54 protein-coding genes and 1 tRNA gene (1 of these 55 running past the window's edge) are annotated in these 57,671 nt (G+C 48.0%); 44 read left to right on the plus strand and 11 right to left on the minus strand.

Going from position 1 to position 57,671, the window contains the following annotated elements; translation table 11 throughout:
* Nucleotides 1-168: 168 nt before the first annotated feature.
* The 12 genes from dnaN (at nt 169) to MJ770_RS02330 (ending at nt 11,962) form a co-directional block, all read left to right on the plus strand.
* Nucleotides 169-1,275, plus strand: coding sequence for a DNA polymerase III subunit beta (gene dnaN / locus MJ770_RS02280; protein ID WP_239249989.1), 1,107 nt, complete (start codon nt 169-171; stop codon nt 1,273-1,275).
* A gap of 210 nt (nt 1,276-1,485) precedes the next feature.
* Nucleotides 1,486-3,867, plus strand: a complete 2,382-nt coding sequence (gyrB, locus tag MJ770_RS02285; protein WP_239249990.1) for a DNA topoisomerase (ATP-hydrolyzing) subunit B — start codon at nt 1,486-1,488, stop codon at nt 3,865-3,867.
* Nucleotides 3,868-4,498: 631 nt separating this feature from the next.
* Nucleotides 4,499-5,149 carry a hypothetical protein gene (locus tag MJ770_RS02290; protein ID WP_239249991.1) on the plus strand — a complete coding sequence of 217 codons (651 nt, stop codon included), beginning with the start codon at nt 4,499-4,501 and terminating at the stop codon, nt 5,147-5,149.
* Nucleotides 5,150-5,265: 116 nt separating this feature from the next.
* A tRNA-Met gene (locus MJ770_RS02295) sits at nt 5,266-5,342 on the plus strand.
* A gap of 348 nt (nt 5,343-5,690) precedes the next feature.
* Nucleotides 5,691-5,924, plus strand: coding sequence for a helix-turn-helix domain-containing protein (locus MJ770_RS02300; protein WP_239249992.1), 234 nt, complete (start codon nt 5,691-5,693; stop codon nt 5,922-5,924).
* 13 nt (nt 5,925-5,937) lie between these two features.
* On the plus strand, nt 5,938-7,626 hold the full coding sequence (locus tag MJ770_RS02305) for a site-specific DNA-methyltransferase (protein WP_239249993.1): 1,689 nt from the start codon (nt 5,938-5,940) through the stop codon (nt 7,624-7,626).
* Nucleotides 7,627-7,749, plus strand: a complete 123-nt coding sequence (locus tag MJ770_RS15365; RefSeq protein ID WP_256448785.1) for a hypothetical protein — start codon at nt 7,627-7,629, stop codon at nt 7,747-7,749.
* Nucleotides 7,750-7,770: 21 nt separating this feature from the next.
* Nucleotides 7,771-7,977 carry an addiction module protein gene (locus MJ770_RS02310; RefSeq protein WP_239249994.1) on the plus strand — a complete coding sequence of 69 codons (207 nt, stop codon included), beginning with the start codon at nt 7,771-7,773 and terminating at the stop codon, nt 7,975-7,977.
* Nucleotides 7,977-8,285 (plus strand): type II toxin-antitoxin system RelE/ParE family toxin, encoded by a 309-nt coding sequence (locus MJ770_RS02315; protein ID WP_239249995.1) that lies wholly within the window; start codon nt 7,977-7,979, stop codon nt 8,283-8,285. Before MJ770_RS02310 ends, MJ770_RS02315 begins: the two co-directional genes overlap by 1 nt.
* Complete coding sequence (locus MJ770_RS02320; protein ID WP_239249996.1) at nt 8,282-10,987, plus strand: DEAD/DEAH box helicase; 2,706 nt, start codon at nt 8,282-8,284, stop codon at nt 10,985-10,987. The genes MJ770_RS02315 and MJ770_RS02320 overlap by 4 nt, the downstream gene beginning before the upstream one ends.
* Nucleotides 10,988-11,232: 245 nt before the next feature.
* A complete protein-coding gene (locus tag MJ770_RS02325; protein ID WP_239249997.1) occupies nt 11,233-11,391 on the plus strand; it encodes a virulence RhuM family protein in 159 nt (52 codons plus the stop codon).
* A gap of 25 nt (nt 11,392-11,416) precedes the next feature.
* Nucleotides 11,417-11,962, plus strand: a complete 546-nt coding sequence (locus MJ770_RS02330; protein ID WP_239249998.1) for a hypothetical protein — start codon at nt 11,417-11,419, stop codon at nt 11,960-11,962.
* 164 nt (nt 11,963-12,126) lie between these two features.
* On the opposite strand, the gene MJ770_RS02335 is transcribed toward MJ770_RS02330, so the two are convergent.
* On the minus strand, nt 12,127-13,356 hold the full coding sequence (locus MJ770_RS02335) for an NnrS family protein (RefSeq protein ID WP_239249999.1): 1,230 nt from the start codon (nt 13,354-13,356) through the stop codon (nt 12,127-12,129).
* Nucleotides 13,357-13,700: 344 nt separating this feature from the next.
* On the opposite strand from MJ770_RS02335, the gene argS reads away from it, so the two are divergent.
* The 4 genes from argS to MJ770_RS02355 all read left to right on the plus strand — a co-directional run bounded on the left by argS (nt 13,701) and on the right by MJ770_RS02355 (nt 17,860).
* Entirely contained in the window at nt 13,701-15,377 is a 1,677-nt protein-coding gene (gene argS / locus MJ770_RS02340) for an arginine--tRNA ligase (RefSeq protein WP_239250000.1), read from the plus strand.
* A 124-nt stretch (nt 15,378-15,501) separates the two neighbouring features.
* A complete protein-coding gene (locus tag MJ770_RS02345; RefSeq protein ID WP_239250001.1) occupies nt 15,502-16,140 on the plus strand; it encodes an SPOR domain-containing protein in 639 nt (212 codons plus the stop codon).
* Between the two features lie 326 nt (nt 16,141-16,466).
* The gene (locus MJ770_RS02350; RefSeq protein WP_239250002.1) at nt 16,467-17,093 is read left to right on the plus strand and encodes a thiol:disulfide interchange protein DsbA/DsbL; all 627 of its coding nucleotides are present in this window, start codon (nt 16,467-16,469) and stop codon (nt 17,091-17,093) included.
* Nucleotides 17,093-17,860, plus strand: coding sequence for an SDR family oxidoreductase (locus MJ770_RS02355; protein WP_239250003.1), 768 nt, complete (start codon nt 17,093-17,095; stop codon nt 17,858-17,860). Before MJ770_RS02350 ends, MJ770_RS02355 begins: the two co-directional genes overlap by 1 nt.
* Nucleotides 17,861-17,916: 56 nt before the next feature.
* Here MJ770_RS02355 and MJ770_RS02360 read toward each other — a convergent pair whose 3' ends face one another.
* The 4 genes from MJ770_RS02360 to gatC all read right to left on the minus strand — a co-directional run bounded on the left by MJ770_RS02360 (nt 17,917) and on the right by gatC (nt 22,355).
* Nucleotides 17,917-18,849: a DNA ligase gene (locus tag MJ770_RS02360; RefSeq protein WP_239250004.1), complete on the minus strand. Its 933-nt coding sequence runs from the start codon at nt 18,847-18,849 to the stop codon at nt 17,917-17,919.
* Between the two features lie 279 nt (nt 18,850-19,128).
* On the minus strand, nt 19,129-20,577 hold the full coding sequence (gene gatB / locus MJ770_RS02365) for an Asp-tRNA(Asn)/Glu-tRNA(Gln) amidotransferase subunit GatB (RefSeq protein ID WP_239250005.1): 1,449 nt from the start codon (nt 20,575-20,577) through the stop codon (nt 19,129-19,131).
* Nucleotides 20,578-20,588: 11 nt separating this feature from the next.
* Nucleotides 20,589-22,049 carry an Asp-tRNA(Asn)/Glu-tRNA(Gln) amidotransferase subunit GatA gene (gatA, locus tag MJ770_RS02370; RefSeq protein ID WP_239250006.1) on the minus strand — a complete coding sequence of 487 codons (1,461 nt, stop codon included), beginning with the start codon at nt 22,047-22,049 and terminating at the stop codon, nt 20,589-20,591.
* A gap of 18 nt (nt 22,050-22,067) precedes the next feature.
* Nucleotides 22,068-22,355 carry an Asp-tRNA(Asn)/Glu-tRNA(Gln) amidotransferase subunit GatC gene (gene gatC / locus MJ770_RS02375; protein WP_239250007.1) on the minus strand — a complete coding sequence of 96 codons (288 nt, stop codon included), beginning with the start codon at nt 22,353-22,355 and terminating at the stop codon, nt 22,068-22,070.
* Nucleotides 22,356-22,496: 141 nt separating this feature from the next.
* Between gatC and MJ770_RS02380 the strand changes: the two genes are divergently transcribed.
* The 7 genes from MJ770_RS02380 to MJ770_RS02410 all read left to right on the plus strand — a co-directional run bounded on the left by MJ770_RS02380 (nt 22,497) and on the right by MJ770_RS02410 (nt 30,424).
* Nucleotides 22,497-23,540: a rod shape-determining protein gene (locus MJ770_RS02380; protein ID WP_239250008.1), complete on the plus strand. Its 1,044-nt coding sequence runs from the start codon at nt 22,497-22,499 to the stop codon at nt 23,538-23,540.
* 141 nt (nt 23,541-23,681) lie between these two features.
* Entirely contained in the window at nt 23,682-24,590 is a 909-nt protein-coding gene (mreC, locus tag MJ770_RS02385) for a rod shape-determining protein MreC (RefSeq protein WP_239250009.1), read from the plus strand.
* Nucleotides 24,587-25,105 (plus strand): rod shape-determining protein MreD, encoded by a 519-nt coding sequence (gene mreD / locus MJ770_RS02390; protein ID WP_239250010.1) that lies wholly within the window; start codon nt 24,587-24,589, stop codon nt 25,103-25,105. The genes mreC and mreD overlap by 4 nt, the downstream gene beginning before the upstream one ends.
* Nucleotides 25,102-27,006, plus strand: a complete 1,905-nt coding sequence (mrdA, locus tag MJ770_RS02395; protein WP_239250011.1) for a penicillin-binding protein 2 — start codon at nt 25,102-25,104, stop codon at nt 27,004-27,006. Before mreD ends, mrdA begins: the two co-directional genes overlap by 4 nt.
* Nucleotides 26,999-28,096 carry a rod shape-determining protein RodA gene (rodA, locus tag MJ770_RS02400; RefSeq protein ID WP_239250012.1) on the plus strand — a complete coding sequence of 366 codons (1,098 nt, stop codon included), beginning with the start codon at nt 26,999-27,001 and terminating at the stop codon, nt 28,094-28,096. The genes mrdA and rodA overlap by 8 nt, the downstream gene beginning before the upstream one ends.
* A 367-nt stretch (nt 28,097-28,463) precedes the next feature.
* Nucleotides 28,464-29,405 carry a septal ring lytic transglycosylase RlpA family protein gene (locus MJ770_RS02405; protein ID WP_239250013.1) on the plus strand — a complete coding sequence of 314 codons (942 nt, stop codon included), beginning with the start codon at nt 28,464-28,466 and terminating at the stop codon, nt 29,403-29,405.
* Between the two features lie 542 nt (nt 29,406-29,947).
* On the plus strand, nt 29,948-30,424 hold the full coding sequence (locus MJ770_RS02410) for an Lcl domain-containing protein (protein ID WP_239250014.1): 477 nt from the start codon (nt 29,948-29,950) through the stop codon (nt 30,422-30,424).
* Nucleotides 30,425-30,647: 223 nt separating this feature from the next.
* Here MJ770_RS02410 and polA read toward each other — a convergent pair whose 3' ends face one another.
* Nucleotides 30,648-33,386 (minus strand): DNA polymerase I, encoded by a 2,739-nt coding sequence (polA, locus tag MJ770_RS02415; protein WP_239250015.1) that lies wholly within the window; start codon nt 33,384-33,386, stop codon nt 30,648-30,650.
* Nucleotides 33,387-33,409: 23 nt separating this feature from the next.
* On the opposite strand from polA, the gene MJ770_RS02420 reads away from it, so the two are divergent.
* From MJ770_RS02420 to MJ770_RS02440, 5 genes are all read left to right on the plus strand, one after another.
* Nucleotides 33,410-34,126, plus strand: a complete 717-nt coding sequence (locus tag MJ770_RS02420) for an LOG family protein (RefSeq protein ID WP_239250016.1) — start codon at nt 33,410-33,412, stop codon at nt 34,124-34,126.
* 80 nt (nt 34,127-34,206) lie between these two features.
* Complete coding sequence (locus MJ770_RS02425; RefSeq protein WP_239250017.1) at nt 34,207-34,623, plus strand: DUF2782 domain-containing protein; 417 nt, start codon at nt 34,207-34,209, stop codon at nt 34,621-34,623.
* A 15-nt stretch (nt 34,624-34,638) separates the two neighbouring features.
* Nucleotides 34,639-35,583, plus strand: coding sequence for a homoserine kinase (locus tag MJ770_RS02430; protein WP_239250018.1), 945 nt, complete (start codon nt 34,639-34,641; stop codon nt 35,581-35,583).
* 11 nt (nt 35,584-35,594) lie between these two features.
* On the plus strand, nt 35,595-36,356 hold the full coding sequence (locus MJ770_RS02435) for a BPSS1780 family membrane protein (RefSeq protein ID WP_239250019.1): 762 nt from the start codon (nt 35,595-35,597) through the stop codon (nt 36,354-36,356).
* 760 nt (nt 36,357-37,116) lie between these two features.
* Nucleotides 37,117-38,451 (plus strand): alkene reductase, encoded by a 1,335-nt coding sequence (locus MJ770_RS02440; RefSeq protein WP_320412211.1) that lies wholly within the window; start codon nt 37,117-37,119, stop codon nt 38,449-38,451.
* A 729-nt stretch (nt 38,452-39,180) separates the two neighbouring features.
* On the opposite strand, the gene metK is transcribed toward MJ770_RS02440, so the two are convergent.
* Nucleotides 39,181-40,344, minus strand: coding sequence for a methionine adenosyltransferase (gene metK, locus MJ770_RS02445; RefSeq protein WP_239250020.1), 1,164 nt, complete (start codon nt 40,342-40,344; stop codon nt 39,181-39,183).
* A 74-nt stretch (nt 40,345-40,418) separates the two neighbouring features.
* Here metK and MJ770_RS02450 point away from each other — a divergent pair, with 74 nt between their 5' ends.
* From MJ770_RS02450 to ubiD, 3 genes are read left to right on the plus strand one after another with little or no spacing between them, the layout of a single operon-like run.
* The gene (locus MJ770_RS02450) at nt 40,419-41,303 is read left to right on the plus strand and encodes a lysophospholipid acyltransferase family protein (protein ID WP_239250021.1); all 885 of its coding nucleotides are present in this window, start codon (nt 40,419-40,421) and stop codon (nt 41,301-41,303) included.
* Complete coding sequence (locus MJ770_RS02455; protein WP_239250022.1) at nt 41,300-42,172, plus strand: lysophospholipid acyltransferase family protein; 873 nt, start codon at nt 41,300-41,302, stop codon at nt 42,170-42,172. The genes MJ770_RS02450 and MJ770_RS02455 overlap by 4 nt, the downstream gene beginning before the upstream one ends.
* Entirely contained in the window at nt 42,169-43,632 is a 1,464-nt protein-coding gene (gene ubiD, locus MJ770_RS02460) for a 4-hydroxy-3-polyprenylbenzoate decarboxylase (RefSeq protein WP_239250023.1), read from the plus strand. Before MJ770_RS02455 ends, ubiD begins: the two co-directional genes overlap by 4 nt.
* 10 nt (nt 43,633-43,642) lie before the next feature.
* Here the strand turns inward: ubiD and MJ770_RS02465 are convergent, their stop codons facing one another.
* The gene (locus MJ770_RS02465; protein ID WP_239250024.1) at nt 43,643-44,644 is read right to left on the minus strand and encodes a zinc-dependent alcohol dehydrogenase family protein; all 1,002 of its coding nucleotides are present in this window, start codon (nt 44,642-44,644) and stop codon (nt 43,643-43,645) included.
* Between the two features lie 164 nt (nt 44,645-44,808).
* Here MJ770_RS02465 and aroC point away from each other — a divergent pair, with 164 nt between their 5' ends.
* The gene (gene aroC, locus MJ770_RS02470; protein WP_239250025.1) at nt 44,809-45,909 is read left to right on the plus strand and encodes a chorismate synthase; all 1,101 of its coding nucleotides are present in this window, start codon (nt 44,809-44,811) and stop codon (nt 45,907-45,909) included.
* A 170-nt stretch (nt 45,910-46,079) separates the two neighbouring features.
* Here the strand turns inward: aroC and MJ770_RS02475 are convergent, their stop codons facing one another.
* The 3 genes from MJ770_RS02475 to MJ770_RS02485 form a co-directional block, all read right to left on the minus strand.
* A complete protein-coding gene (locus MJ770_RS02475; protein ID WP_239250026.1) occupies nt 46,080-46,286 on the minus strand; it encodes a hypothetical protein in 207 nt (68 codons plus the stop codon).
* Nucleotides 46,265-46,507: a hypothetical protein gene (locus MJ770_RS02480; protein ID WP_239250027.1), complete on the minus strand. Its 243-nt coding sequence runs from the start codon at nt 46,505-46,507 to the stop codon at nt 46,265-46,267. Before MJ770_RS02480 ends, MJ770_RS02475 begins: the two co-directional genes overlap by 22 nt.
* Before the next feature lie 247 nt (nt 46,508-46,754).
* Nucleotides 46,755-46,913 (minus strand): hypothetical protein, encoded by a 159-nt coding sequence (locus MJ770_RS02485; protein WP_239250028.1) that lies wholly within the window; start codon nt 46,911-46,913, stop codon nt 46,755-46,757.
* 392 nt (nt 46,914-47,305) lie between these two features.
* Here MJ770_RS02485 and mnmG point away from each other — a divergent pair, with 392 nt between their 5' ends.
* From mnmG to atpD, 12 genes are all read left to right on the plus strand, one after another.
* Complete coding sequence (gene mnmG / locus MJ770_RS02490) at nt 47,306-49,243, plus strand: tRNA uridine-5-carboxymethylaminomethyl(34) synthesis enzyme MnmG (protein WP_239250029.1); 1,938 nt, start codon at nt 47,306-47,308, stop codon at nt 49,241-49,243.
* Nucleotides 49,240-49,860 (plus strand): 16S rRNA (guanine(527)-N(7))-methyltransferase RsmG, encoded by a 621-nt coding sequence (gene rsmG / locus MJ770_RS02495; protein WP_239250030.1) that lies wholly within the window; start codon nt 49,240-49,242, stop codon nt 49,858-49,860. Before mnmG ends, rsmG begins: the two co-directional genes overlap by 4 nt.
* A gap of 2 nt (nt 49,861-49,862) precedes the next feature.
* Nucleotides 49,863-50,642, plus strand: a complete 780-nt coding sequence (locus MJ770_RS02500; RefSeq protein ID WP_239250031.1) for a ParA family protein — start codon at nt 49,863-49,865, stop codon at nt 50,640-50,642.
* Between the two features lie 17 nt (nt 50,643-50,659).
* The gene (locus MJ770_RS02505; RefSeq protein ID WP_239250032.1) at nt 50,660-51,502 is read left to right on the plus strand and encodes a ParB/RepB/Spo0J family partition protein; all 843 of its coding nucleotides are present in this window, start codon (nt 50,660-50,662) and stop codon (nt 51,500-51,502) included.
* Between the two features lie 46 nt (nt 51,503-51,548).
* Complete coding sequence (locus MJ770_RS02510; RefSeq protein WP_239250056.1) at nt 51,549-51,929, plus strand: ATP synthase subunit I; 381 nt, start codon at nt 51,549-51,551, stop codon at nt 51,927-51,929.
* A 6-nt stretch (nt 51,930-51,935) separates the two neighbouring features.
* Nucleotides 51,936-52,796, plus strand: coding sequence for a F0F1 ATP synthase subunit A (gene atpB, locus MJ770_RS02515; protein ID WP_239250033.1), 861 nt, complete (start codon nt 51,936-51,938; stop codon nt 52,794-52,796).
* Nucleotides 52,797-52,854: 58 nt separating this feature from the next.
* Nucleotides 52,855-53,097 carry a F0F1 ATP synthase subunit C gene (gene atpE, locus MJ770_RS02520; RefSeq protein WP_239236244.1) on the plus strand — a complete coding sequence of 81 codons (243 nt, stop codon included), beginning with the start codon at nt 52,855-52,857 and terminating at the stop codon, nt 53,095-53,097.
* 34 nt (nt 53,098-53,131) lie between these two features.
* The gene (locus MJ770_RS02525) at nt 53,132-53,602 is read left to right on the plus strand and encodes a F0F1 ATP synthase subunit B (protein ID WP_239250034.1); all 471 of its coding nucleotides are present in this window, start codon (nt 53,132-53,134) and stop codon (nt 53,600-53,602) included.
* Nucleotides 53,603-53,607: 5 nt separating this feature from the next.
* Nucleotides 53,608-54,141 (plus strand): F0F1 ATP synthase subunit delta, encoded by a 534-nt coding sequence (locus MJ770_RS02530; protein WP_239250035.1) that lies wholly within the window; start codon nt 53,608-53,610, stop codon nt 54,139-54,141.
* Between the two features lie 31 nt (nt 54,142-54,172).
* A complete protein-coding gene (gene atpA, locus MJ770_RS02535; protein WP_239250036.1) occupies nt 54,173-55,714 on the plus strand; it encodes a F0F1 ATP synthase subunit alpha in 1,542 nt (513 codons plus the stop codon).
* Nucleotides 55,715-55,729: 15 nt separating this feature from the next.
* Nucleotides 55,730-56,602: a F0F1 ATP synthase subunit gamma gene (gene atpG / locus MJ770_RS02540; protein WP_239250037.1), complete on the plus strand. Its 873-nt coding sequence runs from the start codon at nt 55,730-55,732 to the stop codon at nt 56,600-56,602.
* A gap of 162 nt (nt 56,603-56,764) precedes the next feature.
* Nucleotides 56,765-57,671, plus strand: partial view of a F0F1 ATP synthase subunit beta gene (gene atpD / locus MJ770_RS02545; RefSeq protein WP_239250038.1) — the 5' portion only. Its footprint extends 515 nt past the window's final position; the window shows 907 of its 1,422 coding nt (coding positions 1-907); it begins with the start codon at nt 56,765-56,767; its stop codon lies beyond the right edge, outside the window.

The raw sequence follows: 57,671 nt of genomic DNA on the forward strand, positions 1-57,671 counted from the left end.
ACTGCACTAAATATTAATTTTTATAAAACTATACACAAAAATTATGTTGTCAAAAACAGCATTTATCCACATCTTTTTAGACACTCTAATATGTTATAAACAAATATAAATATTAAGTTATTCACTATATGTAATATCTATTATTATTGTTATTAAGGATATATAAGAATGTTTATAGAAAAGATTGAAAAAGATAATTTATTAAATCCGCTTCAAAAAATAATTGGCATCGTTGACCGTAAACAAGCTTCCCCAATTCTGGCTAATGTACTAATTGAAAAAACAGAGTCCAATATACGGTTTATTGCTACTGACCTTGAAATTCAAATTTCAACTCAGTTTACCGATGAATATCAAACAAGCCCTGATACAGCAATTACTGTAGCTGCTAAAAAATTACACGATATCCTCAAGGTTGTACCTGAAGGAAGTAAAGTTACATTAGATATTAATGAGAGCCGCCTTTTAGTAAAAGTAAATAAAAGTAAATTTACTTTACAAACGTTACCTGCTCAAGATTTTCCTAAAGTTTTGGAAAATTTAGAACAAGCTATAAGTATTCAAATTGAACAGGGTAAACTAAAAAAATTATTTGCTATGGTCCAATATGCCATGGCACAGCAAGATATTCGTTACTATTTGAAGGGGGTTTTACTGGTTGTAGATGGAGGTTTTTTAAAATTAATAGCAACAGATGGACATCGTCTTGCTTATGTTGTGACTAAGCTTGACCAGGAATATCCTAAATCGGAAATTATCCTGCCCAGAAAAACTGTTAATGAACTAATTAAACTTTTAGCAGAGACAGATGAAAAAATTATATTTGAATTAGCTGAAAATCAAGTTCGTATGACGTTCTCCGATATTATTTTAGTTTCTAAGGTGATTGATGGGAAATTTCCAGATTATGAACGTGTTATTCCTAATTACACTAATGAAATTACGTTAAATAGAATTGAAGTATTACAGTCATTACAACGCGCAGCAATTTTATCGAATGAACAATTCAGGGGAGTACGTATTGTTCTTTCAGAAAATAATTTGCGCATTATAAGTAATAACAGCGAGCAAGAAGAAGCACAGGAAGATATGGAGATTGACTATCAGGGACCTGCACTTGATGTCGGTTTTAACGTCAATTATTTAATAGATGGATTAAATAATGCTGCTACGCAAACAGTAATATTCTCCTTTGGTGATGCAAACAGTAGTATTTTGATCACAATTCCTGGAAATGAAGATTTTAAGTATGTTGTGATGCCAATGCGTATTTAATAAATTTTAGTTAAATAGCTCAAGAAAAATGTTAAAGATAACGTGTAGATACTTTAGATCGATAATAATTAAAAAATTATTATAAATGATCTACATATTTAATTTCCTTAGTGCTACCTACTTAACACATTTCAAAATACCATTTAAGGTAAGTAATATTTCACATGCATTCTTAATGTTTCACGTGAAACAAATGAAAGAAAATAAATAATGAATGAATATAACTCCACTAGTATTAAAGTTCTCAAAGGACTGGAAGCAGTTAGAAAACGTCCAGGTATGTATATTGGTGACACTAACGATGGCAGTGGATTGCACCACATGGTCTTTGAGGCAGTTGATAATGCGGTGGATGAAGCATTAGCAGGTTTTTGCAACGAAATATCAGTAATTATTCACCCAGATAATTCGATTAGTGTGGCTGATAATGGACGAGGTATCCCGACAGATATCCATGAAGAAGAAAATCGTTCTGCAGCAGAAGTAATAATGACAGTTTTACATGCCGGTGGTAAGTTTGATGGGAACTCTTATAAGGTTTCAGGTGGCTTACATGGGGTCGGAGTTTCAGTAGTGAACGCATTGTCCGAATGGTTACAATTAACAATACACAGAGACAATAAAACTCATTTCATTGAATTTCGTATGGGAGAACCAGTTGCGCCACTTAAAGTAATAGGCGAGACAAACAAACGCGGCTCAGAGTTGCATTTTCTACCAAGTAAAGAGGTTTTCGGGCTTGTCGAATTTCATTTTGATATTTTGGCTAAACGCCTACGTGAGCTTTCTTTTTTAAATGATGGCGTAAAAGTTTCATTGATAGACAAACGGAATGGAAAAGAAGAACTTTTTGCATTCACGGGTGGAGTAAAAGGTTTTGTTGAATACATGAATAGAAACAAAAGTGTAATTCATAAAAATGTCTTTTATACGCTGGTTGAAAGAGAAGGCATAACAGCCGAAATTGCAATGCAATGGAATGATTCCTACCAAGAAGCGGTACAGTGCTTTACTAATAATATTCCACAGCGAGATGGCGGTACTCATTTGACTGCTATGCGTACGGCAATGACCAGGACATTGAATCAATACATCGAGACTGAAGAAATTGCTAAAAAAGCCAAAGTTGAAACAACTGGCGACGATATGCGTGAAGGATTAACAGCGATTCTTTCTGTAAAACTCCCCGACCCAAAATTTTCTTCGCAAACCAAAGATAAGTTAGTTTCTTCAGAAATCCGCCCTGTTGTTGAAGAATTGGTTAGCCAGCAATTAATGGCATTTCTGCTAGAGAATCCTAATGATGCCAAAGTAATTGTTGGAAAAATTGTTGAAGCGGCGCATGCCAGGGAAGCTGCTCGTAAAGCTCGCGAATTTACACGTCGTAAAGGGGTGCTGGATGGTATGGGATTACCTGGTAAGTTAGCTGACTGTCAAGAAAAAGACCCAGCGCAATCGGAATTGTATTTGGTTGAGGGTGATTCTGCCGGAGGCTCGGCCAAACAAGGACGCGATCGTAAGTTTCAAGCTATTTTACCGCTTAAAGGTAAAATTTTAAATGTTGAAAGAGCGCGTTTTGAAAAAATTATTTCATCACAAGAAATTGCTACATTGATCACAGTTTTAGGTACTGGTATTGGCCGAGATGAATACAACCCGGACAAATTGCGTTATCACCGCATCATCATAATGACAGACGCTGACGTAGATGGATCACATATACGTACCTTGTTATTAACGTTCTTATACCGTCAAATGCCAGAATTAGTTGAGCGCGGTCATGTTTATATTGCACAACCGCCGCTATATAAAGTTAAACAAGGCAAAGAGGAACGTTATTTAAAAGATGATACTGAAATGAAATCATTTATGCTTAGCTCAGCCCTTGTTAATGCTGAACTTCATACTGATAAAGATTCACCAGCATTGGGAGTTGAAACACTCGAGAATCTGGCAAAAGGATATTTCCTTGCGGAAGCCATAATAGATCGCTTATCCCAGGTTATCGCGAAGGAAGTCCTGCATGCCATGCTTAAGCGACCAGACATTCAATTGGATAGTGCAGAGCATGCAGAACAAAGTGCGATAAGTTTGCAGCGAGTTTGTGGTACAGAAATTGTTGTGAAAGCAGATATTAATCCAGACAATGATGAAAATCGTTTACGTTTGGAAAAACATTTTCATGGTAATTATTCTGTAAGCTATATCGAGCCGAGCTTTTTACATAGCGGGGATTACACTCAAATTAAACAAACAGCACTCGCCTTGGATGGATTGTTTGGCAAAGGCGCCTACATCAAGCGAGGGGAACAGCGTAAACCCATAGCTGATTTCAAACAGGCCATTGAATGGTTACTGGAAGAGGCTAAACGTGGAGTCAGCATTCAGCGCTATAAAGGGTTGGGAGAAATGAATCCAGAACAGCTGTGGGAAACTACCATGGATGTAAAAAATCGTATTTTATTGCGCGTTCAAATTGAAGACATGATTGCAGCAGACGAAACTTTTACAACTTTAATGGGAGATATAGTGGAGCCTCGGCGTGCTTTCATTGAACAGAATGCTTTAGGAGTTAAGAATCTTGATGTATAGCATTTCAGTCGGTTGCCAAAAAAATTGAAGGGAATCTTAATAAATTTATAAATTCAACCAAGCTTATATATTCTTTGATCGTAATACTCGCCCCTGAAATATTTTTCAGGGGCACCTCTAAAAATTCAATTTTCGAGCAGCAGTTTCGCAGCTTGCCCGCTTACCCCGTTGCTATGCAAGGCAAGGCGCGATAAAAAAATTGAACGCAGCATATATTTGATATGTAAGTGAAAATATTTTTAGAGTGACGTAGTGTTGTGATGAAGATTAAGTTTTTAGAGGCGCCCTTCAACAGTAGTTCGCATGTTTTTAGTGTACAAAACTCGCAACTCTTTCCTTCTTTAAACTTTGCTACAGCAAGGCTGGTTAGAAGCTACGTATGGCAACTTATTGTCAGTTTGGTTGAGTCATTATCGCGCCGAATTCACAAGCCTTAAGGATGTTTGCAGAGGGTCAAACAACCCCTTGTCACTATTCTGAAGGGAAATGCCTGACTGCTATGACGTATTTAAGTTACCTGAAAATAATAACTTACAGGGGAGAAATCCCTTGATAGCTATCCAAATGGCTTTGGCTGGAGAAATCGAGGGCGAGTAGTTACTGAAGAATAAAGACAATTATGAGGTTAAGAATGAAGTGGCTGCTCTGGATATTGTTACTGGTTAATCTGATATTTTTTTCATTTATTCAATGGGGCGAAATGTTGACCGGTGAAAATAAAAGTCTGAAACATCAATTGCCACTGAACGTAGATAAGATCCAGTTGTTGCCTGCACAGCCCGCCAAAACAGCAACATTGCAGGATCAGATAGCATTCACCGATGTTTGCCTGGAGTGGGGAGAGTTTTCCGGTACTGACAGCGAGCGTGCAGCAGCAGCTTTGGCTACATTGAACCTGACCGACAAGCTGACGCAGAAACAATCTGAGTATATGGTTGGATACTGGGTGTATATACCGCCCGCTGAAACCCGTGCGAAAATGAATAACAACATCGCAGAACTCAAAAAGCTTAAAGTGGATAACTACTTTGCCGTACAGGACGCCGGAAAATGGGAAAAAGCTATTTCGTTAGGTATATTCAAGTCAGAAAAATCAGCGCGTAGAGCGTTAGGTAGCATTAAGGCTAAAGGCGTTAAAACTGCTGAGATGGGAGAGCTTATGAGCAAGTTTAAGCTAACTGTATTTGTGTTGAAATCTCCAAACGAAGAAGTAATTGAAAAAATGGTAACGTTGCAAAATAAGTTTGCCGGTAGTGCGGTGCATATGGTGGCTTGTGATTAGACATAAGCATAGTGTGCGAGTACCAGCACGATTGACAAGAGGCGGTTAAATATGGAAAATGCCGCGCTCTTCGTTGCAATTGAAGGCTGCTTTGCTAAAGCGACGATAAGACTCCAGGTGATATAGCTCAGATGGTTAGAGCGCAGCACTCATAACGCTGAGGTCGGTGGTTCAACTCCACCTATCACCACCAACTTAAAGGGCTCAGATAATTTCTGAGCCCTTTTTTTTGCATGAATTTCCACAGTACGCGAAGTTATAGCAGGTGTTGATGTGGGTAACACCTTCATCAAAGCCACCGAAAGCAGAGTTTTCCGCGGGTTTGGCTCTGCCATATTGATATCAGCTAGCCCACAGATCGCCTCGCTACGGCCTCGAATTGAACCTGCTCGGCCAGGTTCAACCAACAAGTTACGCGCTGAGCTACGCGTAAGACAATTTATCACAAGCATATAGTGCGCATATCAGGTATTTTCCATGGCCACAAAATCGCTGTCCTGTTAGACTTCAAACGATTTAAGACGACTATGAAGGTCAACATTTGAGTGCCAATGCCATTAACACCGAACCGTGGGTCACAGCCGAACAAGTCGCCCAGCACTTGGGCGTCGTGAAAGACACCGTCTACCGCTGGCGTGAGCGCAAGGGCCTGCCTGCGCATAAAGTTGGCCGCCTGTGGAAATTCCAATTGTCCGAGGTTGATGAGTGGGTGCGCGCGGGCGGCGCGGATGAAGAAAAGCACAGCAATGGTCAAACGCCATCGTCAAATAACTAAGGATATGGCCTGAATGCCAACATTGAACTGGATCGGCAAAGAAGCTGTCGTCAAACACCACAAGGAAGTGCCGTTTCGTCTGCTGGAACCCGTGCCGGAACTCTCCTGCGGCTCTGCTGATAGCGGCAATCTTATCGTGCAGGGCGACAACCTGCACGCACTCAAAGCTCTGCTGCCGCGCTATGCCGGTCAAGTGAAGTGCATCTACATTGATCCGCCTTACAACACCGGCAACGAGGGCTGGGTCTACAACGACAACGTCAACAGCCCGGAAATCCGCCGCTGGCTGGGCGAGGTGGTCGGCAAGGAAGGCGAGACGTTGGATCGGCATGATCGCTGGTTATGCATGATGTATCCACGCCTTGTGATGTTGAAGCAATTCCTGCGGGATGACGGGGCAATTTTTATCTCCATAGATGACAACGAGGTGGCGACGCTGAGGCTGTTGATGGATGAGATTTTTGGAAATCAGTGCTTTGTCACTCAAATAGCATGGCAATCACGCTATTCACGCTCCAGTGATGCAAGCATTTCCCTATCCCACAATCACATTGTCATTTACGCGCTGAATGTGGATTTATGGCGATCAAAGCGAAATCGCCTACCTCGAAGCCTTACTCAAGAGAAACAATATAAGAATCCAGACAACGACTTTCGCGGGCCATGGCGAGCAATTCCTTGGGATGCTCCAAATATTCGTGAAAACCTTTCATATCCGATAACAACGCCCAAAGGAACCGTTCGATACCCCCCAAAGGGCAGGTGCTGGTCTCGAACAGAAGACCAGTGGAATGAAATTGTTGATCAAGGTATGGCCTATTTTGGGAAGAATCAGGATGGCGTTCCATCTTTCAAGTTGTTTCTAAAAGACGCACCACAGATAGTTCCAAATAGTTGGTGGCCTCACGAAGAAGCAGGCCACTCAGATGAGGCAAAAAAGGAACTACACGAAATATTCTTTGGGGATGCGGGTTTTGCGACCCCTAAACCTACTCGTCTCATCCAACGCATTCTCCAAATAGCTACTGACAAAGATTCCCTGATACTCGATTCCTTCGCCGGTTCGGGCACCTCTGGCCATGCAGTGCTCAAACAAAATATCGAAGACAGTGGCTGCCGCCGCTTCATCCTCGTGGAAATAGATGAAGGTATCGCCAAAAACGTAACCAGCGAGCGCGTACGTCGCGTTTCGCAGGGATATGCCAACGCAAAGGGTCAAACTGTAGAAGGACTTGGCGGTGGCTTCCAGTTCTGTAGCCTGTCTGCCGAGCCCCTATTCACTGCCGAGGGACAGATTCGCTCCGATGTCACCTTTGCCCAATTGGCCGAATTCGTCTGGTTTGCGGAAACCGGGACGGGGTTTCAAATCCCCGCTAGCCCCCCTTTTTCACAGTGGGGGATGGATGGTGAAGCGCAAAAGGCTTTCCCCTTTGAAAAAGGGGGTGAGCTTGCGAGGGGGCAGAGGGAGATTGTGTCGCCACTTCTAGGTGTGCATGAAGGACGCGGCATTTACCTGCTCTACAACGGCATCCTTAAAGACAAATCCATCGCCGGTGGCAATGTACTCACCGGGCCGGTGTTCGACGTGTTGCCGCAGTTCGTAGGCCCGAAAGTAATTTATGCCGCTGCCAACCGCATGGGCGGCCGCGCTACGCGTGAAGGCATCACCTTCAAGCAAACCCCTTATGCGCTGGAGGTGTGAGTGAAGAACTCTTTTAAGCTTTGCCGTGACAAAGATTTGCGTGGTTCGTGGAATGCACAGGTGTGGCTGGCCGATGAGCGCGTAGTTTGTTGGCAACTGCGGGCAGTAATAATCTGGAGTTGATTGATAAAAGGGGGTGCACAAATGGGTACAAAGACACTGGTTGATTCGGCTATGAAGCTTGACCCTGCCGAACGCTTTAAGCTGATTGACGAGCTTTTGCATAGTCTCGACCGTCCGGATCCGGAACTAGACCGCGTCTGGATTGAGGAGGCGGAGCGACGACTAGCAGCCTATCGTACGGGCCTAATACAGGGTATTCCGGCCAGCGACGTGGTCGGCGAATTGTAATGCGCGAGGTGATGCGCATCGATTTTTCCCCGCAGGCCAAGGCGGAGTTCGAGGACGGCGAAGCGTATTACGAAAGGCAGGTTCCCGGTTTAGGCGCACGTTTTCGAACGGAAGTACGCCAGGCCTTGCTGCGCATGCGCCACTGGCCGTTAGCGGCACCGGTCGAGCGTGGGGATATTCGGCGCATGATTTTGAGCCGATTTCCATACAAGCTGCTGTATTCGGTTGAGCCGGATTGTTTTTTCATCATTGCTGTGGCCCACATGCACCGCGCACCGGATTACTGGATCGATCGGGAACCATCGTGACGAGCTTTACCCCCAAAACTTACCAGTCACAAGTGCTTGATAGTGTGGAAGCCTACTTCAAGGCCTGCCACGAACTGCCGTCCCCGTCGATTGCCTTTACCGCGACTACGGAGCGCCTGTGGGGCCGTGGCAATACGTACAACCCGTTATCGGGCTTCCCGCCCGATATGCCGTATTTCTGCTTGCGCGTGCCCACCGGCGGCGGCAAGACCTGGCTGGCGGCGAAGAGCGTTCAGCTTGCCAACACGCATCTACTGCGCTGCGAACACAGCGTCATTCTGTGGCTGGTACCATCGAAGCCGATTCGCGAGCAGACACTGCGCGCTTTGCGCAATCGCCAGCATCCTTATTACATCGCGTTGCGCGAAGCCGGGTCAATCACCGTACTGGATCTGGAAGAAGCCAAGAGCGTGACACGCGCCACGTTGGATACCTCGACTACAATCATCGTGGCCACGCGGCAGGCGTTTCAGGTGGAAGAGGAAGAGTGCCGCAAGGTATACCAGTCCAGCGGCGCGCTGATGCACCACTTCGACAATCTCTCGCCCACGCAGCGCGGCGAACTGTTGACCGAAGGCGAAGGCTCGGACCGAATCACGCCTTATTCGCTGGCCAATGTGCTGCGTCTGCGTCGGCCATTAGTGGTCGTTGACGAAGCGCATAATAACCGGACTGAACTGGCCTTCGACATGCTGGCGCGCTTCCGCCCCAGCGGGGTGATGGAGCTGACCGCCACGCCCGATTTGAAACGCACACCCAGCAATGTACTGCACAGCGTATCGGCCGCCGAGTTGAAGGCGGAAGAAATGATCAAACTGCCGGTGGTGCTCGAAACGGAGCCGAACTGGCAACAGTGTTTGGCCGACGCCATCGGCCGACGCGATGCCCTGCACAAGCTGGCAGACGACGAACGTCGGGCGGGTGCCGCCTACTTGCGGCCGTTGGTGCTGATTCAGTCGGAGCCGCGCCGAGCGGGCATCGAGTCGCTGGATTTCGATCGTGTACGCAACGAGCTGATTACCAACCACGGCATTCCCACAAGCGAGATCATCGTGGCCACCACCGAGGAAAAAGGGCTGGAACAGATTGATGCGGACTACAAGCTGGGCATTGCCGACCCGACCTGCCCAGTAAAGTTTGTCATTACGCAGAGGGCACTGGCCGAAGGCTGGGACTGTCCATTTGCCTATATTCTGGTCAGCATGGCTTCGCTGCATTCGGCCACGGCGGTAGAGCAGTTGCTCGGTCGCGTGTTGCGGCAACCTGGCGCTAAGCACGCCCAAGCGCGGGCGTTGAATCAGTCCTACGCTTTCGTCGTTTCGCGCAACTTTGCAGAAACCGCCAGTGCCTTGCGTGACCGATTGGTGGCTGGTGCAGGTTTCGAGCGGCGCGAGGTGGCCGAGTTCGTGACAGCGGCCAAGGCCGAACAATCGCGGCTGGATCTGGAAGGGCACGCCGGACGCGTAGTCGTTCGGCCGGTGGCGATTACCTTGTCCGAGAAACCCGATCTCAAGAGTATGCCCAAGCCGATCCGCGACAAAGTGAGTTGGGATGGCAAGATGAATACGCTGACCATCAGCACGCCGCTGACCGAGGACGAGGCCGAAACACTCAAGGCATCAGTCACGTCAGAAACAGCGGCGGCGGCTATTATTGAAGCCGCTGAAGTCAGTCGCACCACCGCCATCGAGTTTTTCCAGACACCTGCCGAACTGGGTGAACGCTTCTGCGTTCCGCAACTCGCGTTGCGCATTCAGGGTGAGCTTGCTTTGTTCGATGACCCAGAGGTCCTGGAGTACCCGTGGGATCTTTCGCCTTACGATGCTGCGCCAACGGCCGATGACCTCTCTGTACTTGGTGCGGGCTTTAAGGTTTCGGAAGGGGGCGAGATTGATGTAGATGACGTCTCTGGCCGTGTTATTTCGCGCTTCTTGCCCGATCTGCAACGGGATTTGGGGCTGGTGTACAAACCCGAAAACTGGGACGAAATTCACCTCGCTACCTGGTTATGCCGCAACCTACCGGAGCAATCCCTCACTCACGCGAGCAAGCAGGCTTTCGTCGCCGCGTGGCTGACTGATCTGATGCGCCGAAACGATATCACGCTGGCGCGCGCTAACCTGCAAAAGTTCTTGATCCGTAATCGCCTTGAGGTGCGCATCCGCGACTTGCGCAAACAGGCAGTGGGCAAGGCATTCCAGCAAACGCTGTTCGGTGACGATGCTGCAACCCGCGTCGCGGTGAGTGATATCTATGCTTTCGATTTTCACCCGCATGGTTATGCGCCCAGCCGCGACTATGACGGCCGCTTCGGCCACTTCGATTTCAGGAAGCACTTTTACGGGCGCATTGGCGATTTCGACAGCAAGGAGGAATTCGAGTGTGCTTGTTGGCTGGATATTCAGGCGCAGCAGGGCCGCATTCAGTTCTGGGTGCGCAACCTGGTGCGGCGCGAAGGCAGTTCGTTTTTCCTGCAAAAGGCTGATGGGCGTTTCTACCCGGACTTTCTGTGCCAGCTTCCCGGAACAGGTGACAAGCCCGGACCGATTCTCACCGTCGAATACAAGGGTGCCGACCGCTGGTTATCAGCCGAGGATGACCGCTTGATTGGCGGTCTGTGGGCCAGTCTTTCCGAGGGGCGCTGTCGATTTGTGATGGTCAAGGATAAGCGCTGGGACTGGATTGAGGAGTATCTGACGTGAGCGATGGCGAAAAAGTTGATCCGCAACCCTTTTGACGGCGCTGCGTGAGTTAATTCTGTAAGGCCGACAGCAAAGGGCTGCCTATGACAGACGCTTACTACCGCAATTGGCCAACGTGCTGATAAGGGAGCTTGGTAGGATATTTTATGCTTCCAACTTGCGTTATAAACACTTGTTTGGCATAAAATTTCAATATGTGATGCACTGCGCCTCGAATTGAGCTGGAAGCACTACCGCTAGTTGCCGTGCATATTGAAAAAGTGTTTGCCGACAGTGAGCTGGAAGAAGATTCAGTTCTTTTAAATTTTCGAATAACTGCCGCTGACGGCAAAAGCCACAACACCAAGCTGTATTTTGAAGAGCAGTTGCAGCACATTCGGGAAATCCGCCCTTCCGAGCGCTAACTGGTTAACTAAGGACAAAGAGGGAATGACCACAAAGAAATCTACCCCGACGTGGAGTAACGTAAAAACCAGACTGAACGATTTCGATCGCGCTGGCTTGCTTGGTCTGCTGCAAGACCTGTACGCAGCCAACAAGGATAACCAAATCTTCTTGCACACCCGCCTCAGTTTGGGCGACGATGTGCTCAAGCCTTACAAGGTCATCATAGACCGCTGGCTGTGGCCCGATTTGTCCAGGAATCAGGACACCTCTGTCGCCAAAGCAAAAAAGCCTATCGCCGATTACAGACGCGCCATCGGTCAAGCGGAAGGTCTGGCCGAACTGATGGTGTTTTATTGCGAGCGTGCAGCAGGGTTTAGCAATGATGTCGGTCTGCAGGATGAAGGCTACTTCGATGCGCTGGTGCGGATGTTCGAACAGGCCTTAAAAACCATTGCCAGTTTGGCCGATGTGCAGCGCCAGCCGTTATGGGACAGGCTGGATACTGTGTGCCGCACCTGCCATAACTTCGGCTATGGCGTGGGTGATGATATGGACGATTTGCTTAGTGATTATGGGGTTGATGACTGAACGCGATCTATTGGCCGCGCTGCAAGGTAAAACACCCGGCTGATCGCGCTCTTGGATGATCAGCAATGTGTATAGAAAACCCAATTTTTTAACCATATTCATTATGACGTGATAAGAAAATGCAATTTTTTATACACGTTTGAGTGATATGTTGTTGGTACTGCTCAACCAGGCCGACCATCGGTGCGTGGTCGCCAGTAGACAGGAAAATAGCGCACCGCCCAAGACCCAAAACACGCCAGCCAGACTGCTCCAGCAGCGACATACAGCCAGTGTCCAGTTTGTATGGGCAATATGTCCGCCAGCACGCGCAGTATGGCAACAAGCTGTATTCCGATAAACATTAAATTGATCGGTTTACCCACGTTCATCGGCAGCCCAGAATGACCGAGTGTGACGCGTGTGGCCATGCCGATCAGTAAAGTGGAGAAGCAGCCTATGGTCAATGCATGCAAGGGCGCAAGTCTCCAGATAAAAGTTTCGCCATTGCTGATGAATAGTACAAAACTTTGCACGGCAAACAGCAGCATGGCGATTCCGATCCAGGCAAAACCGATGTGCAATATGCCCAACAGCGGGAATTTCAAGCTGCGGCGTAATCCCCAGCTGTGCGTTAAATAGAGCGCTACGATAGCCAGTGGCGCGTCGCATAGCCAAAGCCAGGCAGATGCATTATTGATTTGTAGCAGGCCATGGCCCGCGCTGGCCGCCAAGATGATCCACCAAGCCCAATGCGGGCTCGGGATATAGTTATGCGTCAGCGCACTGGCGGTGAAAAATGGAATCATGCGATGCGCAACACTGGAAAATACCGGTAACAAAAATAGCCACAATCCGCCTTGAATAGAGAGATGCAACCATGCTGCGTTACCACTCAATAACCAGACTAGATAGGCAACGAGGCTGCACCAACCCAGGCTCAGTGCGACGAAAATGAGTTGCGGGTGACGTTTGTTTTGGTGTGTCGTGTCAAGCAATACGCGCAACAGTGCATACAGTGCCAGTAGCCATCCCGATAGCGTGCTGACGATGGCAATTATCAATAGGGTATGGCTAAAAAATAGTCCGAGATAGAAACTGACAGTCCCTAGTATGAGCAGCAAAAAGGCGGGCATATATCGATGTCGTGGAATGTCGCTACCTTTCATCCAGCGTGGATAGGTCGTCATCAGAAAGCCGAACATAAAAAACGGAAACAAACCGTACATCATTAACCATGCGTGTGCGGCATTCGGTGCAATTGCCCAAGCCAGGGGGTGCCAGAGCACACCATAGCTTGTCAGCAACTCAGTCAACAGCCACACCATTACGGCGACAGCTTGCAGTGCGCCACCAAAGAACATGACGCGGTGAGGTGCGGCACTAAAGATATGCCACTGTTTTGAAAGTATCATAAGTTCGTGTCGTTTATCGGTGCTCAATAGTGGAGCATAACAGGACGTTAGCTGAGTTTATTGCTGTGCATTTTAGTACTGTCTTTCGAACGTTTTATGCGTGCCGATATTCTACTCGGTGCGGCTCATCAAACCCAGCAGGTGCAGCTCGATAGGTTAAGTTGAATGAAATGAAACCCAACGTCACTGGGGATGGATGAACCATTCCACTGACTCGAAATAATTTGAAATTGGAACCAGCTGGTTTAATAATTAGATTAATAGAAGTACTGGGCAGTTGTTCCTGCCAATGGATAAGCCCCATCAAGTGCTATAATTCACGCTTATTGTGAATGAGTTGTGTAATGCTTGCTGTCTTGAATTTCAAATCCCATCTCTCCGAATTGTTTGCGCAGGCTATGCACGTTGTTGCACCTGAAGCGACACAGACCAATATCCTCATCGAGCGTCCCAAACAGGTGCAGCATGGTGATTACGCTTGTAATCTGGCGATGCAGCTGGCTAAGCCATTGCGCAAATCACCACGTGATATCGCGCAAGCTTTGATCGCGGCCTTGCCTGCATCTCAAGTGGTGGAAAAGGTGGAGATTGCGGGAGCGGGTTTCATTAATGTGTTCATTACTACTGCAGCCAAACAGAATGTGGTGCGTAGCGTGCTGCAGGCAGGAGCGAGCTACGGTCATATTCATCTGGGTGCGGGTCGTAAGTTACAGGTGGAGTTTGTATCTGCCAATCCAACGGGGCCGCTGCATGTAGGACATGGACGCGGTGCAGCGGTGGGTGATTGTTTGTGCCGCGTGTTGCAGGCGGCAGGTTGGAATGTAACGCGAGAGTTTTACTATAACGATGCTGGTGCGCAGATCGACAATCTCACGCTATCAGTACAATTACGCTGCAAGGGTGTGACACCTGACGATCCATCGTGGCCTGAAAATGGTTATCGCGGCGATTACATCACTGATGTCGCCCGTGCGTATTTGGCGCAAGAAGCAGTGGAGGCCGACGATCAACATGAGCGTGCATCTGGTGATGTGAATGATGCCACTGCCATCCGCCATTTTGCGGTCGCTTATCTGCGCAGTGAACAAGATCTCGATTTGCGCGCCTTTGGCGTAAATTTCGATGTGCATTCGCTGGAGTCTGCACTCTACACCGACGGTAAAGTGGAGGAGGCTGTCAGCAAGCTTATTGCCAGCGGCCACACGTATGAGCAGGATAATGCACTATGGCTGCGCACGACAGATTTTGGTGATGACAAAGACCGTGTAATGCGCAAGAGCGATGGCAATTTCACTTATTTTGTACCGGATGTCGCTTATCACCTGGATAAATGGCGACGCGGCTTTACCCGCGTCATTAACGAACAGGGTGCAGATCATCACAGCACTATCACACGCGTGCGCGCGGGACTGCAAGCTTTGGATGTTGGCATTCCGCCAGGTTGGCCGGATTATGTGCTGCACCAGATGGTGACTGTACTGCGCAATGGCGAAGAGGTGAAAATATCCAAGCGCGCGGGCAGTTACGTCACTCTGCGTGACTTGATTGATGAAGTGGGCTGCGATGCGACGCGCTTTTTCCTGGCGGCGCGCCATCCCGATACTCAACTGGTGTTCGACATTGATCTGGCAAAATCGCAGAGCAATGAAAACCCTGTGTATTATATTCAGTATGCACATGCGCGTATCTGTAGCGTGTTGGGCCAGTGGGGCGGCGATGCTGCGGCGCTTAGCCAAGCCGATGTAAGTGTTCTGGAGAGTGACTACGAGCGCGCCTTGTTGCAACGTCTGATTGACTACCCGCAAGTAATCGAAAACGCTGCGGAAGATTTGGCACCGCACCTGATCGCATTCTATTTGAAAGATTTGGCCGCTGATTTTCACAGCTATTATAATGCTTCACGCTTTCTGGTTGAGGAGGAAGGCGTTAAGCAGGCACGGTTGGCGTTGATTGCTGCGGTGGCGCAGGTAATGCGCAACGGCTTAGTGCTGTTGGGTGTTTCCGCGCCGGAAAAAATGTAGGTTGGCTTTCTTTCACTGAGATGAAAGTTAACAAGGTTGTAATTAAATGTGAAGTTACCGATTCTATATGGGTTGTTCAACGAACTTTGCGAGAACGATATGAAACTTTTTAAAGATTGGTTATATGAGTAAAAATAGTAACACTCGATCTGCTACGCCGCGTCAAGGCAGTCTGTTGCTGACTGGCATTTTGATCGGAGTGGTAGTGGGTCTGATCATTGCTGGTGGAGTGGCCTGGTATATTTTAAAAACGCCCGGCTCGTTCGTAAATAACGTGTCAAATGAAACAGCTAAGCTTGCACCGGACTCTGAGAATCGGTTTCCAAAAACCACTCCAAAAACTGCTCAAACACCCACATCTTCGGCGGCTGTATCAGAAGAGGATAACGGCAAGCCACGTTTTGAATTTTACGAGGTGTTAACCGACAAACAAGATACAACGGTAGATATTAAAAAAAAACGTGAAAATACAGTAACGAACGAGGATAAGCCTGCCACTGCCAAGCCTGCGGGTGATGCAACTGCCAAAGATATTTATTTTTTACAGGCGGGTTCATTTTCCAATGCGGATGATGCCGATAGATTAAAAGCCAAGTTGGCTATGCTCGGCATAGAAGCCAGTGTGCAAATCGCGATCATTCCTGATAGAGGGGTGTGGCATCGCGTGCACGTTGGTCCTTATAGGGGCAGAGAGGAAATGAATATTGCATTAGGCGCGTTGAAACGAAATGGGGTGAGTGCTACTCCAATGCTTGCGCAATAGGCGAAAACGTATGTTTGCTGGATAAAAGTATCGCTTACTTATCAACCGTATGCCGCATTCAAATTTTTTACTCTCGCCTTGTCTTGTTTAGCAATTTGAATTTATAGAGGTGCTCTAAAATAATTTAGCTATTAGTCTGAACGCACATTATTTGTATGTATGAAACTGTATTAAATTTTGGTTGTCAGGCAGTATTGTGGAAAAGTAGTGTCGCGTTTCATATACCCGAATAAAAAATATGCATCATAAACAAATAGTAATGTGTGTATAACGTCGCTATATGGTATATGTTTATTTACAGTCTTAAACTTTGTATGGAGATAGATATGAGATTCATTAAACAGATTTTTGTGGTCCTGGCTTTTTTATGTGTTAACCCGGTTTTTGCTGAGCCTGTAGTTGGTAAGGATTACAAAGTGCTCCATACGGCACAACCGTCGCATGCAGGTAGTAAAATTGAAGTGTTGGAATTTTTCTTCTACGGTTGCTCACATTGTTACGACTTGCACCCAGCGATAACTGCGTGGGAAAAAAAGATGGCCAAGGATGTCGAGCTGATCTATGTGCCGACCATTTTCAATAAATCGTGGGAGCCGATGGCACGCACTTATTACACGTTGGAATTGCTGGGACAGGAAAAGCAGCTACATGATGACCTGTTCAATGCTTGGAATGTGAACAACATTGACCTCAGCGACAAAGCCAAGATTGTAGACTTTGTTGGCCAGCGTGGCGTAGATCGCAAGAAATTCAGCGATGCCTATAATTCTTTCACCATACAAAGCAAGATAACACGCAGCAAACAATTGGCGAAGATCTATGGTATTCGCGGCACACCGTCGCTGACGGTGGACGGGAAATATCTGATTAGCGGCCTGGGACCAGATAAAAGCATTACAGTGTTGAACGCTATTGTCGACAAAGCTCGCAAAGAACGTGTGGTCAAAGATTAGTGGCCGCACAACGCGTCGTTATCAGCGGCGCATCCAGCGGCTTGGGTCTGGCGCTGGCTCACCATTATCTTAAGCAAGGCGCGATAGTTGGGGTGTTTGCCCGTCGCGCTGATTGCCTGCAAAGTCTCTCTGAGCAGTTTCCACAACAGGTGTATTGTTATCCATTGGATGTGCGTGACTCGGCTGCCGTGCAAGCGGCTGCGCAGAGCTTCATCGCGCACATGGGGGCGCCGGATATCGTGATTGCTAATGCTGGTATTAGTGCTGGCACGCTTACTGAATATGCCGAGGACATTGATATTTTCCAGCAGATTATGGATGTCAATATCATGGGTGTAATGAAAACTTTTCAGCCGTTTCTTGTGCCTATGCGTGAGGTTGGGCATGGCGTGCTGGTTGGTATCGCTAGTGTGGCAGGATTTCGAGGTTTGCCGGGGGCGAGTGCTTATTCTGCATCCAAGGCGGCGCTGATCACTTATATGGAAAGTTTACGTGTCGAGTTGCGTGATAGTGGGGTGCGTGCAATTACTATCTGTCCTGGCTACATTAAAACGCCGATGACTGCCATCAATCCGTACCCCATGCCTTTTATTTTGCCTGCCGCCGAAGCCGCGCGCCGTATCGCACGAGCGATTGCATCTGGCAAGTCATTTGCAGTAGTGCCATGGCAGATGGGGTTGATAGGACGCATGCTTAAGCTGCTGCCTAACTGGTTATATGATTTTGCATTTTCACAGGCTCCACGCAAGCCGCGTAAGACGTTATAACTTTAATTTATAATTTGGATTTAAGGTACCCTTGATTTGAATGCAGTACATGCTTTTCAAGGTTTCACTGCCTGTTCTGAAAAAGTCATATCTTCCCGTACTCGTATAAAGCGCGCAAATCGTGGGATACCGGTTTTTTTATATAGTCCGTTATAACGGTAAGTTACCCATTTACCCAACTGGGGCGGATGGTTCCTATCGGCATCAGATAGACCTGAACCCAGTCGAAAGCGCATTCCATCGGCCGTTTCCACTTCCAGTGCACCTAATACGTTTGCATACTTACCTTTACCCGGCAAGTGCGCTACTACCTTGGCTTCAGCATCTTCATAGGGTTTTAATTTTAATAAGTCGTCGCTGCGAACTGCTTGGTAAAGTGAACCACCACGATGCAGCATCAGGCCTTCACCACCTTGTTTGATCACCCGCTTAAGCATTGTTCTCAACGCGGCATGGTCGGCCACTTTAAACTGTTCAACGTGGTGCACCCAGGGTTGACCGATTTCTGTGATGACAGGCTGTAGTGCCGCATTGCGTTCCGAATAACTACCTGGATGTGCCGGCAGATCGAACACCATGAAGCGCAGCATGCGCCACTGAGCTTCGTCCGGAATTTTTTTTCTGACGGTAGAAATTGCACGGGAAAACTGGCCGTGGCCAACCCATAACTCCCCATCGAGAGGAATGTTCGGCCAGCCAGCGGTGAACCATTCCGGGGTCTCGATATGCTTGCCGCTACGCGTCAATAGTTTCACACCATCCCAGTAACCGCGCATGCCATCAAATTTTTCACTAACCCAATAATCTGTTAGCGTGACCTCGCTTCGAAGAACATTTGCCAGCATCACGTGAGGTGGCGCAAGCTCCGCTGCTCTTACAGGCAAGCAAAAAAAAGCAAGCGCTAGCGATAAAGTACACAACTGCATCCAGCAGGGAAGCTTGATTCCTGACCAGCGGTGCATGAATTTCAGCAAACAGATTTTTTCCATGGGAGACCTTAGCACGGGAGCACGTGCGATTGCAGTATTGAAGCTAACAATTTACTCGCAGAACAAATTGGTGATTCCCGGTATGCTCGGGTAGGAGAGTTGGTAATAGCGTAAGCTCGCTCGGGCATAAGGCCACTTTTTAGAATAGAATTACTTCAGATTGATGTAATGCATACCCAAGCGAGTCATTATTTAATTTTTTCGGGTTTAATTTCCCCGATTTTAGAGGAGAGGGCTGGTTGAATCCAGCGAGTTGTAAGATCGCAGTTAATAAAGCGTTTAACCCGCCAGTTTGCGCTTAAGAATTTCATTCATCTGAGCAGGGTTGGCTTTGCCTTTGCTGGCCTTCATGGCGAGGCCAACAAAGAAGCCAAACACTTTTTCCTTGCCGCTGCGATATTCGGCAACTTGCGTTGGATTGGCGGCGATAATCTCGTCCACCATTGCCTCCATTGCGCCGATATCGGACATTTGCTTTAAACCTTTTGTTTCGATAATGGTGTCGGGGTCGCCACCTTCACTCCAGAGTATCTTGAAAACTTCTTTGGCGGCAGAGTTAGAAATGGTTCCATCTGCAATGCGTTTAAGCATGCCACCTAGTTGCTGGGGTGAAATAGGACATTGTGTAATATCGCGGTCTTCACGGTTAAGTGAGGCGCTTACATCACCCATCAGCCAGTTGGCACACAACTTTGCTTCCTTGGGGACTTCGTTTAGTGTCGTTTCGAAGAAATCCGCCATTTCTCGTGAGGAGGTCAAAGTATCGGCGTCGTAGTCAGATAAACCGAGATCGGTAACATAGCGTGCCTGTTTGGACAGCGGCAACTCGGGGAGCGTACCGCGTATTTGTTCGATCAACTCATTATCAATCGCTAACGGCAACAAGTCAGGGTCTGGGAAATAACGGTAATCGTGCGCGTCTTCTTTGCTGCGCATGGCGCGGGTTTCACCCTTGTCGGAATTGAACAGTACTGTCGCTTGATGGATGGTCCCGCCGTCTTCCAGTGTATCTATTTGCCACTGTGCTTCATACTCAATAGCCTGTTGCAGAAAGCGGAACGAATTCAAGTTTTTGATCTCGCGGCGTGTGCCTAATTCAGCCCCTGGGCGACGAACAGAGACATTTGCATCGCAGCGGAACGACCCTTCCTGCATGTTGCCATCGCAGATGCCGATCCAGCGCACCAAGGTATGCAGCATTTTGGCATAGGACACGGCCTCGGCGGCAGAGCGCATGTCCGGTTCTGAGACTATTTCCAGCAGCGGTGTTCCAGCGCGGTTGAGATCGATGCCTGTCATGCCCTGAAAATCTTCGTGCAATGATTTTCCTGCATCTTCTTCAAGATGCGCACGAGTCAGGCGAACCACTTTTTTATACGTTTTCCCTGCTGTTGTTGTTGGGACCTGAATAGTCAACGAGCCTTGGCCAATTATCGGTAAATCAAACTGACTGATCTGGTACCCCTTGGGCAGGTCAGGATAGAAATAATTTTTACGCGAAAATTCAGAGCGTTGCGCAATGTGCGCACCAACTGCAAGGCCAAACCTGATAGCACGTTCCACCGCGCCACGGTTTAGCACTGGCAATACGCCAGGCAGAGCCAAATCTACCGCGCAAGCCTGTGTGTTAGGTTCTGCGCCAAATGTGGTTGAAGCGCCAGAAAAAATCTTGCTGTTGGTTGAAAGTTGAGCATGTACTTCCAGTCCGATAACGATTTCCCATTGCATGGTGCGGTTCCTTACCCCTCGATATGTTGCGGAGTGCGGGTGTGCCAGTCGGTCACCTGCTGATATTGATGTGCTACGTTGAGCATGCGCGCTTCGTCGAAATAATTGCCTATGATTTGCAAGCCAATGGGCAGGTCATTGCCGCCGAAGCCTGCTGGGATAGACATGCCGGGAAGGCCTGCGAGATTCACCGCGATGGTATAGATGTCGGAGAGGTACATCTGTACAGGATCATCATTTTTTTCACCAAGATTGAAGGCCGTGGTGGGCGTCGTTGGCCCCATGATGACGTCACATTGCTTGAATGCTTCATCAAAGTCCTGCGCGATCAGACGGCGAATTTTCTGTGCCTGCAAATAATAGGCGTCGTAGTAACCGTGCGATAGTACATAAGTGCCGATCATGATGCGCCGCTTCACTTCTTCGCCAAAACCTTGTGCGCGTGACTTTTCATACATGTCCGCAAGATTGGTGTATTCCGACGCACGGTAGCCGTAACGCACACCGTCGTACCGAGACAGATTGCTGGAGGCCTCTGCCGGAGCCAGCACGTAATACACAGGAATGGACAATCGCGAGTTGGGCAGACTGATATCTACCACGCTAGCACCTAGTTTTTTATATTCGGCAATGGATGCTTCGATCGCTGGCGCAACATCTGCACTCAAACCTGCTGCGAAGAACTCTTTTGGCAGTCCGATGCGTAGACCATTCAGCGGCTTATTTAAATCTCGTGTGTAATCTTCTGATTCACGTTGCAGGCTAGTAGAATCACGTTCATCAAAACCAGCCATGACATTCAGCATCAGCGCCAAATCTTCTGCGCTGTGCGCCATTGGCCCAGCTTGATCCAAGCTGGAGGCAAAGGCGATCATGCCATAGCGGGAAACCACACCGTAAGTCGGTTTCAGGCCTGAGATACCGCATAGTGCAGCTGGTTGGCGGATAGAGCCACCAGTGTCAGTACCGGTGGCCGCTGCGCATAATCGTGCCGACACAGCGGCTGCACTGCCGCCGGAACTACCGCCAGGCACGGCCTTGTGGTTCCAGGGGTTTTTTACAGTGCCAAAGTAAGACGTTTCATTGCTGGAACCCATGGCGAACTCGTCCATGTTGGTTTTGCCTATATTTACCGCGCCAGCGCTGTTGAATTGCTCAATTACATGCGCATCGTAGGGAGCAATGAAATCAGACAACATTTTCGAGCCACAGGTAGTCCGCCAACCCAATGCACAGAATATATCTTTCTGGGCAATGGGAATGCCAGTGAGAGCGTTGGTTTCGGATTGGACCAACTTGACATCGGCTGCGCGAGCCTGCGCCAAGCTCATCTCTTCATTAACCGTGATGTAGGCGTTGAATTTTGAGTTGAGTGTGGCAATGCGATCAAGATACAGTTGCGTTAACTCAACGCTGGAAATTTTCTTGCTGCGCAATGCTGCGCCTAGTTGTTGCAAACTGGAATTAAGCATGGTCTTGGAACTGGATAGTTATTCTATGACTTGTGGTACTAAATATAATCCATTTTTAGCTTGTGGGGCTGCAGCCTGAAATTGCTCACGTTGGTTGAGTTCCGTGACCACATCCTTGCGCAAGCGTTGGGTTATATCTTGAGCGTGCGACATCGGTGCAATCCCATTAGTATCGACTGCCTGCATTTCGGCGATCAATCCAAAAATATTCGAAAGCTGGTCGTGCGCCGTTTGTGCTTCCTGCTCGGACATTCCTAGTCGGGCCAGTCGTGCGACCTTATAGACATCATTGATGCTGAGCGACATAAGCTGAATTCTTTATCTTTATTAAAGGTAGCTTAATAGGTTATCATCAAATATTGTTGTGAGACTAATTTTTTACGATATCGGGCACATTTTTTCTTTATATACGATATCGGGCGCATTTTTTCTATTCTGGGATTCATCATGTTTGGATTTTTTAACAGCTATTTTGCTAATGATTTAGCGATAGATTTGGGCACCGCTAACACCCTGATCTGGGCACGCGGCAAAGGCATAGTGCTGGATGAACCTTCGGTGGTAGCAATTCGCCATGGGAGCGGTCCAAACGATAAGAAGGTGATTCAGCAGGTTGGGCTGGCAGCCAAGCAGATGCTCGGACGAACGCCAGGCAATATAACTGTCATACGTCCGATGAGGGACGGCGTAATTGCTGATTTTACCGTCACCGAACAAATGCTTAAACAGTTCATCAAGAGAGTGCAGAAGTCTGGCATTTTCAGCCCCAGTCCGCGCATCGTGATTTGTGTGCCATGTGGCTCAACTCAAGTAGAGCGGCGCGCTATCCGCGAATCTGCTTATGGTGCGGGAGCGCGCCGAGTGGAGTTGATTGAAGAGCCTATGGCAGCAGCAATAGGCGCTGATCTGCCAGTAGAAGAGCCAAGCGGCTCGATGGTGGTGGATATTGGCGGTGGTACTACTGAAGTGGGTGTGATTTCACTTGGCGGCGCGGTGCACTCCGGTTCCATACGCGTTGGTGGCGACAAGTTCGACGAGGCTATTATTAATTACATCCGCCGCAACTATGGCATGTTGATCGGCGAAACGACCGCGGAACAGATCAAGAAAGAAATCGGTTCGGCATTTCCCGGCAGCGAAGTACGTGAAATGGAGGTGATGGGACGTAACTTGGCGGAAGGTGTGCCGCGCAGTTTCACCATTTCCAGTAATGAAATCCTGGAGGCCCTCACTGATCCACTTAATAATATTGTCAGCGCTGTGAAAATCGCGCTAGAGCAGACCCCCCCTGAACTGGGCTCGGATATCGCCAGGAAGGGTATGGTTCTGACTGGCGGCGGTGCATTGTTGCGTGATATCGACCGCTTATTGATGGAAGAGACTGGTTTGCCTGTGTTGGTTGCAGATGACCCGCTTACCTGTGTGGTGCGCGGTTCCGGCATGGCACTTGACCGGATGGATAACTTCAGTGGAATTTTCACCAGCGATTAAGCGGCAAGTTTAACGGTGTGGAAAATTATAAATTAATACAGCCTAGTAACTCCCTTCTCTTTTGACTTTCCTTCCGTGAACGTAAGGAAAGTAGTGTTGTAACTGAGAACTATAAGCGAAAATGGCTGTTGAAACGCCCTAATGGAACAAAATCAGCCCCTTCGCTTCTTCAATCGAGGCCCCTCTCCTGCCGTCCGGCTGGTGTTTTTCGCGCTCCTATCGTTACTGTTAGTATTCGTGGATGTGCGATATCGATACTTGGAATCCATTCGTAGCGGTCTTTCAATCGTGGTGTACCCTCTTCAACGGTTAGTGGCGGCACCCAGTAAACTGTGGCATGAGGTTGATGATTTCTTTTCCTCCCATAACAGCTTGATTCGCAATAATGTTGAATTGCGCCATCAACACACTTTAGATAGCGCAAAGTTGCTACAGTTGGAAGTGTTGAAGGGGGAAAATCAGCACTTGCGTACCCTTCTTAAGGTGCAGCAGCGCGCCGATTACCCAATGCAGCTAGCCGAAATAATGTATGTCGCACGAGACATTTTTAATCGCAAAATATTACTGGACAAGGGCACACAAGCAAATGTGCTAGCCGGGCAAATAGTGATGGATGATAGCGGTATCGTCGGACAGGTTACACGTGTTTATCCTTGGATGAGCGAGGTCACGTTAATTACTGATAAGGATCATTCCGTGCCCGTGCAAGTGCTGCGCAACGGCTTGCGCGCAGTGGTATTCGGCTCTGGTGATGCCGGTGAGCTGGCGCTGAGCTATTTGCCCGTTAGTTCTGACATTCAAAATGGTGATGTGTTGGTCACTTCCGGCATTGATGGCACTTATCCACCTGGTTTGCCGGTGGCCAAAATAATCCATGTTGAGCACGATCCCGCCTATCCTTTTGCGCGCATTCTGTGTGCCCCGATTGCGGGGGTGGACAAGAGGCGCCAACTGTTGATTTTGTCCGCATTACTGAAATTTCCGGAGCGTCCGGAAGGCGAGGAATCTGCAACTGACACTCCTGAAAATGGCGAACGGAGGGGGCAGTGAGTGATCGCATTCAACAAGATCAGGAATTCCAGTTGCCTGTCAATCGTGTTTTTATCGCGGCTAGCTTACTTGTTGCGTTGTTGCTAAATTGGTTGCCATGGCAAGGTATCTGGCTGGCGTTCCGCCCAGATTTTGTCGCGCTTGTATTGCTCTACTGGTGCATGCACAAACCCTACCATGTTGGTATTAGCATTGCGTGGACGGTAGGCATACTTGCCGACGTGGCGGATGCAAGTCTCTTTGGGCAGCATGCACTGGCATATTCAGTATTAGCTTTTAGCGGCATCGTGTTTTATCGTCGAATACTGATGTTCAATTTACACCAGCAGGCTTTGCAAATTTTCCCGTTGTTTTTGCTTGCATATACGGTGTATGCCGTGGTGCATTGGCAGTTGCACGGCAATATTCCATGGGAATACTTCATTGGTAGTGTAGTTTCAGCCTTGTTATGGGCACCAATAACCATATTGTTGCAAGCTTTGCGTCGACCCCGTGCAGCTCCGGACCAGACATGAATCGTCACATTGCATTTAAAGACACTCAACGAGAAATCCATAATTTTCGGCTGCGTTTAGCACTAAGCATCGGGTTTGTGCTACTGCTACTGTCAATACTGCTGGCGCGTTTTGTTTATTTGCAGGTGGTTCAACAGAACCACTATCAAACTCTAGCAGAGAAAAATCGAATTTCCATCATGCCCATTGCGCCCAGCCGCGGCCTGATATTCGACCGCAACGGCGTGATTCTGGCTCAGAATTATTCCGCTTATACTTTAGAGATAACCTCAAGCAAAGTAGCCGATCTGAAGACAACAATTGATGAACTTGCAAAGTTAATTGATATCCAGCCCAGAGATCGCAAGCGATTTAAGAGATTGCTGGCCAATAACCGTAAATTTGAGAGTTTGCCAATACGCAGCCGTCTCACGGATGGAGAGGTGGCACGCTTCTCTGTACAACGCTATCGTTTTCCCGGCGTGGAACTTAAGGCGCGCTTGTTCCGTGAATATCCGTACCACGAGCAGATTTCTCATTTGCTTGGTTACGTCGGTCGAATTAATGAGCGCGACATTGCGCAACTGGAGAAAGATGAAATTGATGCTAATTATCGTGGCTCGGACTACATAGGCAGGACTGGCATCGAGCAGAGTTACGAGAGAGAACTGCATGGTAAAACCGGCTTTCAACAGGTGGAAGTCGATGCGGATGGGCGTGAAGTGCGAGTGCTGTCGCGCACCCCTCCTGTATCGGGCAGCAACTTAATACTAACGATAGATGCCAAATTACAGGAAGTCGCCGAGCAGGCATTTGGAAATTATCGAGGGGCGTTAGTCGCTATAGATCCAAGTAATGGGGAGGTACTGGCCTTTGTCAGCAAGCCGGGTTACGATCCAAACCTATTCATTGAAGGTATCGATCAACAGAGTTGGGATGAACTGAACAACTCGCCTGATCTCCCGCTCAATAACCGCGCATTGCGTGGCCAATATCCACCAGGCTCTACAATCAAACCGTTTATGGCATTAGCTGGGCTGCATTACAACATGCGCACACCTGGCTACACTATTAGTGACCCAGGTTATTTCACGCTGCCTGGCAGTAGTCGACGATACCGCGATTGGAAAAAGGCAGGACATGGCAACGTTGACTTGTTTAAATCCATAGTAGTGTCATGTGATACTTATTATTACGGGCTTGCCACCGAATTGGGAATAGACAGTATACATAGCTTTTTTTCGGAGTTCGGGTTTGGTAAGAAAACCGGTATTGATATGAAAGGTGAAGTTTCCGGTTTGATGCCATCACAGGAGTGGAAGCAGAAACGTCACAAAAAAAAGTGGTATGTCGGCGACACAGTTTCGGTTGGTGTCGGTCAGGGCTACAGTTTGGTTACGCCGTTGCAATTGGCCTATGCTACTGCGACATTAGCCAATGACGGGGTAGCCTATCGACCGCATCTGTTGAAGGAGGTGCAAAGTTCGCACACAAGTGAAAAACAGATACTGGGGGCGAATATAGATTTCAGCCTCAACCTCAATTCGGAGCATTTCGCGCTGGTGAAAAGCGCTATGGTGGCAGTGACACAGACTGGGGGCACCGCTGCGATGGCGGGCGCGGGTGCATCCTACGCATTCGCCGGAAAAACCGGTACGGCGCAGGTCATAGGGATTAAGCAGGGCGAAGAATACATCGAGAGCAAAGTTCAAAAACGGTATCGTGACCACGCTTGGTTTATGGCTTTTGCGCCTTTCGATCAGCCCAAGATCGCGCTAGCTGTGCTTGTTGAAAACGGCGGACATGGCGGCTCTATCGCTGCGCCGATTGCGCGTAAGGTTTTTGACTACTTCCTGCTTGGTAAGATGGCTCAGCCCCTGCTTAAAATGGATGAGGGCGAAGAAGGGATAGAAAATGATTAGGCGACGTTTATATCAAAGCTTCGTCGTGCACCTTGACCCCGTTCTGTTGGCTTTGCTTGGATTGCTTCTGTTGATTAGCTTGGCGGTGATATATAGCGCCAGTGGCGGCAACTGGTCCCGTGTATCGGCGCAAATGACAAGTATGCTGGTGGCTTGCGTCGCACTATGGATAGTGGCCAATATGCCACTGCATTATCTAATGCGGGCCGCCGTGCCTGCTTACCTGCTAGGTATGGTGCTGCTGATCGCAGTGGCATTTTTCGGAGAAATTACGAACGGTGCTCGGCGCTGGTTAAATGTTGGGGTGACGACCATTCAGCCTTCTGAATTGATGAGGATCGCTGTGCCGTTGATGATGGCTTGGTATTTTGAAAAGCACGAAGCCATGCTGACTTTAAAAAATTATTTCGTCGCAACCTTGCTGTTACTGTTGCCGGTGGTGTTAATTGCGCGCCAGCCAGATTTGGGTACGTCGATTATGATTGCCGCAAGCGGGTTTTATGTACTATTCCTTGCCGGTATATCCTGGCGAATCATGCTGACCTTCTTGGTAATTATAATGGCGAGTATGCCACTTGCTTGGTCCATGCTGCACGACTATCAGCGTCTCCGTATAATGATGCTGCTTGATCCGGCTCAGGATCCGCTGGGTAGGGGCTATCACACTATCCAGGCCATAATTGCGGTGGGTTCTGGCGGCATGTTTGGCAAGGGGTATCTCAATGGCACTCAGACTCACCTCGAATTTCTGCCTGAACGAACTACCGACTTCATTTTTGCGGTGTATTCGGAAGAGTTCGGTCTGCTCGGTAACTTGATACTGTTAAGCTTGTACCTGTTAGTCATTGCACGTGGCTTCGTCATTACCGCCAATGCTTCAACATACTTCACTCGCCTTATGGCCGGTAGTATTACACTCACTTTTTTCACTTATGTCTTCGTAAATATAGGCATGGTGAGCGGCATTCTTCCAGTTGTGGGTGTACCATTGCCACTCATTAGCCATGGCGGCACGTCTATGGTTATATTGTTGATTGGGTTTGGCATGTTGATGAGTATTCATACACATAAAAAATTGGTGCAAACTTGATGAGGTTAGATGGTAATAGTGGAATCCAATGGATTAAACTAAACAACGAGCTGATATTTCATAGTCTTGCAGTGTGAACCCAGTGCGTGATAAATATCCAAAGCGGGTCTGTTTTCGCTGATGGTTGAAAAACATCAAAGGCCCCGGTTGTCACTTGGAGTGCCCCATTCTGCTTGCAACGAAGCCCCAGTTTTTGCGGACAAATGATGAGGCGATCCTGGATAAGGCGTCGACCACATACCACTTGAATAACAAGTGCGCGGCCTCGCTTCGTAGATGGATTGCGCTATACTTCACAAATTAATTCTTTCCTGCATCAAAATAGGGACATGTTTAATCATCAAAATATAAATAGGGGGTTTTGCAAGTGAATAAAACAACAGGACTGATACTTTGTGCAGTAATCATCCTCACCGCATGTGGTAGCGTACCTCCACGCAAGGAAGAAATGCGCAGCACACCTGCTCCCGTAATCGAAGCACAAGCCACTTCGGCTACCCCGACTGACGAACCCAAACGTGGCGGATATTTGGAGGGCGACAGCCCAGGTACTGATGTGCCCGCCAATTTGGATGACACCCCCAATGCAGTGCCACGTGTTGAGCCGTTGCACCGTTTTGCTAACAGCCCATATACCGCTTTAGGAAAGACGTACACACCTTTAACTACGGTTGGTAAATTTGAAGAGCGAGGCATTGCTTCTTGGTATGGTAAGAAATTCCATGGTAAGCGCACCGCTAGCGGGGAAATATATGATATGTATGGTATGACTGCCGCTCACCCTACATTGCCAGTGCCCAGTTATGCACGCGTAACTAACCTTAGCAACAAAAAATCGGTCGTGGTGCGTGTAAATGACCGAGGTCCATTTCTGCGTGAACGTGTCATTGATCTTTCATATGTCGCCGCACATAAACTTGGCATTGTAAATAACGGCAGTGCTGAAGTGCTGGTGGAATCAGAAAGCGTGATGGCGGACAATAATATTCAGCCTATAGAAATATCGGATTCAGTAGTTGTTACTCCCTTGAAGCCCGCAACTGCACTATCTGTTTCAAACGAACCGGCAGCGAGCGGCAATGTGTATTTGCAATTGGGTGCCTTCAAGTCACAGCAAGGCGCAGAAAGTTTTCTTGAGCGTATGAATGTTGAATTTGAGGGTAGCGGTAAACGCGTCGAGCTGTATCATGGGGGAGATGATATGGTGCGCGTGCATATTGGTTCCTACGCTACACAGGATGAGGCGCGCGCGATCGCAGATAGGTTGCAACCGCGACTAGGTTTCAAACCTTTTGTGGTTCTTCATTGAGTCAGGGGCGAAATAGAATATTGAGAGTGCCGATTATTGCTTGTTAATGAATAGATTGCATTTTTGGTAATGACTCGCCCCCTAATATAAATTTAAAGAACACTTGATAGCCTTTTGAGTGTCTATAGCTCGCAATTCGCCCCTTACTTATGGGTATCTTTGAAAATCGCAATTTTGCAAGCAGCCGCTTTGCGGCTATGCGTTGCATAGAAAATTGAATTTTAGAGACGCCCTGATGTTTTCCCAAAGCAAGGCGGTTAAGGTTGCGGATACCACTTCTGGCATCAGTGTGCGAGCTGGTTTCGATGTGGCGAACTGCACGGGCTATATAGGGTAGTTGCAGAGAGTTATATTTCTATGTCAGTATTCTGATGGCATAGATAATGGCAATTATAGCCAAGCCTTGGCGTGTAACTTTGCTTTTTCCATTTTGATCACCTTGCCTCGCATAATGCCCGACTCGGCAAATCTATTCAGGCTCATTTCATATTTGGAAGCTGCTAGTACTTGTCCAAAAGGTGGATGAAGGGTAATATAACCACATGAAAAAAATTATCGTAGTATCGACAGCTTTACTGTTAAGTTTGAATGTCGCGTGGGCAGATTTGCCGGAAAATGATGTTTCACCAAGCAGCGCACCAGAAAAATTACCCCCTGGTTACATCATTAATGGCGGGCTCACTTGGGCACCCATTACAGAAACCGCCGTTAACTTTGCTGAGGCTAAGAATATTTGCTCTTCATCCACGGCGCTGGGGTACGAATGGCGCCTGCCAACTAAAGACGAGTTAGTCGCACTCACTCGTTATGATGGAAGTGTGTTAGGTGTTCGTAGTCATATTGCTTACCGTCATCTCAATAAACCTTCAATGCTACGTGAACAGGGTTGGACATTGCACGACGTTTGGTCATCCACGCCCGGTACTATTGCTGGCCTCCAGATTATCGTCAATTTGGAAGGCGGCATTGCTAACTACGGTGATATAAACGGCATCAGCCACGTGACTTGTGTTAAGTAGATTGGTCAGTCAGCAGGCTTCATGATAATGAACCTGTCTCGCTCCTCTGCCAGCTGACGCGAGAACCTGATCTTAAATAAAGAGATGGTTTGTTTATAATTAGCCACGTTTGTTGGAGATTCTACATCATTTGCAAGTGTTTGAATAGTCGCTAATTATCACCTCCAAAATAGCTGTAGGACGTTAGATTTTCGGAAGCCCAAGCAAACAAATGCCAAGCTGATCAATGCGCAGCTTCCCAGTTCTCGCCTTCTCCCAGCCCAATTTCAAGTGGCACTTTCAACTCGGCCACGTGACACATTAGCCCAGGCAAACTTTCTTTTACTAACGTCAGTTCACTCTCCGGCACTTCGAGCACAAGTTCATCATGAACTTGCATGATAAGTTGAGTATGCATCTGCTTGCGCTCTATCCAATTTTGTACTGCGGCCATTGCCAGCTTGATTAAATCTGCAGCGGTGCCCTGCATGGGCGCATTAATGGCAGCGCGTTCAGCGGCTTGCCGGCGCATTCCGTTGCCACCGTTAATTTCTGGCAGCCACAATCTGCGCCCGAACACCGTCTCCACATAGCCTTGCTGCTTTGCCTGCAGGCGCGTGCGCTGCATATAATCGGCTACGCCGGGGTAGCGCATGAAATAGAGATCAATATATTTCTTCGCAGCGCTACGCTCGATATTAAGTTGTGATGCCAAACCGAATGCAGACATGCCGTAGATAAGGCCGAAGTTGATAACCTTGGCATAACGCCGTTGCTCATTGCTCACGGCATCTAGTGGGACAGCAAAAACTTCTGCTGCAGTGGCGCAATGGATATCCTCGGCATTCGTAAATGCCTTGAGCAAACCTTGGTCACCGGACAGGTGTGCCATGATGCGTAATTCGACTTGTGAATAGTCGGCCGAGACGATGCGGCTACCGGGCGGCGCGATGAACGCTTCGCGAATGCGGCGACCTTCCGCGGTGCGCACAGGGATATTTTGTAAGTTTGGGTCGCTGGAAGCTAATCGTCCTGTCACAGCCACAGCCTGTGAGTAACTGGTATGCACGCGCCCAGTTTTGATATTCACCATCTGCGGCAGCTTGTCGGTGTACGTGGATTTTAGTTTTGCCATGCCACGATATTCGAGCAGAAGTTTGGGAAGCGGGTAGTCCAGTGCTAGTTCCTGCAATACATCTTCGTCCGTGGAGGGTGTACCGCTGGGCGTTTTTTTCTTGACAGGCAGGCCGAGTTTATCGAACAGGATTTCCTGGATTTGTTTGGGCGAGTTGAGGTTAAATGGTTGCCCCGCCGCCGCGTATGCCTGCGTTTCAATGTTAACGAGTTTCTCGCCCAGTTCGAGGCTCTGCCCCGCCAGCTTGACGCTGTCTATCAATACGCCATTGCGCTCCATGATATATAGCACTTGTCGTGCGGGTAGTTCAATATTGCGGTACACCGCATCCAGCCTGCCTTGCTCCTTGATCTGCGAAATGAGTGCTTGATGCAGTTGCAGTGTGATGTCGGCATTCGCAGTTGCGTAATGTGCAGCGGTTGCGAAATCCACTTGATCGAAACTAATTTGTTTTGCGCCCTTGCCTACGACTTCGGCATAGCTGGTGACCTTCACGCCGAGATGTCGCAGCGCAAGGCTTTCCAAATCGTGCGGCTTGTGGCTTTCCAGCACATACGATTGCAGCAATGTATCCTCGGTGATTCCCGCAAGCTGAATAGCATGGTTGGCAAAGATGTGCTGATGATATTTGAGATTTTGTCCCAGTTTTTTTTGTTGTGCGTTTTCTAGCCACGGCTTGAGTTTTAATAGCACATGCTCACAGTTTAGTTGATCCGGTGTTCCAGGATAGCGGTGCGCCAGTGGCAGGTAGGCCGCGTGATGGGGTTGGATAGCAAATGAGATACCCACTAGTTGTGCGTTCATCATGTCCAGAGCAGTGGTTTCGATATTCATGCTCACCAATTCGGCCTGCTGGATTTTTTCCAGCCAGGTGTCAAGTTGCGCTTCGGTCAAGATGGTTTCGTAATGCACTGGGGCCGGCACAAGTGCTTCTTCAGCAAACAGGTTGGCTTGCCGCCTCCCCTCCTCTTCCCCAACTTGATTTGCTGAAGGCGAAAGTGGGGCAGTAGAAAGTTCGCGTAGCCAATTTTTGAAACCACAATGTTCAAACATGCTGCGCAGTCGCGCGTTGTCCTGTGGTGGCGCCTCCAGTTCATCAAAGTGAACAGGTAATTCAACGTCACACTTTACGGTAATTAGCACGCGGCCTTGTGGCAACCAGTCCAGCGCATTACGCAGATTGTTGCCCACCACCCCGGAAATTTCGTGCGCATGTGCCATTAAATTATCCAGCGTGCCATATTGCTTTAGCCATTTGACAGCAGTTTTGGGGCCTACCTTAGGTACACCCGGCACGTTATCTACTGTGTCGCCGACCAGGGTAAGGTAATCTACGATATGTTCCGGCGACAAACCAAATTTAGCTAGTACACCCGCTTCGTCCAGTGTTTCATTGCTCATGGTATTAACCAGTTTAACTTGACTATTTACTAGTTGCGTGAGGTCTTTATCGCCAGTGGAAATGATGCAGCGTGCACCACCTACTGTTGCCTGCTGTGCCAGCGTACCGATCACATCGTCTGCCTCCACGCCGTCAATCATCAGGATATTCCAGCCAAAGGCGGTGATAAGCTGATGCAGTGGTGCAATTTGCGCGGCAAGAGCCTCTGGCATTGCAAGGCGATGCGCTTTGTAATCGGCATATAAGTCGTCGCGGAAGGTTTTGCCTTTGGCGTCGAATACGCAGGCGCTATAATCCGCCGGGTAGTCGGCGCGCAGGCGACGTAACATGTTAAGCACACCGTAAATAGCTCCAGTGGGCTCGTCATGTGGGCTACGTAAGTCAGGCATTGCATGAAATGCGCGATAAAGATAAGACGATCCATCAACCAGTAGCAATGTTTTCATTTTTTGTAAAAGGGTCTTCAATTATGAGCAATCAGTCCAAACTGCCTTCTTCGAAATTGCCGGAAGTATGGAATTCAAAAGAGGCATGGCGCGTGTTCGGCATTATGTCAGAATTCGTCTCGGCTACTGACCGACTAAATGTCATCCAGCCGGCCGTCAGCGTTTTCGGTAGCGCACGCACAAAGCCAACTCATCCATATTACAAAAAATCTGAAGAAATTGCGCGACTGCTATCCGATGCAGGTTTTTCCGTTATTTCGGGCGGAGGACCCGGCGTTATGGAAGCGGCCAACAAGGGCGCTTTTTATGGCAAGTCACCAAGTGTCGGGTTGAACATCCAATTGCCGCATGAGCAGCACAACAATCCCTACCAAAATATCAGCCAGACTTTCCAGCACTTTTTTGTGCGCAAAGTTATGTTTGTTAAATTTGCCAGTGCCTATGTGGTCATGCCTGGCGGCTTTGGCACGCTAGACGAGTTGATGGAAGCGCTGACTTTAGTTCAAACCGGCAAAACTAGACGCATACCCATCATTCTAGTGGGCAGTGAATTTTGGCGCGGCATGCTGGACTGGTTTAAGCAAACATTACTTTCCGAGGGCATGATCAACCCACAGGATTTGGATTTGATTCAGTTGACCGACAGTTCTGAAGAGGTGGTAAGCGCCATTTTCAATTATTATGAGACCCGTGGTTTCGAACTTTCTGAGGCTGAACGTGAAATGCAGTTGAATCTATGATTGACACTAAAAAAGAATGAGGCACAAAAAATGGGACGTTTTAAGAAGTCTTTTCCTTGCTTATCGGCTAGAATGCGGCCATGGAAAATCTCCGAGTGAATATGATACACCTGATTATCACCTTGATCCTGAGCGGCCTGTTCAGCACAGTCTTCGCTGCTCAGCTGCCCGGGTTGCAGCCGCTGCCACCGCCGCCTCCGCTTGATGATAACTCCTATGATGCAAATTCGTTACCGTTGCCACTCCAGTCGCCCAAGCTGCCCATCGATGACCGTGCGCAGGACGTTACTTTGGGACAGGAAGTTACCACCATCAAGACGACTGAACAGACCGTAGAAGAATATCGCGTTGGTGGGAGGCTTTATATGATCAAGGTTATTCCGAAAGTTGGACTCCCCTATTATTTGGTGGATGATAGTGGTGATGGTACGTTTTCACATTATCAAAATCTGGGTCCTGGTTCTGTTCCACCACGCTGGATTATTCATAGATTCTGATTCGAGTTCCGAAATATGGCTGTTTTTACCCGTGTCACTGAGTCAGAGCTTACCTCTTGGCTGGACGATTATTCGTTAGGCCAATTGCTGGAATTACAAGGCGTTGCCTCGGGTATCGAGAATACCAACTACTTTGTTACAACCAGCAGTGGGCGCTTCGTGCTGACGCTGTTTGAGAAGCTTGTTGCCAGCGAATTGTCCTTCTACCTCAATTTGATGGCTCATTTGGCAAATCACGGCATTCCTTGTCCCAGTCCAGTGGCCAATCGACATAGTCAATTTTTGAGCGAATTGAATGGTAAGCCTGCGTGCATTGTCAGCCGTTTGCCAGGCAAATCGTTGATGAATCCAGAATTGGTCCACTGTGCAGCCATAGGCGAAATGTTGGGCCGATTACACAATGCAGCACTAAGCTTTGCGGAAACCATGCCTAACGCACATGATGCAATTTGGCGTGCGCGTGCAGCGCAGCAGGTAACACCGTTTCTATCACCGCAGGACGCTGCGTTACTGGAAAGCGAAGTAGCATTCCACAAGGAACGCACGCTTGCCGCGCTGCCGCAAGGTGTGATTCACGCTGACCTATTCCGCGACAACGTACTGCTTGATGGTGCGCGTATCGGCGGCCTGATCGATTTCTATTTCGCTTGTAATGGCAGTCTTTTATACGATGTAGCCATCACCGTTAATGATTGGTGCATGGGCGAAGACAGTGTTCTTGACAAGACACGCACTCAAGCCCTGTTGCAGGCCTACCATGTGGTACGACCTATGCATAAGGACGAACATATTGCATGGCCAATTGCTTTACGTGCAGCAGCATTGCGTTTCTGGTTATCGCGTTTGTACGACAGGCACTTGCCACGTGCAAATGAGCTGATACACGCGCACAACCCAGATCAATTTAAATGCATTCTGCAACGGCACATCGCCGCTAACAGTAATGTTATTTGGCTATAGCGAGGCAAAAAATGGAGGCACGAAAAGTAAATATTGCTAATGGCTGGCTATGGATAAAGCAGGGGTACTGGTTGTTCAAAAAAAGTCCGGTACTGTGGGTGACTCTTGCAGTAACTGGCGTAGTAGGGCTTCTCGGCATTTCTACCATCCCGGTAATCGGCGACCCCTTCGCCACACTCCTGTTTCCAATTCTGCTCGCTGGCTATATGTTTGGTTGCCGTGCGCTGGAGCATGATGAAGAACTGGAGCTGTCGCATTTGTTTGCTGGGTTTCACAACAATACTTCGCAATTGGTCACATTAGGCGGCATCAGCTTGATTAGCCAAATGCTGATATTAGGCGTGATGATGCTAACTGGCGGCGCTAACCTGGTAAGTATCTTGATGAGCGGCCAGCCGGTGGAAAACCCAGAAATATTAGCTCAAGCCGCTGCGGGCGCGGGCATGTCAATGATGTTAAGCATGGCATTGTTCAGTATATTACTTATGGCGATGCAGTTTGCTCCAATGCTGATAATTTTTGACAAAATGTCGCCCATTGACGCGTTGAAGGCCAGTTTACTAGGCTGTCTACGCAACATCCTCCCACTGTCTTTGTATGGTGCAATGATGTTCCTTTTCATTATGATCGCTTCCATGCCAATGATGCTAGGCTGGCTAATTCTGCTGCCAGTGATGCTTAGCTCAATGTATGCTATCTATCGTGATTTATTTCCAACGCCAACAGAGATAGCTATGGCTCTCGAGAGTGAAGTAATCACACCTGGCCAGTAGCAACGCAGTTATTGATTCGGCTTATAATAAAAGTTGATCCAACAATCCAGCCAGCTTAAATAAACCGCATGGTCATCCAGTTCGACCAGCACCCATTGTGGTATTGGTGGCGTTACACATACACAACAAAAACAGCATATTTTTTAGCTGAACAGGCATTGCTGATCTGAATCGGGTGTTATATCACGCACAATGTAGTGCGGTTAATATTTTTAAGAATGCGAAAATAGCTGAGAATCTTCAGACGTTCCTCCTGCGTCCACACAGTCCTTTTCTAAATCTATTTTTAACTTTAGATTCAAGGCAAGAGAATCGAAGACATTCATGTTGTACCCGCCGCTGCTCTGCAAATAAAGCACTCGATATTTGCTGAAAGAAATCATCGTTTGTGCAGTCTAATTGCCGATACTATCGTCGCATAACAAATTTCGTAAACGGTGGTGCACTGCGCCAGTTAATCGGCAATATTGATAATCGACCTTGCCTGCTTGAAGAAAATGCTTAACACCACTAAGTGGACAGAATTCTGAGGGTGAAAAATAGCGGAAAGCTGTATGTGTTTGTAGCGCACATATGGCTGCATGAGGGAGGGCAAGGGAGAGCCTGTTCACTAATTCTAACTTTTTCTCCTCACCATTTTTATAGCGGTTTAATTCTACGAAATCGAGATTGTTAAGAAAATTTATAAACGTTCGGGTTGATGAGCCAATAGAACAGGCTATAATAACTTTTTTATTAGTATTTCAACTACGACAAACTCATGCCAAACGACGACAAACTCACACCTAGTAACGACAAACCTATACCTGCTGTCAGCAAGCCATCGTCTAGCAAAGACATGCCCATGATTCCGATGAGCGACTGGGATCTCGATGACAACCCCCCCATGGTTCCTGATTATCCCGATGTTCCTAAGGCTCTTAACGAGAACCCCAATCTAGTTGCTGACCCCAGAAATTATCCAAAGAAAAAACCGGTCAAGCGTGAAACTCACCCTTCTGGGTGGACAGATATGTCACATATTTTGCCACCGGAAATACACCCCTTATATAAAAAAGCATGGCTTGGTGCGCTTGAACTGAATAACCGAGTGGTTATGGCGCCCATGACCCGCAGCAGGGCTGCGTTAGGCAACATACCAAATACCATAAATGCAACTTATTATTCTCAACGCTGTAGTGCTGGCCTGATGATTTCAGAACCGACTCAAGTTTCTGATCAAGGGATTGGTTATCCTGGCACTCCAGGCATATCCACGCGAGAACAAATTGATGGCTGGAAAGTTGTAACTGCCCACGTTGCCAGAACGGGGGGCAAGCTTTTTATGAACTTGACACATGTTGGTCGAATCTCACATCCATCGCTGCAGCCATTCCAAAGTGTGCCAATCGCTCCATCTGCTATTCAGCCGGCAGGAGAGGTTTTTACGCCAAAAGGAATGATGCCCTTCGTTGTCCCTCGTGCGCTAGAAGTTTCTGAGATGGCGAGTATCGCCGAGCAATATAGACAAGCTGCGCGTAATGCTGAAGACGCATGGCTAGACGGCATAGAAATAGATGCGGCGAATGGATATCTGCTCGACCAATTTTTGCGAGATAGTACGAATCAACGGACAGACGAGTACGGTGGTTCTATCGAGAATCGCAGCCGCTTACTGTTTGAAGTAATTCAGGCAGTATGCAGTGTGTATCCATCTCAAAAAGTTGGTGTCCGTCTGTCACCAGTCAATCCATTAAACGATATTTTCGACTCAACACCGCAAGAGACATTTGAATATGTAGTCGAACAGTTGAATCGTTTCGATCTGGCTTATATACATGTAGTTGAGGAGCATCCTTCGACATTCGATTTTCAGCGCTTACGAACCTTATTTAGAGGAAAATACATAGCTAATGGCGGTTACGATGCAGCGCGTGCCGAGGCTGCGATTGTTGAGAAGACCGCTGACTTTGTGTCATTCGGTGCTCTCTTCATTGCTAACCCAGATTTACCATTGCGGTTGCGGGAACGCAGAGATTACAACGCACCCGATATCGCAACGTTCTATGGCGGCGAAGCTGCTGGTTACATCGATTATCCATCGTTACCATATTAGAGCCACTGTGGTATGTAGAGCTATGTTTGGAAACAATAAGTAATTATTCTCCATGCAATGGAGTGGCTTTTAAATGTTGAGCTGCGAGTACTAAACAAACGTCTCTCATAACAGAAGAGCACTCAGGGTGGTTGGGAGTGCAAGGATGAAAACAGGGATTTTAAGACTTCAGCTTAACTTGGAAATTGACAATTTTACCAGCGCATAAATTCGATAACGACAAAAGCAAATTTTATTCTAAAAATAGTCATTGCTGCGGTAAAATTGATCGCTCTCTGTGCTGTTTATATGAGGGTTGCTTATACTTGGAGCTATTCAACTGGTGAACAAACTGGATATATTCAAAAATTTTCAAAAAAGAGATGGATATGTGAAACATGGGAGTGGTGAATTAAGTATGATGTTTCTTCCTGGGCAAGTGCCTGAGTAATTCTTGTTCACTGTAAGAGATGAGGCTGTTGCTGACAAGCTCAATTGAAGTCTCGGTGAAAAAGTGAGTCTCGATTACGATCAACACAAAGGACTTCCGACAACCTGTTTTGGTGATACAGAGTTTTTTGTTTCCGGAGTCAAAGCTATGGAGTAGTTTTAAATTGCCATTTGTTGTAGTGCATTATTAAAAGACCAAGCAATTTATAATGAGTGTCATTAGAAATTCCAGATTGTCCTTTGAGTTCAGGCTTCCAATGGACAATCTGGGAAAATAAATCAAAATCATTTTGAAGAGACTTATAGCCCAGCGTCAGCTCGCATGGCAGATGCCTTGTCTGTTGCCTCCCAAGTAAACTCTGGTTCTTCGCGGCCAAAGTGGCCGTATGCAGCAGTATTGGAATAAATTGGGCGCAATAAATCTAGCATTTTCACAATGCCTTTGGGCCGCAGGTCAAAATGTTTTGTTACCAATTCAGCAATCTTTTCATCAGAAATTTTACCCGTGCCATAACTGGAGACCCACACACTGGTGGGGAGAGCCACGCCAATTGCATAGGAAATCTGAATCAAGCACTTGCTGGCCAGACCAGCAGCTACGATATTCTTGGCAATATAACGGCCAGCGTAGGCCGCGGAACGGTCTACTTTAGACGGGTCCTTGCCGGAAAATGCCCCACCGCCATGCGGAGCAGAGCCACCATAAGTGTCCACAATAATCTTGCGTCCTGTCAGGCCGCAGTCGCCTTGTGGGCCTCCGATAACGAAACGGCCAGTAGGATTTACCAAATACTTAATGTCCCCTTTGATTAATTCCTTTGGTATTACGGGTTTGATAATGTCTTCAATTACGGCTTCACGAATGTTCTCTAGTGACATCTCAGGGGAATGCTGAGTAGATAGCACTATTGTGTCGATGGCATGTGGCTTGCCATCCACGTAACGAACGGTGACTTGCGCTTTAGCATCTGGACGTAGCCAATTAAGGCGGCCATCGCGTCGCAGTTGCGACTGGCGCTCAACTACTCGGTGTGCCAAATAAATCGGCAGCGGCATCAACGTTGGTGTTTCATCGCAAGCATAACCAAACATCAGGCCTTGATCGCCTGCACCCTGATCCATGTACTCATTAGATGAGCGATCAACACCTTGAGCGATGTCCGGACTTTGCTTGTCATAAGCAACAAGCACGGCACAACCTTTGTAATCTATGCCGTATTCGGTATTATCATAGCCGATGCGTTTGATGCAATCGCGCGCAACTTTGATATAGTCCACATTAGCGGTGGTTGTTATTTCACCAGCAAGCACTACGAGGCCGGTGTTTACTAATGTCTCAGCGGCTACTCGCGCATAGGGGTCTTGCGCTAGAATAGCATCTAAAATGGAATCGGAAATTTGATCCGCAACTTTGTCGGGATGACCCTCAGACACTGACTCGGATGTAAACAGAAATTCATTCATAACGCTCCTTTATATAGATAGAGTTGGTTGATAAAGTCGTTCATTATAGCATTAACTGGTTGTAATTCCCCTTCATGATACAGTTTCTGGTAGGAAAGCTATTCAATTTGGCCGCGCGTTTGCCGCTGAAAGTTTTACACCGCCTTGGTTCCATGCTGGGTAAATTGACTTATACCCTGTCTGATAAGTATGCGGAACGGATGCGTGACAACCTCAGTAAAGCATTAAAAGGGCGTCCCGAAGTTGATTTTCGCAGAGTACTAAACGCCAGCATAGTTGAAACAGGCAAGGGGGCGATGGAGTTGCTGTGGATTTGGTGTCGACCCCTAACAGAGGTGACTGCTAGCGTCAAAGCTTGCCATGGTTGGGAGCATATCGAGACAGCGCGCGCGCGCGGCAAGGGGGTGATTTTTTTAACGCCGCACATGGGATGCTTCGATGTATCAGCCCTGTATGTCGCTGAACACATGCCGCTCACCGTGCTTTATCGCCCACCTAAGTTAATCTGGTTGGAGCAGGTGATGCGCAGTGGCCGCGAGCGAGCCCAATTACGGCTAGCGCGTACCGATGTAAGCGGGGTGCGTCAGCTATATAAGGCACTTAGGCGAGCTGAAGCAATAGGACTTTTGCCAGATCAGGTGCCCGGCAATGGCGAAGGGGAGTGGGCTGACTTCTTTGGGCAACCAGCCTATACCATGACACTAATTGGACGCTTGGTGAAATCCAGTGGCGCATCGGTAGTTATGACATCCGTCGAACGATTGCCAGATGGGTCGGGATATGTCCTTCGCTTCACGCCGCTGGTATTCGTTCCGGATTTGCCCATAAGTAGGCAGGTTAATGCGGCGCTTGAAGAATTGGTGCTCATAAATCCTGCGCAATATTTGTGGAGTTATAATCGTTACAAGATTCCAGCCAACATTAAGCCTGCCACAAAGCAAGACGTAAATCCGATATGAAGGTGCGTTTAGGTATAGTTCTGCTGTGGCTACTACATTTCCTTCCATACCGACTGCAAGCGTGGATTGGAAATTTTTTGGGAGCGTTGCTTTATCTGTTTACAGTCAAGCGTCGTCGGGTAGCAAGTATAAATTTGCGTTTGTGTTTCCCCGAACTTAACGAAGCAGAACGATCAAAATTAGTGCGGCAGCATTTTAATGTCTTCGGTCGCAGTATTGTGGAGCGGGGAATTCTATGGTGGTCCAGCCGCAAGCGCATCCAAAAGTTGATACGGGTTGAAGGCGTGGAGCATTTTCAAAATGCACTTGGAGATCCACTGATTTTGCTTACCGCACATTTTGTCGCTCTGGATGTTGGGGGGTCCTGGATCACTCAACATACTGATGGGGTTAGTGTGTACTCTAAACAAAAGAACACTTACTTGCAAAATTTGGTATTGCAAAAACGCGCACGCTTCGGCGAGCAATTCTTATATGCGCGACAGGCAGGGATGCGCCCAGTAGTAAAGTCATTACGCAAATGTCGGCCATTTTATTATTTTACGGATCAAGACTGGACCACTAAGGATGGTGTGTTCGTTCCGTTTTTTGGCATACCAGCTGCTACGTTGGCGACGCTGCCTCGTCTGGTAACAATGGCTAACGCAAAGGTGGTACCGTGCATTACACGTGTTTTGCCGGATTATAAAGGGTATGAAGTGCGTTTTTATCCAGCGTGGGAAAACTATCCTACCAATGATTTAATAGCTGATACCCGCCGCATAAACGAATTCATCGAACAGCGAGTGCGGGAAATGCCTGAACAATATTTTTGGCTGCACAGGCGATTTAAAACTCGGCCCGAGGGCGAAGAAAGTTTTTACAAATGAAATATGATGACCTACGCGACTTTATCTCGAAATTAGAAAAACTGGGTGAACTCAAGCGCGTGATTAGGCCAGTTTCTCCGCATTTGGAGATGACAGAAATCTGCGACCGTGTGTTGCAAGCACAAGGTCCTGCCGTGCTGTTTGAAAATCCTGCGGGACACAGCATGCCTGTTCTGGCAAATTTGTTTGGTACACCGCACCGTGTGGCATTAGGCATGGGCGAAGAAAGCGTAACGGCATTACGCGAAGTGGGCAAGTTGCTGGCTTACCTGAAAGAGCCCGAGCCACCCAAAGGTTTGAAGGATGCCTGGGACAAATGGCCGATATTGAAGCAGGTGTTGAATATGACACCCAAGGTGGTTTCGAGCGCTGCCTGCCAGGAAGTAGTATGGGAGGGCAGCGAAGTAGACCTGAGCAGGCTACCCATACAAACTTGCTGGCCAGGAGATGCGGCACCCCTGATTAGCTGGGGGTTGGTGGTGACTCGCGGCCCCAACAAGCCGCGCCAGAATCTTGGCATTTACCGTCAGCAGGTGATCGCGACCAACAAGGTCATTATGCGCTGGCTGGCGCATCGTGGAGGTGCGCTGGATTATCAGGAATGGTGCAAAACGTATCCGGGTCAGCCGTTTCCGCTGGCAGTGGTGATCGGTGCCGATCCAGCTACCATTTTAGGCGCAGTCACGCCCGTGCCGGACAGCCTGTCTGAATATCAATTTGCTGGGTTGTTGCGTGGATCGAAAACAGAGCTGGTTAAATGTATTGGTAGCAATTTGCAAGTGCCTGCCAGCGCCGAGATCGTGCTGGAGGGAATGATCCACCCAAATGAGATCGCGCTGGAAGGCCCGTTTGGTGACCACACCGGTTATTATAATGAGCAGGAACAGTTTCCGGTATTCACCATTGAGCGCATTACCATGCGTCACAATCCCATTTATCACTCCACCTATACCGGCAAACCGCCAGACGAGCCGGCCATTTTGGGCGTGGCATTGAACGAAGTGTTCGTGCCACTTCTGCAGAAACAGTTTCCCGAAATTTCGGATTTCTACCTGCCGCCGGAGGGCTGTTCATATCGCTTGGCAATTGTTTCCATGAAAAAACAGTATCCGGGACATGCCAAGCGCGTTATGTTCGGCATCTGGTCCTACCTGCGTCAGTTCATGTACACCAAGTTCATCATCGTAGTGGATGATGACATCGAAATCCGTCAATGGAAGGAAGTTATCTGGGCGATCACCACGCGCGTTGATCCCGCGCGCGACACACTGCTGGTGGACAATACGCCCATTGATTATCTGGATTTCGCCAGCCCGGTATCCGGCCTGGGAAGTAAGATGGGACTGGATGCGACCAACAAATGGCCAGGTGAAACACAACGCGAGTGGGGTACGCCAATTGCGATGGACGACGCGACCAAGCGTAGTGTAGATTCAATGTGGGGGGAGCTTGGCTTGTAGTTGCCTGCAGCTAACCCATCACCAGTACTACTTTGCCGGTGATGCCGCCTTTTTCAATGAGACGGTGTGCATGGGCAGCATCTTTCAATGGCATTACCGTGCTCATCAGCACGCCGAGTTTACCGGCCTCGACTAATTGCGCTCCCTGTTCCAGTATTTTACGCTGGCGTATACGCTCGTCATGCAAATGCATCACTTGCGGCGTAAGCATTAGTTCGTAGCATAATGACAGATTGCGCAGTCGCGCCAGTTGGGTGTCAGCCAATGACAGCGGAGTGGACAGCAAGCTGACCACTTTGCCACCAATGCGCGCTGCATTGAATGAGCGCAGAAAAACTTCGCCACCTACCGTGTCAAATACCACGTCCACACCCTTATCAGCGGTCCAGGCAAGAACTTCCGGCACAAAATCCTGCTCGCGGTAATAAATTATTTTTTCTGCACCGAGACCCTGCACCAGCCCGGCTTTCCTGTTATCGCTTACTGTTACCGCAACATGTGCGCCCAGATGGTGGGCGAGTTGCACGGCAATATGACCGACACCCCCTGCCGCGGCATGGATGAGGATAGTTTGTTTGGCTTGCAGATTAACGCGTTCGACTAGCGCCTCCCACACGGTAATCAGCACCAGTGGCAACGCAGCGCTTTCATGCAGGCTGAGGTTGGCCGGTTTGAAAGCGCAGTAGTCTTCATGCACGGTGGTATATTCAGCATAGCAGCCGGGTTCGTTGCCGATACCACCGTTGCAGAAATAGACCGCATCACCGACTGTAAAACGTGTCACGGCCGTGCCGATGGTATCTACGATACCAGCACCATCGCAGCCCAAGATGGCGGGAAGTTTGTCGGGGCAATAGGCTGGCTTAGCGCGCAGTTTGGTGTCCAGTGGATTGATACCCACGGCGGCCAGTTTTACCCGCAAATGGCTTTGTGAAGGCAGTTCGGGTAGGGGGATTTCACGCAGTTGCAACAAATCGGGGCTGCCAGCCGCGGTCATTAAAATTGCTTTCATTTTTGTAACCATGATTGGTTGGTTGGAAGGGTAACCGGAGACCGAGGCCGCAATCGCCCGAAAGTCTCTCAAATAAAGCCTATTACACATCAACTGCCTAGTTGGAGAGACTTGATAGAGATGTGGTATGTTAAACTCGCCTCATAAATTTAGCGAGTTTAGTCATGTCAGGAAATACATTCGGTACTTTATTCTGCGTCACATCTTTTGGCGAATCTCATGGTGCCGCAATCGGTTGCGTGGTTGATGGTTGCCCGCCTGGGATGGCGTTGAGTACTGCAGATATTCAAAGCGAGCTGGACAGACGTAAGCCCGGTACTTCACGCCACGTCACCCAAAGACGCGAGTCAGACACGGTAGAAATTTTATCCGGTATCTTTGAAGGCAAGACCACTGGCACACCGATTGCGTTGTTAATCCGCAACGAAGATCAACGTAGCAAAGACTACGGCAACATTGCCGAAAGCTTTCGCCCTGGCCATGCCGATTACACTTATTGGCAGAAATACGGCATCCGCGATCATCGCGGTGGCGGGCGGGCGTCGGCACGTGAGACTGCAGTGCGCGTAGCGGCTGGAGCGATTGCGAAAAAGTGGCTGAAAGAGCGTTATGGAGTTGTGATACGCGGCTATCTATCACAATTGGGTGAAGTGGTGGTGCCATTCAATAGTTGGGATGAGGTAAGCGGCAATCCATTCTTTGTTGCTGATGACACTTATGTTGAGCAACTGGAAGCGTACATGGATGCGTTGCGTAAATCCGGCGATTCCATCGGTGCAAAGCTCACTGTCGTGGCCGAACATATGCCTGTGGGCTGGGGCGAGCCAGTGTATGACCGTCTTGATGCCGACATTGGCTATGCCATGATGAGCATTAATGCTGTAAAAGGAGTAGAGATTGGTGCCGGCTTCGCTTCAGTTACACAGAAAGGCAGTGAGCATGGTGACGAAATCACTCCGCAAGGTTTTTTATCCAACCACGCTGGCGGCATATTGGGAGGTATTTCCACTGGACAAGATATTGTGGCGCATATCGCCATAAAACCCACTTCCAGCATTCGCCTTCCGCGCCGCTCCATCAATAAAGCGGGTGAGCCAACGCTAGTGGAAACCCATGGTCGCCACGACCCATGCGTAGGTATTCGAGCTACACCTATCGCCGAGGCTATGCTGGCTTTGGTGCTGATCGACCATGCGCTGCGCCACCGAGCTCAGAATGCAGACGTGATATGCACCACACCGAAAGTTCCAGGCAAGGTTGACTAGCATTCGAAATCTCATAAAATTTGATGACGCTCGTTCCAGCCGGTTGCATCCGGATACCACATGCAAGGATCGGGTTTATGTATCTTTAAGAATGCTAGCTTAAGGCATGCGAAAGTAGAGTTCAGGGTGGTATAATTGTTGGCCATTTGCCTGGCCGTGTTGTTACGAACTTAATACACCGCATAGCGCGGTAACGCAAAGCGTTCCAAGTACCAGCCGGATAGCATGGTGTGACGTAATTTTTGTTCGGTATCTTCGCTGATCAGAATGCGCTCACTTGCAGTCAGAATGCGCTCACTTGCAGCACGCGCCTGATCACACAAATGTGCACCCAAACGCTCCAGATATTCATCTACTAAAGCGGTCGCATCCTCCACTGCCAGTTGTTAAACAGCACATCGGAATTGGCGATATCGGTAAAAAGAATTGTGGCTTGGTAGATGTACGGATCTAGCGCAACATCCAAATGCACCAAGTTGGTCGGATCAGCAATGATGTTTGAAATCGCGAACGCTAATTTGACGCAGGTCGGTTCGATTTTGTTCTCATCCGCTACCGTAAATGGCGTATTGCGATTTTCATTGAGAAACTGCACCACGCCAACCGGCTCGCTGCCAAATTATAATAAAGGCTTGGTAAAAATATTATTCGATTAAAAACCGGATTTGCTATCCAGCCGCTTTCCATGTGACTTATTCACCATCGAAGGTGTGTAAGTTGAAGTCATGTGCGACAAGTACACTTCTCCAGCTGACTACCATGCAAATCAATTTACATTTTGACTACGCTTTCGAGCAGCTGGGCCATGCGCAATCAGGAACACCAAGGCTTAATCAGAATAAGGGTTACGAAATAATAGAGTCGGCTACTGCGCGAATCTGGCTGCGTGCATAAGCCATCAATGTGTCGAGCTGTTCCTTGTGTTGCTGCATTTCCTGCAAACCTTGATGCAGTAATTTGTTAGAGCGTTTCTGCTGTTCCAGCGCCACCTCCAGCTGGATCACCTTTGTTTTTTCGATTGCGACAGTCTCTTCTAACCGCTATTGTTCCCGAATGAATTTCCAGAGCGCCAAGACAATTGCAAATATCGGAGCCAGCCAGGCCGTGGAAATTTGTGTCGGAATCAGTTTTAAAAAATTAGCAAGCATCGCTTGCTCCTTCGGTCATGGTGCTTAGTGAATTATGTGCCGTGACGTTCAATACTTCCATGCCCTGCAACCCAGTGGCCTTCGGAAACATATTGCGTAACCATTTAAAAGTTAAATAATAATTGGTTTCACGTGAAACAACTATTGAGAGGGTTTTCTGCCTTGGTATCATTTTGATGTATGATTCGAGCCTTCGCTTCATCAAGTAAGCTACCATTTCTGTAATAGTCATTTTAAAAAGTATAAAGATGGATTTTCCAAAAAAATTCGATGTAATTGTTGTGGGTGGTGGTCACGCAGGAACAGAGGCTGCACTTGCAAGTGCACGCATGGGTTGCACCACTTTGTTACTCACTCATAACATTGAAACGCTCGGGATAATGTCATGCAACCCATCTATTGGCGGCATAGGTAAGGGACATTTAGTCAAAGAAATAGATGCGTTGGGCGGCGTCATGGCGGCGGCGGCTGATGAATCAGGCATCCAATTTCGCACCCTTAACGCCTCTAAAGGTCCAGCAGTACGCGCTACGCGCGCTCAGGCGGATCGGGCACTATACAAGCAGGCCATTCGTAATCGATTAGAAAACACCCCTAACCTTTGGTTGTTTCAGCAGGCGGTGGATGATTTGCTGGTGGAGAACAATAGGGTATGTGGGGTTTCTACTCAGCTGGGCTTGCGTTTTGCTGCAAAAACCATTGTATTGACAACTGGTACATTTCTTTCTGGCCTGATTCATATTGGACAGACCTCTTATCAAGCAGGGCGGGCGGGTGACCCGCCATCTTTCAGTTTAGCGCAATGTTTGCGCGAACTTAAATTGCCGATGGGCCGACTGAAGACCGGTACGCCACCACGCATTGATGGGCGAAGCATTGATTATTCCGTGATGACCGAGCAACCTGGCGATCTACCCGTGCCGGTATTCTCATTTATGGGGCAAGCGCAACAGCATCCGCAACAATTATCTTGTTGGATTACCCATACTAATCAACGTACGCACGATATTATCCGCGGTGGGTTAGATCGTTCACCAATGTTCACTGGAAATATCGAAGGTGTAGGGCCACGCTATTGCCCTTCTATCGAGGACAAGATCACGCGCTTTGCCGACAAAGAGTCGCACCAGATTTTTCTGGAACCGGAAGGGTTGACTACGCACGAAATCTATCCAAACGGAATTTCCACCAGCTTGCCTTTTGATGTGCAGCTGGCATTAGTACGTTCCATAAAGGGTCTTGAGAATGCGCATATCACGCGCCCTGGCTATGCGATCGAATATGACTATTTCGATCCGCGCGGATTGAAGCATTCATTGGAAACTAAAGCGATAAGTGATCTGTTCTTTGCTGGACAAATTAATGGAACCACAGGATATGAGGAAGCGGCCGCTCAAGGTTTACTGGCAGGCATTAATGCCGCATTGCGTGTGCTGGGCAAAGATAGTTGGTGTCCGCGTCGCGACGAGGCCTATCTGGGCGTATTGGTGGATGACTTGATTACGCGCGGAGTGTCTGAACCATATCGTATGTTTACTAGTCGTGCCGAGTATCGCCTGCAACTGCGTGAAGATAACGCAGATCTGCGTTTAACAGAAATCGGGCGCCATCTGGGTGTGGTAGCGGATGCTCATTGGCAGTCGTTTGAGTTGAAGCGTGCTGCAATTTTACGCGAACAAGAGCGGTTGAAATCCACTTGGGTCAACCCAAAGTTGTTACCACAGGAAGATGCGGAACGAGTGTTGGGCAAAGAAATAGAGCGCGAATATGCACTGTATGAGCTTTTGCGACGTCCCGATGTGAGTTATACCAGTCTGATGACATTGCCAGGGGCGGGTGAGTCAGTGATCGATGAAAAAGTGGCAGAGCAGGTGGAAATTCAAGCCAAATATCACGGCTACATTGAGAGACAACGCGATGAGATAGCGCGCAATGAATATAATGAAAACATGCGGTTACCTGAAATTATGGATTATCGTACAGTTCTTGGTCTGTCAATTGAGGCGCAGCAAAAACTTAATCAACACATGCCAGAGACAGTTGGAGAGGCAGCACGCCTTTCTGGAATCACACCGGCCGCAGTCTCCTTGTTATTGGTGCACCTGAAACGTGGTTTTCGGAGTGTTGTTATGACTCCAGATGTTACAGAATCACCTGCAGACGAGAAAGTGCAGAACGGCGCGTGAATCAGGCTACAGAGCTGGCGCTTGGTATCGCGGAATTGAGGCTGGATGTTACGCCAGAAGTACAGTACAAGTTGTTAAGTTATCTTGAGTTGTTGCAAAAATGGAATCGAGTTTATAACCTGACAGCAATACGTCAGCCGGCACAGATGGTAAGCAGTCATTTGCTCGACAGTCTTGCCGTGTTACCACATTTAAGGCCTGGCCGTTGGTTGGACGTGGGCTGCGGTGCGGGCCTGCCCGGCTTGATGCTGGCGCTAATGCGACCAGAATGGACATTTGTCCTTCTGGATAGTAACAGCAAGAAAACTAGCTTTGTGCAGCAAGTGAAAATCGAACTGGAATTGCACAACGTAAGCATTTATTGCGAACGTGTGGAGGCCTGGCATTCAGAAGAAAAATTTGATGGCATCATTTCCAGAGCATTCGCAGAAACAACAAAATTTGTTGCGCTAACACGTCATTTGCTAGCTCAAGAAGGGCGCTGGGTCGCCATGAAGGGTGCTTCGCAGCTGGAGCTGACAAAGTTGCCGAATGATGTCAGCGTGGAACAAGTTGTTCCGTTGCAGGTGCCAGGACTAGACGCGGAACGCTGTCTGATGATGTTGAAATTCACTTGAATATGGCCAAGATACTAGCGATTACCAATCAAAAAGGGGGGGTGGGCAAAACGACCACATCAATTAACCTGGCGGCCAGTCTGGCAGAGATGAAACAGCGTGTATTGCTGATTGATCTCGATCCACAAGGTAATGCCACTATGGGTAGCGGCATTAATAAGCGTGAGTTGACGGCAACCATTTACCACGTGTTGCTAGGAAGCAAAACCATGGATGAAGTTTGTGTACATTCAGAGGTTGGAAAATATGATGTGCTGCCGACAAACCGTGATCTGGCTGGTGCCGAAATCGAACTTGTTGATTTGCCGCAGCGCGAAACCCGGCTAAAAAAAATTCTTCAAGCCGTTACGGTTGAATATGATTATGTATTGATCGATTGTCCTCCCGCATTAAATTTGCTTACCCTCAACGGATTGTGTGCAGCAAAGTCAGTCATGATTCCAGTGCAATGCGAATATTATGCCCTGGAAGGGCTTAGCGATTTGGTCAATACCATCCGCAAGGTGCGAGCACATCTTAATCCAGATCTTGAAATCGAAGGTTTGCTGCGCACCATGTTTGACCCACGGAATACATTAGCATTACAGGTTTCAGAACAATTGCAACAACACTTTGGCGAAAAAGTTTACCGTACTATCATCCCACGCAATGTGAGATTGGCGGAAGCACCAAGCTACGGAGTACCGGTACTTCACCATGACAAAACTTCAAAAGGAGCTCAGGCCTACCTGGCTCTGGCAAGGGAATTGATAAATAAAACGGAACAGTCGGCACTAACATAACATTAGAAGGAAGCGACTTGGCAAAACCTAACAAAGGATTGGGGCGCGGCTTGGATGTGTTGTTGTCCAGCAACGGCAAAGAGCAAGGCGATGTGCTGAGTGAAATGAAGATTGATGAACTCAAGCCGGGCAAGTATCAGCCACGCAGCCGCATGGATGAAGCCTCTCTCAATGAGCTAGCTGCATCGGTCAAAGTGCAGGGCGTTATGCAGCCGATTTTAGCGCGTTTGCTACCCAATGGTAGCCACGAAATTATTGCTGGAGAGCGACGCTGGCGTGCCGCTCAGCTTGCAGGTCTGACCCAGGTGCCGGTATTGGTGCGCAAGGTGGCTGACAATGCTGCACTGGCTATGGCATTAATCGAAAACATTCAACGTGAAGACCTCAATCCATTAGAAGAGGCAGTCGGTATTCAGCGTCTGATTGATGAGTTCCATATGACACACATGGAGGCCGCCGATGCTGTAGGGCGTTCGCGCAGTGCAACCAGTAATCTGCTGCGCCTTCTCAAGCTGCCTCAGGTGGTGCAGGAAATGCTGATGGGAGGCGGCCTCGATATGGGGCATGCCCGAGCGCTGCTGGCACTGGATGGCGCGCAGCAAATCACCGCCTCCAATAAAATTGCAGCGGACGGACTTTCGGTACGTGAGACAGAAAAGCTTGTGCAGGATTTGTTGAATCCTAGGCCGCAACACAAAAAGGTCAAGCTTAGTCGCGATACGCAGCAATTGCAGGAAGATATTGCCCAGAGCCTCGGTACCAACGTACAAATCAAGGTAGGCAAAAAAGGCGCGGGCAAGATAATTATTAATTACACCAGTAATGATCACTTGGCGGAGCTAATCGCACGTTGGAAATAAACATCTCAAAATAAATCATTGACGCGAGCAAGCTAGATTGAGTAGAATGCCGGGCTTCGAAGGATTGGGGGCGGTTGTGGGTAGTGCGGTTCGCCGGATTATTTTGATTCAGCTAGCTGTAACCGTGGCAATAGCATTAATGATGCTGGTGTGCCTCAACGCAATTGCAGCAGCCTCTGCTTTTGCTGGAGGAGCGGTAGGTTTTCTAACCAGCTTGGTCTACGCTAAAAAAATGTTCGCGCCACTGGGCAGCGAACCAGAAAAAATAATGACAGCGCATTACCGCGCTGAGGCTTACAAACTGGTGTTCACCATCCTATTGTTCTCTTTGGTCTTCACGCAATTTAAGGAAGTGCAAGTGCTGCCACTGTTTATGGCATACGTTGCAACTTTGATGGTTTACTGGGTAGCACTAATTTTTGTGTAAAATATTATGAGCACTGAAGGCCTGACGACATCCGCTTACATTAAGCACCATCTTCAAAATCTGACCTGTTCCATACAGGATGGTCAATTCCATTGTGCGCATACACCAGAAGAAGCAAAGGCAATGGGTTTTTGGGCGGTCAACATAGATACCCTATTAGTGTCGTTGGTGCTGGGAGTGGTGTTCTTATATATTTTTAGCAGGGTCGCTAAAAGCATAAGTGCCGGCGCGCCAACTGGTATGCAGAACTTCGTGGAATGGATAGTCGAATTTATTGACAATAGTGTGCGCGGTTCATTTACCGGGCGCAGTGCCTTGGTGGCTCCATTGGCGTTAACTATTTTTGCCTGGATTTTCCTTATGAACCTTATGGATCTGGTGCCTATCGACTATATTGCGATGATTACGCAGCCGATGGGCATAGGTCATTTTAAACTGGTTCCGACCACGGATCCGAATGCAACGATCGGCATGGCCATTGGCGTATTTCTGCTGGTGCTCTTTTACAGTATTAAGGTTAAAGGTCTGGGTGGCTTTGTAGGTGAATTGACGCTACAACCGTTTGGTAAATTTGGTTTGCCAGTCAATCTGTTTCTAGAAGGTGTCAATCTAATCGCTAAGCCAGTTTCATTGGCATTGCGGTTGTTCGGGAATATGTATGCAGGCGAAATGATATTCATCCTGATCGCGCTTATGGGTGCATCTTGGGTAGGCTTTACTTTTTCTAGCACGATGTTGTTCGGTTCGCAGATTATTCTTTCTTTAGGATGGGCAATTTTTCATATACTGATTGTCACGCTGCAAGCCTTTATTTTCATGACGTTGACCATTGTGTATTTGGACATGGCACATCAAGAGCATCATTAGAATAATGATAGCTTTTTTATCTTAAACATTTAACTTTTACTGACAGGAGAAAAAACAAATGGATACGGCACAAGCAATGCTTTATATCGCCGGCGCGATTATGATGGGGCTCGGCGCTTTGGGAGCGGCGGTAGGTATTGGTATTTTGGGTGGCCGCTTCCTAGAGGGTGCTGCTCGTCAACCTGAGTTGATTCCGATGCTACGTACACAGTTCTTCGTGGTCATGGGTTTGGTTGATGCTGTTCCGATGATTGCGGTCGGTATTGCTATGTATGTTTTGTTCGCTGTAGCAGGTCAGTAGCCCTGCGTGCGTTTAATCAAGGAAGGTTTTTTGCATGAATATTAATGCGACCCTTATCGGCCAGACGATCATGTTTGCATTGTTCGTATGGTTTTGCATGAAATTTGTGTGGCCACCCATCATGGCAGCGCTGGATGCTCGTAATAAGCGGATTGCAGATGGTTTGGCTGCGGCAGAACGAGGCAAGAACGAACTGGCGCTAGCTGCCAAACATTCCACTGAGCTTCTCCGCGAAGCAAAGGAAAAAGTATCTGAGGTTATTGCGCAAGGTGATAAGCGTGCAAGTGAAATAGTCGAAGAAGCCAAAGTGCAAGCCAGGATAGAAAGTGAGCGCATTGTTACGGCAGCTAAGGCTGAGGTTGAGCAGGAGGTATTCCGCGCCAAAGAGCATTTACGTACTCAGGTAACAGCTGTTGCAATGGCTGGCGCAGCCAAAATTCTGGACCGAGAAATAGACGCCAAGGCACACAACGACTTGCTTGATAAGCTAGTCGCGGAAATTTAAATATTATGGCTGAAGCTATTACTGTTGCACGCCCCTATGCTCAAGCTGCATTCGATGAAGCGCGAGAGCGTGGCGAACTAAAAAGTTGGTCGGAAATACTAAAATCACTAGCTCAAGTAGTGATTTCTCCGGAAGTTCGTACAGTTATTACTAGTCCGCGCATTATCAAAAGCCAGCTGGTAGATTTGATGCTGGCTCTTTCCGGCGATAAGGTAAGTGAAATTCAGGAAAGCTTTGTCAAGTTACTGATAGAGGGCCAGCGCCTTGAACTGTTGCCAGAAATCGTAATGCTGTTCGAGGCAATGCGAGCTGAAGAAGAAAAAAGTGTGGATGTTGTGGTGACTTCCGCCTTTGATTTAAGTGAAGCACAAATGCAAAAAATTACTGAAGCGCTACAAAAGCGCATGGGTCGAGAGATTAAACTTCGCTGTGAAACTGACCGCAAATTAATAGGCGGAGTAGTTATCCGTGCCGGTGACAAGGTGATAGATGGATCTGCGCGCACCCACCTTTCCGAGTTAGCCAACGCCTTGGCTTGATGACAGATATATTGAAATTAAGGAAATGTAGATGAAGCTCAACCCTTCTGAAATTAGTAATTTGATTCGTAGTCGCATCGAAAATTTCGAAGCGCTATCTCAATCGCGCACGGAAGGCACGGTGGTCAGTGTGTCCGATGGTATTGTACGTATTCACGGCCTGTCGGATGTAATGCAGGGTGAAATGCTCGAGTTTCCAGGAAATACATTTGGGCTGGCGCTTAATCTTGAGCGTGACTCCGTTGGTTCGGTGGTGCTGGGAGACTATGAGCACATTACTGAAGGTGACACTGTCAAGTGCACTGGCCGCATTCTGGAAGTGCCAGTCGGGCCTGAGCTAATCGGCCGGGTAGTGAATGCCCTAGGCCAATCTATTGACGGCAAAGGTCCAATCAACGCCAAAATTACCGATAAAATAGAAAAAGTCGCGCCCGGAGTAATTGACCGCAAGTCAGTATCTCAACCGGTTCAGACTGGCCTCAAAGCTATTGATTCAATGGTTCCTGTTGGTCGCGGCCAACGCGAACTGATCATTGGTGATCGCCAAACAGGAAAGACCGCCGTGGCGGTAGATGCCATCATCAACCAAAAAGGTCAGAACATGACCTGTATTTACGTTGCGATCGGTCAAAAGGCATCAACTGTTGCCAACGTAGTGCGCAAACTTGAAGAGCACGGCGCGATGGAATACACCATTGTTGTTGTGGCAACTGCTTCTGATTCTGCGGCGATGCAGTTTCTGGCACCATATGCAGGATGCACTATGGGCGAGTATTATCGCGATCGAGGCCAAGATGCACTAATTGTTTATGACGATTTAACTAAACAAGCTTGGGCTTATCGCCAGATATCATTGCTGTTACGCAGACCTCCAGGTCGTGAAGCCTATCCAGGGGATGTGTTTTACTTGCACTCACGCTTGTTAGAGCGTGGCGCACGAGTGAATGAGGAGTATGTCGAAAAGTTTACCAATGGCGAAGTCAAAGGGAAAACAGGTTCTTTGACTGCATTGCCAGTGATTGAAACTGCCGCAGGAGACGTGTCCGCTTTTGTGCCTACCAACGTTATTTCCATTACCGACGGCCAGATTTTCTTGGAGACTGATTTATTCAATGCTGGTATCCGTCCGGCGATCAATGCCGGTATTTCAGTGTCTCGTGTGGGTGGCGCTGCGCAGACCAAAGTTATTAAGAAGTTAGGTGGTGGCGTACGTTTAGCCTTGGCACAGTACCGTGAATTGGCTGCCTTCGCGCAATTTGCTTCTGATTTGGACGAAACAACTCGCAAACAACTGGAACGTGGCCGTTTAGTAATGGAATTGATGAAGCAGCCACAATATGCACCTTTGTCAGTAGCAGAAATGGCAATAACTCTGTTCGCGATCAACAAAGGATCCTTCGATGAAGTGCCGATGGACAAAGTTCTGGCATTCGAAATTGGGCTGCACACATTTATAAAATCTCAATACAAGACTTTAGAAGAGGCTATCGAATCCAGTAAGGAGTTGTCTGCCGATAATGAAAAAATCTTGATTGCTGCAATTGATAAATTCAAGTCCACTGCAGTTTACTAAGCTGAGGGCAAGATAATGGCTGGCAGTAAAGAAATACGAACTAAAATAAAAAGCGTTGAAAATACACGCAAGATTACTCGTGCTATGGAAATGGTGGCAGCTTCCAAGATGCGTAAGGCACAGGATCGTATGCGCGCTGCTCGTCCTTATGCGGAAAAAATACGTCAGGTTGCAGCGCATTTGTCACGTGCTAACCCGGAATATAAGCATCCATTTCTGATTAATCGAGATGTCGTCAAGAATATTGCTGTGATAATTATCACCTCTGACAAAGGTTTGTGTGGGGGTCTCAATACGAACATCCTGCGTCTGGTAGTGTCGCGGATGAAGGAATGGGAGGGCGAAAACAAAAATGTAAGCGTATGTGCTATCGGTAATAAAGGCTTTACCTTTATGTCCCGTATCGGTGCAAAGGTTAAGTCACATATGATCGGACTTGGGGATATTCCTCAGATCGAGAAACTGATAGGCGCGGTCAAGGTGATGCTGGATGCATACAATGCCGGCGAAATTGATGCAATTTACATTAGTTATAACGGTTTTGTTAATACTATGAAACAAGAGCCCAGAATGGAGCAATTACTGCCACTCTCGAGCGAAAATCTGGAGCCAGTGCATGATGGCAATACATGGGATTATATTTATGAGCCTGATGCTAAAGTCGTAGTGGATGAATTGCTAGTTCGTTACATTGAATCATTAGTTTATAACGGAGTGACCGAAAATCAGGCGTCCGAACAGAGTGCGCGCATGGTAGCCATGAAGGCTGCTTCTGATAATGCGAAGGAAGTGATAGGCGAGCTTAAGCTGATTTACAATAAAGCGCGTCAAGCAGCGATTACTAAGGAAATATCTGAAATTGTTGGTGGAGCAGCAGCTGTAAGTTAACGCTGTTCGCAAAAAAATTGCATGAACATATCCGTGTAGATGCTGATCAATAAATGTAAATGTTGTTGAATATAGCCATATCACGATGGAATTTGAATTAGAGATGTACTCAGCTGATTGCAACAATGAGTGCAGAATCAATATAAAGTGGGGAACCTCAAGATGAGTCAAGGAAAAATTGTTCAGTGTATTGGTGCGGTGGTGGACGTTGAGTTTCCGCGTGATCATATTCCTAAAGTTTACGATGCGCTGGTAGTACAGGACGATGGAAGCTCTGTTGCAGAAAAAGGGCTGACCTTGGAGGTGCAGCAACAGATTGGCGACGGCGTTGTGCGTACCATATCGATGGGTTCCTCCGACGGATTACGACGCGGAATGGGCGTGGTCAATACTGGCAATCAGATTACCGTACCAGTTGGTCATGGTACTTTGGGTCGGATTATGGATGTGCTTGGACGCCCTATTGATGAAGTGGGTGATATTGAGTTTACAGAGCGTCGTTCTATTCACCAGAAAGCACCAAAATTTGATGAATTGTCCCCGTCAGTCGACTTGTTGGAAACTGGGATTAAGGTGATTGATTTGGTGTGCCCCTTTGCTAAAGGCGGCAAGGTTGGTTTATTCGGTGGTGCGGGTGTTGGCAAGACCGTTAATATGCTAGAGCTGATTAATAATATAGCCAAACAGCATTCTGGTTTGTCAGTGTTCGCCGGTGTGGGCGAACGTACTCGTGAAGGAAATGATTTTTATCATGAGATGTCGGAAGCAGGTGTAATCCAGCTGGATAACCTGCCTGAGTCCAAAGTTGCAATGGTGTTCGGTCAGATGAACGAACCCCCAGGCAATCGTCTACGCGTGGCTTTGTCTGGTCTGACCATGGCAGAACATTTCCGCGATGAAGGGCGTGATGTTCTTTTTTTCGTAGATAATATTTACCGCTTCACGTTAGCTGGTACCGAAGTGTCCGCTTTACTTGGTCGTATGCCATCAGCGGTAGGCTACCAACCAACCCTGGCAGAAGAAATGGGGCGTTTGCAAGAGCGTATTACTTCAACTAAAACTGGATCAA

This window comes from Candidatus Nitrotoga sp. M5 (assembly GCF_927904885.1).
GTDB lineage: Bacteria > Pseudomonadota > Gammaproteobacteria > Burkholderiales > Gallionellaceae > Nitrotoga.

Bases quoted from the DNA above. Each gene is read 5' to 3' on its own strand.
- dnaN (WP_239249989.1), top strand. From the start codon at position 169: ATGTTTATAGAAAAGATTGAAAAAGATAATTTATTAAATCCGCTTCAA.
- gyrB (WP_239249990.1), top strand. From the start codon at position 1,486: ATGAATGAATATAACTCCACTAGTATTAAAGTTCTCAAAGGACTGGAA.
- MJ770_RS02290 (WP_239249991.1), top strand. From the start codon at position 4,499: ATGAAGTGGCTGCTCTGGATATTGTTACTGGTTAATCTGATATTTTTT.
- MJ770_RS02305 (WP_239249993.1), top strand. From the start codon at position 5,938: ATGCCAACATTGAACTGGATCGGCAAAGAAGCTGTCGTCAAACACCAC.
- MJ770_RS02310 (WP_239249994.1), top strand. From the start codon at position 7,771: ATGGGTACAAAGACACTGGTTGATTCGGCTATGAAGCTTGACCCTGCC.
- MJ770_RS02315 (WP_239249995.1), top strand. From the start codon at position 7,977: ATGCGCGAGGTGATGCGCATCGATTTTTCCCCGCAGGCCAAGGCGGAG.
- MJ770_RS02330 (WP_239249998.1), top strand. From the start codon at position 11,417: ATGACCACAAAGAAATCTACCCCGACGTGGAGTAACGTAAAAACCAGA.
- MJ770_RS02335 (WP_239249999.1), bottom strand. From the start codon at position 13,356: ATGATACTTTCAAAACAGTGGCATATCTTTAGTGCCGCACCTCACCGC.
- argS (WP_239250000.1), top strand. From the start codon at position 13,701: ATGCTTGCTGTCTTGAATTTCAAATCCCATCTCTCCGAATTGTTTGCG.
- MJ770_RS02345 (WP_239250001.1), top strand. From the start codon at position 15,502: ATGAGTAAAAATAGTAACACTCGATCTGCTACGCCGCGTCAAGGCAGT.
- MJ770_RS02350 (WP_239250002.1), top strand. From the start codon at position 16,467: ATGAGATTCATTAAACAGATTTTTGTGGTCCTGGCTTTTTTATGTGTT.
- MJ770_RS02360 (WP_239250004.1), bottom strand. From the start codon at position 18,849: ATGGAAAAAATCTGTTTGCTGAAATTCATGCACCGCTGGTCAGGAATC.
- gatB (WP_239250005.1), bottom strand. From the start codon at position 20,577: ATGCAATGGGAAATCGTTATCGGACTGGAAGTACATGCTCAACTTTCA.
- gatA (WP_239250006.1), bottom strand. From the start codon at position 22,049: ATGCTTAATTCCAGTTTGCAACAACTAGGCGCAGCATTGCGCAGCAAG.
- gatC (WP_239250007.1), bottom strand. From the start codon at position 22,355: ATGTCGCTCAGCATCAATGATGTCTATAAGGTCGCACGACTGGCCCGA.
- MJ770_RS02380 (WP_239250008.1), top strand. From the start codon at position 22,497: ATGTTTGGATTTTTTAACAGCTATTTTGCTAATGATTTAGCGATAGAT.
- mreC (WP_239250009.1), top strand. From the start codon at position 23,682: ATGGAACAAAATCAGCCCCTTCGCTTCTTCAATCGAGGCCCCTCTCCT.
- mrdA (WP_239250011.1), top strand. From the start codon at position 25,102: ATGAATCGTCACATTGCATTTAAAGACACTCAACGAGAAATCCATAAT.
- rodA (WP_239250012.1), top strand. From the start codon at position 26,999: ATGATTAGGCGACGTTTATATCAAAGCTTCGTCGTGCACCTTGACCCC.
- MJ770_RS02410 (WP_239250014.1), top strand. From the start codon at position 29,948: ATGAAAAAAATTATCGTAGTATCGACAGCTTTACTGTTAAGTTTGAAT.
- polA (WP_239250015.1), bottom strand. From the start codon at position 33,386: ATGAAAACATTGCTACTGGTTGATGGATCGTCTTATCTTTATCGCGCA.
- MJ770_RS02420 (WP_239250016.1), top strand. From the start codon at position 33,410: ATGAGCAATCAGTCCAAACTGCCTTCTTCGAAATTGCCGGAAGTATGG.
- MJ770_RS02425 (WP_239250017.1), top strand. From the start codon at position 34,207: ATGGAAAATCTCCGAGTGAATATGATACACCTGATTATCACCTTGATC.
- MJ770_RS02430 (WP_239250018.1), top strand. From the start codon at position 34,639: ATGGCTGTTTTTACCCGTGTCACTGAGTCAGAGCTTACCTCTTGGCTG.
- MJ770_RS02435 (WP_239250019.1), top strand. From the start codon at position 35,595: ATGGAGGCACGAAAAGTAAATATTGCTAATGGCTGGCTATGGATAAAG.
- MJ770_RS02440 (WP_320412211.1), top strand. From the start codon at position 37,117: ATGCCAAACGACGACAAACTCACACCTAGTAACGACAAACCTATACCT.
- metK (WP_239250020.1), bottom strand. From the start codon at position 40,344: ATGAATGAATTTCTGTTTACATCCGAGTCAGTGTCTGAGGGTCATCCC.
- MJ770_RS02450 (WP_239250021.1), top strand. From the start codon at position 40,419: ATGATACAGTTTCTGGTAGGAAAGCTATTCAATTTGGCCGCGCGTTTG.
- MJ770_RS02455 (WP_239250022.1), top strand. From the start codon at position 41,300: ATGAAGGTGCGTTTAGGTATAGTTCTGCTGTGGCTACTACATTTCCTT.
- ubiD (WP_239250023.1), top strand. From the start codon at position 42,169: ATGAAATATGATGACCTACGCGACTTTATCTCGAAATTAGAAAAACTG.
- MJ770_RS02465 (WP_239250024.1), bottom strand. From the start codon at position 44,644: ATGAAAGCAATTTTAATGACCGCGGCTGGCAGCCCCGATTTGTTGCAA.
- aroC (WP_239250025.1), top strand. From the start codon at position 44,809: ATGTCAGGAAATACATTCGGTACTTTATTCTGCGTCACATCTTTTGGC.
- mnmG (WP_239250029.1), top strand. From the start codon at position 47,306: ATGGATTTTCCAAAAAAATTCGATGTAATTGTTGTGGGTGGTGGTCAC.
- MJ770_RS02500 (WP_239250031.1), top strand. From the start codon at position 49,863: ATGGCCAAGATACTAGCGATTACCAATCAAAAAGGGGGGGTGGGCAAA.
- MJ770_RS02510 (WP_239250056.1), top strand. From the start codon at position 51,549: ATGCCGGGCTTCGAAGGATTGGGGGCGGTTGTGGGTAGTGCGGTTCGC.
- atpB (WP_239250033.1), top strand. From the start codon at position 51,936: ATGAGCACTGAAGGCCTGACGACATCCGCTTACATTAAGCACCATCTT.
- atpE (WP_239236244.1), top strand. From the start codon at position 52,855: ATGGATACGGCACAAGCAATGCTTTATATCGCCGGCGCGATTATGATG.
- MJ770_RS02525 (WP_239250034.1), top strand. From the start codon at position 53,132: ATGAATATTAATGCGACCCTTATCGGCCAGACGATCATGTTTGCATTG.
- MJ770_RS02530 (WP_239250035.1), top strand. From the start codon at position 53,608: ATGGCTGAAGCTATTACTGTTGCACGCCCCTATGCTCAAGCTGCATTC.
- atpA (WP_239250036.1), top strand. From the start codon at position 54,173: ATGAAGCTCAACCCTTCTGAAATTAGTAATTTGATTCGTAGTCGCATC.
- atpG (WP_239250037.1), top strand. From the start codon at position 55,730: ATGGCTGGCAGTAAAGAAATACGAACTAAAATAAAAAGCGTTGAAAAT.